This is a genomic window from Pseudovibrio sp. W74 (genome assembly GCF_001623085.1).
In the GTDB taxonomy this organism is placed as follows: Bacteria; Pseudomonadota; Alphaproteobacteria; order Rhizobiales; family Stappiaceae; genus Pseudovibrio.
This window is the reverse complement of sequence record NZ_LMCJ01000058.1, coordinates 653-44,734: the sequence shown is the minus strand read 5'-3', so window position 1 is coordinate 44,734 and position 44,082 is coordinate 653. Positions and strand designations below refer to the sequence as shown.

The window sequence follows — 44,082 nt, the reverse complement described above, 5'->3', positions numbered from 1 at the left end:
TCAGACTTGGGCCCTTCCTCTCAAACCATGCGGTCACGTTTGAAAATCGGTTCCACCGGACCTTTGAAAGATACGTTACTTCTCTCAAAAGCCCCACCCAGCCTACGACAAACTGACGGACGGTCCGCCAGCAGCCCGTTACGTAGGCATGGGAGTTAGTATGGCGGCATCTTTTGCCAGGGGGGATAAGTTTTTTGCAGGCCCTCCGGTGTTAGCCCGATCCTCAGGGGCAGTGGCTGCATAATGTGTGCGGGTGTTTGCGAGGTAGCAATGGCATTTGTGTGTGGGAGAGCATGAGTGAGTGGAGCCGAGAGGGTTATGGTTATGGGTCCCGGGTCTTCGCTTTGCTCCGCCCGGGATGACACCGGGGGAGGTTGCGGATGAGAACTCTGCGCACTCTGGCAGATAACCGGGTGTGTGTTTGGCTAAGGTCAAGTGAGGGGTGGGGTGACGGGTGTATGAGTGGGATCTGCAGTTTGTAGTGGCGAGGTGCCGGGAAGGGTGCTTTCCGGGCGATTAGAGAGGTGTTTTCGTTGAAAGTTTCGTATCTGGCTCTCAGCCTTTTGGGCGGGGCAATGTTGTTTGCTGGTGGTGCGCAGGCGCAAGGCAAAATCACCAATCATCAGGCCGAGGGAAACCTGCAGGTGACCCATGATGTGGGCTGTATTGCGCGGGAGGACGCCAAGACGAGTTACACTCCGGCAGACCTTTATGCGTCGATCTTTGCTTGCATTGAGAAGGAGCAGTATGGCTCTGCCGTTGATCTTTATGTGATGGCGTTTGCGCGTGGCACCTTTGATATGCAGCGGGTGAAGGATAAGAGCGCGTATCAGGCGCTTTCTGTGCTGCGGATGGTGACGTTTCAAAAGATGGACGAGGGGCAGCGCACTGCGTTTGGTGCAGCGCTGGAAAAGTACAGCAAGGATGGCATTGCCGAAGCCTGCGAGTTTTTAAAGGGGCAAGATGCGCCGGGTTACTACCCGAAATACATGATTGCGCACGGTATGGGTGCCTTCACGAACAAGGATGATGACGGGCTGGTCACGCCGTTTGATGCCGCTGCTGCATGGCAACTGACCCTGACAAAAGCTGGCATTTGCGCCGGTAAATAAGCGCTGGCCTGCGGAGGGTGGTGGCTCCGCAGGCCAGCAGGGTGCTTTCCGCGAGGATGCGGGGTGTAGGTGCGTTCTCGCTTCCGGCACCGGAGCGGATGGCAGTGTTGCCAAATGCTCTTACACAGTGCGCCTGCCTTTGCTCCACGTGGGCAGGTTCCCTTGCTTTGTGGAGCGCTGGGCGGGCTTAATCAGGAAGCGGAATTTTGGTGTTTATCGGCTGCGGATGAGCGACCCGCTCTAAAGTTCCGCAGCGTTTTTGGAGTGCTTCCAGTCGGTCGTGGAAGGCATGATGCAAAGTGAACAAAGCATCGCGTTCGCTGCTGTGCTGCAGTCTCTCAGTCAGCAGTAAGTGCTGCATATAGCTGAGGTTTTGCAGGTCAGAGACAACGACGAGGACTTCGTCTATTTCATTTTGGAACGTGTTTGTGGTGCCACAGGCACATGCGGAGTCGGTCATTCTCAATCCCTTTGTCTTTACAGGGTTGAACAACCGCGCGACAGCAAGACTTTCTAGGGCCCACTGGCGAGCGGGAGGCTAGAAACCTGTAAGACAGACAGGCGAGTTTATTCCCCTCCGAAGAAGGTATTGTATTCACCGCCCTCCCGCTCATAGCAAAGGGTTTGCGCGCTACCTATAAAGCAGGCACAAAAAATCCGCCAGTTAACGGGAGCGGTTACCGCTGTCTTAGAGGAGGTTTCTAGGCCTCACGCATGAATGTGGAATGAAAACCTGAGGTTGTCAAACTGGCAGTTTTGACGAGGGTGTGGATGGTGGGGGATGTGATGCGTTTCCGCCGCACCTGAGAGCCTGTGCTACACCCCATAAAGCCCGCGATCTTCACCCCATCCAACATCCCCCAATACCGTCATCCCGCACTTGATGCGGGACCCAGCTGGGCGGTGGCTAAGGGTGTGTGCAGTCGGCTCTGGATCCCGGCTCGGGGCCGGGATGACGGGGGGATATCTATAGCTCAGAGATGGTGATGGGCTTCAGCTTGTGATTGTATATAGGCAGGAAATTTTATGAGCTGCCATTGGGAGATGAGCATATGGCCATTGATAATGTTGAGCAATTTTGGTTGGACAAAGGTGATTTATTACAACGATATAATGATGCTGAATTCCTCAAGAATTTTTTATTGAAGCAAAGAGAAGTACAGGCACAACGGAGCCAACTTGGTGCCTATGTTTTAAACATTAATGCCTCGTGGGGGTACGGGAAAACTTTCTTTTTATCTTCCTTTGCTGAGCAGCTGAGCGAACAGGAATATCTTGTGGCCCGCGTGAATGCATGGGCAGACGATAACAGTGAAGATCCTTTGCTGACTGTTCTTTCCGCAATAAATCACACAATAGCGCCATACATTCAAAAAGAGCATGTTGAAGGCACCTTAAAGGAAACCAAAAAGCATGTAGGGAAGCTTATTTTATCTATTGGTAAAGGCGTCCTGATGCATCAAGCAAAGAAGCATCTCGGCACAGCGGTTGACGATGTGGTGGACCATTTTGCAGATGGCGAGGAGAAATCAGACCTTCGCGATATGGCTGGGATTTTCAAGACAGAAACTCTGAAGAGCTTTAGTGATGTCACAGATCAAGTGTTTGAAGGATTTGAGAAAGAAAAACAAATTGTAAATGACTTCAAAGATTCCTTGTCGAGTACGATTAGGGAAATTTCGGGTGCAAACGAAAACAAACCTTTATTTGTGTTTATTGATGAGCTCGATCGTTGTCGACCTTTGTACGCTATTGAGCTTCTTGAGCGTGTGAAGCATTTGTTTGATATTCCTGAGCTTGTGTTTGTTCTTGCGACAGATACAGAACAGTTAGCTTGCTCTATCAAGGCTGTTTATGGTCAGGATTTTGAAGCAACCAAATATTTGCGCCGATTTTTCAATCGTACTTACTCTTTTGCAGAACCCGACTTATCAGCCTTTATTGCGTATCAGTTAAAGCTTCGCAGGATTGCGCTCACGAACTGTGTGTTTCCAGAAAACTTAAATGTAAGAGATAGATCTCACGCTGATGAGCTGATGGATTTTATTGCGCGTTGTTGTTCTTCATTCAATATTCAACTGAGGGATATTGAGCAATGTATTGATTTGCTTGAGAGCTTTATGATTGGTTGGCGAGTTCAACACCCAGATCATTACCTCGATATGGCTGTACTCTGGCCTTCAATAATTCTATTTCATGAAAAGAGAGAAGTGCTATCACTTCACGAAATTTGCAATGAAATTGAACGGCATATTAGTTCTGGAAAGTATTCTGACCTGAGATTGAGAAGTCCGCTTCATAATGGGGAAGAATTAAGCTTAAATGATTATTTGGGGCAGTATGCCAACTACCTAGATGACATTAGCGGGGTTCAAGCGGCAACTGGGCCTCAAAACTTTCATGGTATTATTGCGCGTTTCTTGATGGCAGAGTTACGTGCGCAAGTTGGAGAGTTCTTACCGGATGGGCCCGTTGTTTCGTGGGTGAAATCATTCCCAGAAATGATCGCGCAAGCTGGAAGGTTGACTGCTGATGTTCCTTCAGAATCAAAGAAGTATGAGAAAGCCTAGCCACTTAAAGGTTAAAGAAACAACCTCCGATTTGCCGCTCTGGATCCCGGCTCGGGGGCCGGGATGATGGTGTGGGGAGGCTGAGGTCTGAGCGGGTGGCTCTGGGTCCCGCATCGCGCTGCGCTTGTGCGGGATGACATCAGAGGTGGGTGCTTGTGCCGGATGACGTCGGAGGGGGATTGCTTGTGTGGGATGACATCGGTGGAGGTGGTGGCTCTTAAGGTGGAGCTGCCAAAGAAAAACGGGCCTTGGAGGGCCCGTTTTGTGGTTGTGGGGGACTGAATAGTCTGCTTGTTGAGGTGTCTTAGCCGGAGACTAAGTTTCTCAGGACGTAGTGCAGGATGCCGCCGGCTTTGATGTATTCTAGTTCGTCTTCGGTATCGATGCGGCAGAGGGCTTCGATGGTTTTCTTTGAGCCATCTGCGAATTCGACCTGAATGTCGACCATCTGGCGGGGTTTGAGGTCTGCAACGCCGAGGATGGTTACGCGCTCGGTGCCATCGATGCCGTGGGACTGCCAGCTTTCGCCCTCTTTAAACGTGAAGGGCAGAACGCCCATGCCGACGAGGTTGGAGCGGTGGATGCGCTCGAAGGACTGAGCGATCACAGCGCGGACGCCGAGCAGTTTGGTGCCTTTTGCCGCCCAGTCGCGGGAGGAGCCGGTGCCGTATTCCTTGCCAGCAAACACCACAAGCGGGGTACCAGCTGCCTTGTATTCCATGCAGGCGTCGTAGATCCAACGCTGTTTGCCATCCTTGGTGGTGTAGCCACCTTCCACGCCCGGTACCATTTGGTTTTTGATGCGGATGTTGCCGAAGGTGCCGCGCATCATGACTTCGTGGTTGCCACGGCGGGAGCCGTAGGAGTTGAAGTCTTTTGGCGAGATCTGATGGGATTCAAGGTACTGACCTGCCGGGCTGTCTGCCTTGATCGCCCCAGCTGGGGAGATGTGGTCGGTGGTGATGGAATCCAGGAACAGGCCCATGACTGCCGCGCCCTCAATATCGGTGAGAGGTGCTGGCTCCATGGTCATGCCTTCAAAGTAAGGCGGGTTCTGCACGTAGGTGGATGCTGGTGGCCAGCCGTAGGTCATGCCGCCTTCCACCTTGATGTTTTGCCAGTGCTCGTCGCCCTTGAACACATCGCCGTAACGCTCTTCGAACATCTCTTCCGTGATGGAGGAGCGGATGAGGTCGGTGATCTCTTCCGTGGTTGGCCATAGATCCTTCAGGTAGACGGGATTGCCGTCCTGATCGTTGCCGAGCGGGTCTTTGGCCACGTTGATGTTGAGCGAGCCTGCGATGGCATACGCGACAACCAGTGGCGGGGAGGCCAGATAGTTGGCGCGCACATCCGGATTGACGCGGCCTTCGAAGTTGCGGTTGCCTGACAGCACGGAGCAGGCCACGAGGTCGTTGTCGTTGACGGACTTGGAAATTTCCGGCGGCAGTGGGCCTGAGTTACCAATACAGGTGGTGCAGCCGTAGCCGGTGAGGTTGAAGCCGAGCGCGTCGAGGTCTTCCTGAACGCCAGCTTTCTCCAGATAATCCGTCACGACCTGAGAGCCGGGTGCCAGTGAGGTTTTCACCCATGGCTTCACGTGCAGGCCCTTGGCGCGGGCTTTGCGGGCCACCAGACCAGCGCCAATGAGAACGGACGGGTTGGAGGTGTTGGTGCAGCTTGTGATCGCGGCGATGACGACGTCGCCATTGCCAAGGTCATGGTCGCGGCCTTCCACCGGTGCGCGTTTGAACTCTTCACCTGCCTTCTTGAATTCCTCCGCCATGGTTTTGGCAAAGCCTTCTGAGGCGTCAGCGAGGGAGATACGATCCTGCGGGCGCTTTGGTCCGGCGATGGATGGCACAACGGTGGAGATGTCCAGCTGCAGCGTGTCGGTGAAGGTTGGCTCCGCGTGGGTGTCGCGGTACATGCCCTGCACCTTGGCATATTCCTCCACGAGTGCGATGCGGTGGGCGTCACGGCCCGTGGACCTGAGGTACTTGAAGGTGTCGCCGTCTACCGGGAAGAAGCCACAGGTGGCGCCGTATTCCGGTGCCATGTTGGCAATGGTGGCGGCGTCTTCCAGCGAGAGGTTGTCGAGGCCGGGGCCGTAGAACTCTACAAACTTGCCGACAACGCCCTTCTTACGCAGCATTTCAACCACGGTGAGCACGAGGTCGGTGGCGGTGATTCCTTCTGCCATTTCTCCGGTGAGTTTGAAGCCGACGACTTCAGGGATCAGCATAGAGATTGGCTGGCCGAGCATGGCCGCTTCGGCCTCAATGCCGCCCACGCCCCAGCCGAGGACTGCAAGGCCGTTGACCATGGTGGTGTGGGAATCTGTGCCGACGAGGGTGTCCGGGTAAGCGACAGTTTCGCCGTCTTCTTCCTTCGTCCAGACGGTCTGGGCGAGGTATTCAAGGTTGACCTGGTGACAGATGCCGGTGCCTGGAGGAACAGCGCGGAAGTTATCAAACGCAGACTGACCCCAGCGCAGGAACTCATAGCGCTCGTTGTTGCGCTCGTATTCGCGTTCCACATTGAGCGCGAAGGCGGAGGTGGTGCCGAAATAGTCCACCATGACTGAGTGGTCGATGACGAGGTCAACGGGAACCAGCGGGTTCACCTTTTTCGGGTCACCGCCGAGGCTGACGGCAGCATCGCGCATGGCGGCAAGGTCAACAACGGCTGGCACGCCGGTGAAGTCCTGCATGAGCACGCGGGCAGGGCGATAGGCGATTTCGTGGGTGGAAGTGCGGGTGGTGAGCCATTCTGCAACGGCGCGGATGTCGTCCGCGGTGACGGTGCGGCCATCTTCAAAACGCAGAAGGTTCTCTAAAACCACCTTTAGAGAGAAAGGCAGCTGGGAGACGCCCTTAAGGCCGTTCTTTTCTGCTTCGGGAATGGAAAAATAAGTATAAGACTTGCCGCCGACTTGCAGCGTTTGTTTGGCTTTAAAACTGTCTAGAGATTGTGTCATTCGGCGATCTCCTTATTTCGTTTCCCGCTGTGAACAGGAAACGGAGCTTTGAGCTGGCGAACCTCTCCGATATATCCCGGAGTTTGGTGGTTCGCCGTCATGGCGTTGGCTTGATCATTTAACAAATGCATTAAAAGCGCTTCTTGAAATTCAATCAGCTTATAGTTGTCGTCCCTATAGCGTCTTTCTGACGCAGGTTCCAGCTGAACCGCAGCGGAAGGCTAATAATTTACCTAGGGTGAGATTAGGCCGGAACGGGGCGCCCGATCAAGCGGGTTTGGGTTTGTATGAATCACATTATATACAGCGGTATACAATGTGTCTAGCCTGTGATTTGATCCTTTGTGGCTTTAAAGGCTCGGAAGGGGATTATCGGTAGGATGCTTCTGGTTCACCTAAGAATAATCGCCGGAAGTGGCGAAAAAGTGCGCAGAGAATAGCTGAAAACAACAGAAAGGCGTTTCCCATGAAACCTGCAGTTTTGGTTGGTGCTTGTTGTCTGGTGTTGGGCGCATATGCCGTTAGCGCCCTGGCCCAGGAGAATGGAGAGGCTTACTCGAACACTGAGGTTTTGCTGGATAAGAGCGAGACGACGATTACAAAGCAGCCTTTGTTCTATCCGACTGGTCGGCAGGCTCAGGTGACGTCCCTCATCATTACGCTGGCACCTGGAGAGGCTGTTAAAGAGCACATGCATCCCATTCCTCTTTACGGATATATACTTGATGGTGAGCTGACGATCACCTATGAGAAAGAGGCTCCTCTGACCTTTAAAAAGGGGGAGGCGTTTATTGAGGCCGTCAATACCTGGCACTACGGTAAGAATACCGGAACAGAGCCAACGCGAATCCTAGCTGTGTTTATGGGAGCGAAGGATTTGCCGAATGTGATACGGCCTCCTGAATAAAGTGGTTTGCGCAAAGACGGGATCATGCAAACTGCTTTAATTCTTTGTTGGAGCGTATCTTATCCGGAAATCGGATCCACTTTCGGGATACGCCGTCAGTTTGGTAAGCAGTGTGAGCTGCTGTGGTGGTTTCAGGCGCGATGAACCAATTGAAGTTAGTCTGTCAGGGTGTTGCATGTGATCGCGGTGGCCGCAGAGTTTTGAACCATGTCGACTTTGAAGTTGGTTCAAGCGAAGCTCTGATTGTCCAGGGTCCCAATGGTGTCGGTAAATCCAGTCTGCTGCGCGTGATTGCAGGACTAGTTGCGAAAGCGAACGGCACGATTGAGCTGGAAGGTGGCATGCCCGAGCGCTCCGTTGCCGAGCATTCGCACTATTTCGGGCATCTTGATGCATTGAAGCCGTTGCAATCCGTCCTTGAAAACCTGAGTTTCTGGCGTGATTTCTTTGAGCCTGCTGCTTTTGGTGGCGGCAAAGTGCGTGAGAGCATGAGCGAGCTGGAAGCGCTGGATACTCTTGGTATCGCGCATACTGCCAGTTTGCCTGCAGGATACCTGAGTGCTGGTCAGCGCCGACGCCTCTCGGTGGCGCGCTTGCTGGTGGTGCCGCGTCCAATCTGGTTGCTTGATGAGCCGACATCCGCGCTTGATAAAGCCTCTGAAGAAGTGTTGCTGGGGTTGATTGCCGATCACATCCACGCTGGTGGCCTTGTGATTGCTGCGACGCACCTGCCGCTCAACCTGCCAAACACCAAGTTCCTCAATCTGTCGCCTGTGACGACCGAGAGTGAGCATATGTTTGCCGGAGCGGATCTGGACGATTATTTCGACGAAGACGAGCAGGACGAGGGCTGATCATGAGTTGGATGAAGAGTCTTTTTGTTCGTGAATACCAACTGGCGAACCGCGTTGGTGGTGGTGCGCTGATCGGTGTTCTGTTCTTTCTGGCTGTGGTGACGATCTTTCCGTTCGGTGTCGGCCCGGACATGATCCTGCTGTCCCGCATTGGTGCTGCTATCCTCTGGATTGGCGCATTGCTGTCAACTTTGCTGGGGTTGGATCGCCTGTTTCAGGCTGATCGCGAGGATGGAAGTCTCGAACTTCTGGTGATGTCCGGGCGTTCGCTTGAGCTGGTTGTGTTGATTAAATGTGCTGCCCATTGGGCGGCGACGGGTTTGCCGCTGGTGTTGGCGACGCCGGTTTTGTCTTTGTTTGTGGGTCTGGATTTCCAGAGCATCGTTCTGGTGACCCTGACCTTGCTTGTTGGCGCCCCCGCATTGACGCTTGTTGGTGCGGTTGGTGCTGGTGTTACCGTGTCCATGCGGCGGGGTGGGGTGTTGCTCTCCATTCTGGTTATTCCGCTGGCAATTCCAATCCTGATCTTTGGTGTGAGTGCCGCGACAGCGGGAGCGATCGACTCCAATAACTTCCTCGTTCCGTTCCTGTTTTTGTGTGCCCTGACACTTTTTGGTCTTGTTGTTGGACCTCTTGCAGCAGCTGCAGCGCTTCGCGTTTCTGGTGACTGATGACGGCAGCTGTGAGGCTGCTGAAATTGCCAGAAGCGTTAAGTCTATGTAAAATCGTCTAAAATGGGTGAAATCCCGAAGAAGTGAAGCGTCAAATTGCGCGTAATCAATGACTGTGATGGGTCCGTGACACTATGTACACATTGATGCTTCGTCATTCTCAGTTTAGAACGGCTCTATGACCTTATACGATCTTGCAAACCCAACCCGGTTCCTGAAGCTTGTGAAAGCTGTGCTTCCCTGGCTTATCGTTGCGACGGTCGCTGCGCTTGCAGTTGGCTTGTACTTCGCGTTTTTTGTTGCGCCTGAAGATTATCAGCAAGGCCAGACAGTGCGCATTATGTTTGTGCATGTCCCTGCTGCCCAGCTTGCATTGATGTGTTATGCAATGATGGCACTTTCTTCGATTGGTTCTCTGGTCTGGAAGCATCCGTTGGCTGATGTTTCGGCTAAGGCGTCTGCACCTATTGGTGCTGCATTCACATTCCTGGCTCTGTTTTCCGGCGCTGTCTGGGGCAAGCCAATGTGGGGCACCTTTTGGGTCTGGGACGCAAGATTGACCTCCTTCCTTGTGCTGCTGATTATGTATCTTGGCATTATCGCGCTGTGGAAGGCGATTGAAGATCCTATCAAGGCTGCAAAAGTAAATGCGATTATCACGTTGGTTGGCGTGATCAACGTCATCATCATCAAGTTTTCCGTTGAGTGGTGGAACACACTGCACCAGCCGCCGAGCATTATTCGTGCTGACGGCCCTGCCATTCACTCTTCCATTCTTATTCCGCTTGGTTTGATGGCTTTGGCTTTTGTGCTTTTGTTTGTGACTTTGCATCTGATGAGCATGCGTAACGAGATTATGCGCCGTCGGATCAGAGCAATGCGGATGCGTGCAGCATCTGTTGCTCCGGCTGCGTCCAGCAGCACGGTCACGAAAGCAGCTCCTGCTGGTGCGAGGTAAGGACAATGGATTTTTCAGAGTTTGGTCGTCACGCTGAATATGTGATTGCTGCTTATGCGATGGCTGCACTTGTTATTGCTGTGCTGATTGTCTGGGTGCGCTCAGACAAAACCCAGCTGGACAAAGAGATGCAGGCGTTGGAAGCAAGCGGCATTCGTCGTCGTTCCACACGCCGTGCTGGTCCTTCTGTCAGCCAGGTGGTCTCTGCAGGTTCTGATGAAAAGAGTGAGAGCTAACAGGAATGACTAGTGAAATGGACGAGGAAAAGAAATCAGGCATTTCTCCGCTGTTTCTTCTTCCGCTGATTGTTTTTGGTGCTCTTGCGGTTCTGATGGGTTTCATGATGCTGTCCGGCCATGATTCCAAAGAGCTGCCATCTGCCTTGATTAATAAGCCGGCACCTGAGTTTTCGCTTCCTCCCGTTAAAGGGCTGGAGCGTGATGGGCAGCAGGTTCCCGGGTTCCAGCGCAGTGATCTGCTTGGTCAGGTGACTGTGGTGAACATCTTTGCATCCTGGTGTGCGCCTTGCCGTGCAGAACACAAATACTTGATGGATCTTGCCAAGGATGATCGTTTTGAGATTGCTGGTCTGAACTACAAGGACACGGATGTTAAGGCGAACCGGTTCCTTGCTGAGCTGGGCAATCCTTATGATCGCGTTGGTTTTGACACTGGCCGGGCTGGCATTGAATGGGGCGTTTACGGGGTTCCTGAGACGTTCATCGTCGATGAGAAGGCTCAGATCCGCTATAAGTTTATCGGACCATTGAGTGCCGCCAGCTATCGAGATGTCTTCTTACCAGAACTTGAAAAAGTGCTGACTGAGTCCAAATAGAAGCAGTGCCCCTGATGCCTTCGGTTTTCAGGGGCTCACTGTGATGTGATTCTACAGTTATCTGGTTATTGTTTAGGTTAGCGCTGCATCAGCGATGACTTGAACAATTGCGAAGGGCCGAAATGCGGTGGTTTTCTGTAAATAGATTGACGGGTGTTATTCTCGCAGCGGGAATTGGTTTTGCGACCTCTCTCTCAGCTCAGGCGGAAACACCAAAGGCTGTGGTTGAGCTGTTTACCAGCCAGGGCTGCTCGTCATGTCCACCTGCGGACCAGTTTCTGGAGGAGCTTGTCTCAGACCAGAAGGATGTGGTCACCCTCTCTTACCACGTAGATTATTGGGATTACTTCGGCTGGAAGGACACTTTGGGTTCACCTGTGTTCACTCAGCGCCAGAAGGATTATGCCAAGAGCCGTGGTGATGCGCAGATCTATACGCCTCAGGTTGTTGTGAATGGCCGTGGGCATATGGTTGGCAGTGATCGCGGTTCTGTGAAGAATGCGATCCGCAAATCTTCTGGCATGAGCGTTCAGGTTGAAGCGATGCTTGATGACAATGCGCTTGAAGTTCAGCTCTCCGGTTCTTTGAAACAGCCAGATAAGAAGGCTGACGTTTATCTTCTTGGAATTGACAAGGAAGCAGTTGTAGAGATTCAGCGCGGTGAAAACGCTGGTACAACGCAGACTTATAAGAACGTGGTGCGCAGCATCATGCCGATTGGCATGTGGTCTGGTACCGCTGAAGTGTTCCGTTTGCCACGGACCGCTTTGAAGATGTTTGATTCCAAGAACTGGGCTGTTTTGGTTCAGACAAACTCCGGTGAGATGCCAGGCGAAATCATTGGTGCAGCTTTTTACGACAAGTAGAATTGGCCGATAAATTGCGAGTGATTTTCATTTGCAAACATTGAGTGCAAATAAGCATAAAAACTGGCTGTTTGACCCTGTTCCATTGTTTAATATGCCACTGAAACCTGATAGAGGACGATAACTTTCTAAGCAGTCGTCGAGTTTGAATTAGGGTGGATGTGGCACATGGACCAGAGCATGCGCTTTGCGCTGGGCAGCATCGTCATTGGCATACTGGTATTTACTCTTAAATACTTTGCCTTTGCGTTGACTGGCTCCATTGCGTTCTATTCTGACGCTCTTGAAACCTCCATCAATATTGCGAGTGCTTCTGCTGCTGCCGGTGCTTTGTATCTGGCGCGCAAACCTGCTGATCAGAACCATCCCTATGGACACTACAAGGCAGAGTATTTTGCTGCTGTTCTTGAGGGTGTTCTGATTGTTCTGGCGGCGATCCTGATCCTGCGCAAAGCCTATATGGGTTTGACTGAGCCGTATGAGCTTGAGGTCAATTTTCAAGGTATCGCGCTGAACTTCCTGTCTTCCGTTATCAACCTGTTCTGGGCAATGGCCTTGATGCGCATTGGTCGAGCACATCGCTCACCTGCGCTGCAGGCAGATGCCCGGCATATTATGACGGATGTTTATACATCTCTCGGTGTGTTTGTTGGTATCGCTGCTGTGTGGGCAACAGGCTGGCAGATGTTTGATCCGATCCTTGCGGGGATTGTTGCGGTCAACATCATGTGGTCCGGTTGGAAGCTGGTGCGTGAATCTGTTGGTGGCCTGATGGATGAGGCGGCTCCTGAAGAGGAGCAGGAGGAAATCCGGGCGTTGATCTCCAAGTTTGGAGATGGTGCGCTGGAGGCTCATGACTTGCGGACCCGCCATGCTGGACATGTGACGTTTGTTGATTTTCATCTGGTGGTGCCGGGTGAGATGAGCGTTCTGGATGCCCATGCGATTTGCGATCGTATTGAGGAAGGCATCGCAGAAAAGATGCCGGGCGCACGTGTGACCATCCATGTTGAGCCGGAAAATCACGCCAAGCATTCAGGAATTGTGGTTTTATAGGCACTTAGAGAGCTTGAAACCTGGACTGCGTAGTTCTACGGTGTTTCCGTTGTTGCTGCGTTCTGTTGGTCTGGCTGTCTTTTGCCTTCTCTCTGGAACGATCCTTTAAAGCAGTTTGCCCGGAAATGGGGCCACTCCTACTGCTTTCAGTATTGTTGATTGCGTCTTTGTCTTCGAAAACCATGCTTCGTGGTGGGAGACTGCGCTTCGTTTCTGAGATGAATATGCCCCGCAAACATTTCTTTGATCACCTTATTCTGCTTACCGGCGTGTTTTTGATCGTCGGGCCGGTGATCGTGATCGCTTTCTCTTCAACGCACTCTGGGGCTACGCTTGGTCAGGATGGCCTCCAGTTTCTGCCGGGGCCTTATGGGGTGGAGGTGTATAGCCGGGCGCTGTTTGAAGGGCGTGGCTTTACTGGCGGTGTCACTGGCATAACCATGGCGTTGAACTCGCTCTATCTGGCTGCCGGGTTTGCACTGGCGAAGGTAGCTGTTTCTCTGTTGGCGGCGTATGCGCTGGTGTTTTTTCGGGTGCGCTTTGGGACGTTCTTTTTCTGGGTGATCCTTTGCAGTTTGCTGCTGCCTTTGGAATCCCGGTTTCTGCCGACATATGCTGTGACCAGCAAGCTGGGGCTCGTGAACTCCTATCCGGGCTTGATGTTGCCGCTGTTGGCTTCTGCGGTTGGGACATTCTTCTTCCGCCAGTTTTTTCTGGGAGTGCCGACTGAGCTCTCTGAAGCTGCGCGGATTGATGGGGCAGGGCCGATCAAGTTTTTGAAAGACGTTCTGGTGCCTGCATCTGCGCCGATGATTGCGGCGCTCGGCCTGCTGATGTTTGTGCAGGGATGGAACCAGTATCTGTGGCCTGTGATGGTTTCCAGTGAGGAGACCAGAATGACATTGGTGCAGGGACTTAGCTTGGTTGGGCGCACAAGCCCGCAAGGCTTGGCGCTTGCTGTGTTGGCCATGTTGCCGCCGATCCTGCTTGTGGTGTTCTGTCAGAAAGCTTTTGTGAAAGGGCTGACTGACGGGCGTCAGTGATCACTGAGAAATCTCAAAGAGACCATAATTTCTGTCTTCTTTGAGACAGCGCTGCTTTGCGACCTTGCTACTTCTGTGTGGGTTACAGGTATCTTGCGAGCTTTGCTCCAGATGCATCTCACGGAAGAAGGTCTCGGAATGATAATGCGTGGTTTCAAAGCACTTGCTGTTGTTGCTTCAATCGGTTTTGCCGGGTTGGTCTCTCAAAGCCCTGCTTATGCATGGGGTGAGTTGAGCTGCTCAGATCTGAATGCGACTATTTCAGACATCGATGATATTTCCGATGAAGTCTTCTTTGAAGGTAGCGTTCGTGCTGGCTCAAGTGCTGATGGCGTTCTGGGTCACCTGATTGATGTGGGTCGCTTGCTGAGCGAGCTGGAGGGTGATGGAAAACTGGACCGCGCGGTTGACCGGCTGGAAGATGCATGGATCGATGAGGACTGGAGCGGCTACTCCTTTGCTCTGGATGATATCGCAGATCGTTTGGACTACTTTTACTATCGCGACTGCTGAGCAAGTGCCTCAGCTTTCGAGCGATGCGACCAAGTCCGGCCATGTGCCGGGCTTTTTTGTGATCTGCCTCGTGATCTCATGATGCGGCGCTGAAGTAGTCTTCTCGCAGCAGCGCGGTGCCGTCTGATTGCAGAACCCAGAGTTCTTTAGAGATGTTGCCGTGGGCTTTGTTCATCTTCCAGTCGGAAGAAAGGATTGCGGAGCTTTCGCCTGATGCGACGATTTTGGGGTTGATGTACTCGATTTTTGAGAAGCCTTCGCGAATGAGCATTTGCCAGAATTCGAGAATTTCGGCTCGTCCGTGATAGGTGCCAAACGGTTTGGCCTCCATAACAGCGTTTGCCTCATAGCAGTTGGCACAAGCTTGAGCATCACCCGCATTGAACGCGTTCTGCCACTTCTGGCTGGCCTCTTTAACTGCTGCTTCCAACTCACTGTTCATCATTGGACTCCAAAGCTCGGGCGCTTGCGCCTCTTTGTTTGGACGTAGGATGAAGAGCGAATCTTGATTAGAAATGGACGTATATGGCATTCCTGAAAGTACCACCTATGAAAGGTGAAGTCCGTCTTTCAAATGTGGTAGGCGGATTTGAACCGACTAGTAAGCTGGGGTATCAACATTCCTAAGCTTTTGGGTTGCTTTGATTTTGTAGTATTTAGCGTTTGAACACAGAGCTATCTATTGAGAGAAAATGATAGGCTGGCAAATGCTGCCATAGAAAAAGCCCGGCGGTGGTTGCCGGGCTTTGTGATTTCATCTTTTAGTTCTGGGAGGGTGTTTTGATCCTCCCAGAATTGGTGCGAACTCAGAGACGCTGGGAGCCGGTTCCGAATTCTGGATAGGCTTCTACACCAATCTCGGCTTTGTCGAGGCCCATGGCTTCATCTTCTTCTGTAACACGCAGGCCGACCACCAACTGGATTGCGTACCAGACAATGGTGGAGGCCACGAAGGTGAAGATGCCGACGGCTGCAACGCCGATGAATTGGGTAACGTAAGACGTGTCAGAGTTGGACAGCGGCACGATGAGCGTTCCCCAGATGCCAGCCAACAAGTGAACCGGGATTGCACCAACCACATCATCAATCTTCAACTTGTCGAGCATTGGCACTGCAAAGACGACAATTGCGCCACCGACGCCACCAATGATGACGGACTGGAGCACGCTCGGAGCCAGTGGTTCAGCGGTGATGGAAACAAGACCAGCCAATGCACCGTTCAGAGCCATTGTAACATCGACCTTCTTGTAGAGGGCCTGTGTCAGGGCAATTGCGGTGACCACGCCGCCCGCAGCAGCCATGTTGGTGTTTGCGAAGATGCGGGAGATGTCTGTGACATCGCCAATGGTGCCCATTGCGAGCTGGGAAGCGCCGTTGAAGCCGAACCAGCCGAGCCACAGAATGAAGGTGCCCAGAGTTGCCAGTGGCATAGAGGAACCCGGCATGACGTAGACCTGACCGTTTTTGCCGTACTTGCCTTTACGCGCGCCGAGGATGATTGCGCCGGACAGTGCTGCCCAGCCACCAACGGAGTGGACGAGAGTGGAACCAGCAAAGTCGGCAAAGCCCATTTCAAAGAGCCAGCCAGCACCCCACTGCCAGGAGCCGGTGATTGGGTAAAGAACACCTGTGAGGATGACAACGAAGATCAGGAAAGCCCAGAGCTTGATGCGCTCTGCCATGGTGCCCGATACGATGGAGGCTGTGGTTGCGCAGAAGACCATCTGGAAGAACCAGTCGGACGCTGTCGAGTAGCCTGCGTCCAGAGCGTTGCCACCGACAGGGTCAAAGGAGTATGGGCCAAAGGAACCCATGAAGCCGCCATCAACGCCAGTGTACATGAGGTTGTAGCCGGTGATCCAGAACATCAGGCCAGCGATGGAGTACAGGGCGATGTTCTTAAGGCACTGCATGGAGACGTTTTTGGTGCGGACGAGTCCAGCTTCAAGCATGGCGAAGCCTGCAGCCATCCACATCACCAGAAAGCCGCCAATCAGGAAGAGCAGGGTGTTGAAGATGTAAGCGGTGTCGACAGCTAAGGCATACTTTTCTTCTGCCATGACTGGACCTGCGGAAAGTGCCAGGAGTGAGCCTGCGGCAACAAGGGTGGAGGCGCGTTTCATATTCTCTGTCCCCTTCATTTCATTATATTGCTTCTGCGTCGGCTTCGCCGGTGCGAATGCGGACGACCTGATCAATGGAGTAGACGAAGATTTTGCCGTCACCGATCTGACCGGTCTTCGCTGCGCTACCAATGGCTTCGACAACTTTGTCTACCATGTCTGCTGCAACTGCGACTTCGACCTTTAGTTTTGGGAGGAAGGTGACGGCGTATTCTGTGCCGCGGTAGATTTCGGTGTGCCCCTTCTGCCGGCCATAGCCTTTGACTTCGGTTACCGTGAGCCCCTGGATGCCTAAAGTGGTGAGTGCGTCGCGCACTTCATCCAACTTAAAGGGCTTGATGATTGCCATAATGATTTTCATGTCAGATTCCCGTTCCCCTCTCTCATCGATTGCGCCGTAAAGAGTTCTGGAGACCTCTTTGGGACCGGGAAAGTTGCCAGTTATCTGGTCGTTCTCAGAATGCCCGGCCGGCACACTTGCCCTCTCTCTTTCAAGGAGCGTGCCAGTTTTGAGAAATATCGATTTTTACGTAGATTTTGGAGGACGGAGGTGTTGGAATAAACTTGAAAATTCAGCGGCTTGATTGAAATTAAATTTTCTTGTTGTGACGTTGAAGTAGCTGGGAGGCGCAGAATGTGACTGTCAATAAAATAAGCAGAGCCATAAAATGACTCTGCCTATTTTGTAATCATGTATGGTATGTGTTTAATTTTTGATCAGATTGCTTATGCTCTGAAACCACCAGAGGCGAGAAACTCAGTTTCTTCTGGTGTTGAGGTTCGACCGAGCACTTCGTTGCGGTGAGGAAAGCGGCCAAACCGGCGGATCACGTCCATATGGATCAGCGCGTAATGGTAGGTGTCCTGATCGCCAAGACCGCGGAACAGGTCTACGCTCAAATCCTGCATGTCCATCTCTTCAGAATGCTCAAATGGCAGGAAGAAGAACATGCGATAGCCCATAGGAAAGGCGGTATGGAAGTTCTTGTTCAATGATTCAAGAGCGACTTTTACAGCTTTGGGATCGGATGCAAATGCTTTTGAGGAGCCGCGGTAGATGTTGCGCGGGAATTGGTCGAGCAGCAAAAGGAGGGCCAAAGTGCCGTGAGGCGTCGCTGTCCAGGTGTCGTAATCTCCGCGATTGGCGGCTTCTACGTCGGCTTCAAAGTTCTCACGAATTTCTTGATCGAACGCTTCGCCGCCGTTGAACCATTTGGGGCCGCCTGCCGTCCACCAGAAGTTCAGAATCTCAAGCGCTTTGCTGGTCTCTGTTTTTCCGTCCAGTTCCATCGTCGCCATGGTCTACTCCCCAATATTCACTTTACTGTTGCGCAAAGTTCCGTTAGCCCAGCATCAAACACAGTGCCACTCTCGAGTACCTGGTGAAACATTGGTGGAAGATTCAAATATTTTGGACCTGAGAGGTCTCAACTGCCCACTGCCGGTGATGAAGACGCGCAAGCATCTTAAGCGTATGGCAAAAGGCGAGCAGCTTGTTGTGAAAGCTACTGATCCAATGTCTGCAATCGATATTCCACATATGTGCCAGCAAGACGGCCATGTGCTGATTGAGAATAAGATGGTAGGTGACGTGCGTCAGTTCAAGATTGAATGCTAATTGCACTCTTCTTGAAGGCGATTAAGCGTCGCAAAGCCTGTCCAGTTTGCGGGCAAGCTTGAAATCCAGCTCGGTCAGCCCACCTGCATCATGGGTGGTAAGTAACACATCCACTTTGTTGTAGGTGTTCGTCCATGTAGGATGGTGGTTCATCTTTTCTGCCAGAATTGCAGCGCTGGCCATGAAGCCAAATGCGCGTGCAAAGGACCGGAAGGTGAACGTGCGTTCTATCGCGTTGCCATCTTCAGACAAGGTCCAATGCGGTAATTCTGCGAGGGCAAATTCTTTTGCGGTAGAGGTCAACAGCTCGGGCACAAGACCACCTTTGGTTTTGTTGCAAGGGGTGTCTCAGATTTAGTAGGTTTTTCTGACTCGCAAAATCCATGGATATTTGAGTAGATCAGCGCGAAAGTCTGGAGCAAAGATTGCGGCTGGGTTAAATATTCTGGCAGTCAGATTTGGAGGGAGCAGTGGTCTTGTTGCAGTGTCGTGTACTGTTTGTGTGTCTTGGCAATATTTGTCGTAGCCCATTGGCAGAGGGTGTCTTCCGTCATCATGTCAAACAAGCTGGACTGGAAGAGCAGATTTACGTGGACTCCGCGGGAACTGCGAACTGGCATAGTGGCAAAAAACCGGATATCCGCAGCATCCAGACAGCGCAAAAGCATGGCGTTGATATTTCTAAACAAGAAGCGCGCCAGCTGGTTGATGAGGATTTCGAGAAGTTTCATTACATCATTGCGATGGATGCCAGCAATCTAGCGAACATCCAGTCCAAAGCGCCGTATTTGCATACAGCAAATGTGCGCTTGCTGCTTCAGGATGAGCAGAAGGATGTGCCTGATCCGTATTACGGAGCGAATGAAGGCTTTGATGAGGTGTACGATTTGGTGAGCAACGGGACTTACAATCTGCTTCAGGAGATCCGCGAGGAGATGGAGCCGACCGAGATCTAGGCTCTTTGCAGGACATTGAAGAAAAGCTCCGCAGATGGTTGCGGAGCTTTTTTGTTTTGGGCTGATTATTTGAATTTGCGCAGGAAGCTTTTGCTGCTTCGTGCGCACCAGCATGCAGCGCGACCAAGTTTGGCACGCAGCCAGTTGCCACCTTTGGTGAAGGAGGTGTCCAGGTTAGTTGGCTGGGCCCATGTTGGCGTGCGCTGGTACAGGTAGTGATAGACGCCCACAACTACGAGCATGGTGATGCCCCAGGAGAGGAGGGTGTCTGAAAAGAAGTGTCCGCCGAAAGCCACACGGTTGGCGGAAAGGAAAAAGACCAATGTCCCGATGGCTGTCGCCAGAGGAGTGCGCCAGGATTTGGGGGCGATAAAGACCAGCACGAACAACCAGATGGATGCTGATGCCTCACCGGATACAAACGAGCAGTTACTATCACAATGGTTAGTCGGTTGCCACACGCCGATGAATGGCAGGTCTCCGCCGAAGATTTCCGTTTCGCGCGGGCGTGGGCGACCCCACAGGTTCTTGAAGAACGCGTTGACGACGAGGCCCGGTCCGAGAATGAGTGTGGATACGACAAAGATCGGGTGGCGCAAATCCATCAGCGCTTTCAGCTTTGGAAATGCGAGCTTGAAGAGCATCACAAACAAGGACAGGCCTGCGACCCACTGGAAGATATAGACGCCGAAGTATCGCAGACCGCGCCAAAACGGGTCTTTCGAAATAGGGAAACTGCCTTCGCCGTCATAAAAGAAGGTGGAGGCCCAGATATCCAGTCTCGGGAAAATCAAGAAGATTGCTGAGACGACAAGGATATATGTCAGGATTGCCGTGAACGGGCGTTCACCGCAGAAACTAATGATTTTATTTAGGATTGAAGTCTTCGAACCGTCTTTTGCCACGGGAATTCCTGAGTTCGCTCTTTTGGGTTACAAGGCGGTATACTTGTTTTCGAAGGTTGCGCCAATGTGCTGCCTTGAAATTCCATTGGTGCTCAGCAAGATTACGTCTCGCAGTGCCAAACCCCCATATAGGGGCCTGTGAGATAAATTCAAATTGTTTCCATTGCCGTAGGTTGGGTCTTACCGGTCTATTGGATCAGAAAGAGAATAAATGCCTCGGCTCGCGTTTTATTATGAATTTGCCAGCCCATACTCCTACCTGACCGCAGCACGTATTGAACAGCTTGCGAAAGACAGGGGCATCGATATTGATTGGCGGCCCTTTCTGTTGGGACCGATCTTCCGGCGTCAGGGGATAGAGAGCTCTCCATTTTTAGAGAACCCGAAGAAGGGGGCTTATATGTGGAGGGATGTTGCACGTACCGCTGCAAACCTTGGGTTGCCCTGGAAGAAGCCACAGATCTTTCCACAGCACAGCCTACTTGCCTCTCGCATTGCTTTTGCGGGACGTAAGGAACCGTGGATCGGTGCGTTTACCCGCGCTGTGTTTCACATGGCTTTTGTGCTGGATGAGGATATCTCCAAACCAGAGCTGATGATTGCCTTGTTGCGTGAGCTGGATCTGGATGCAGATAAGGTCATGCGGCAGGCTGAAACCACTGAGGTCAAGATTGGGTTGCGGGCAGCGGTTGCAGAGGCAGAAGTGCTGGGGGTTTTTGGAGCACCAAGCATGATCACTGAAAAGGGCGATCTTTACTGGGGCAACGACCGCCTTGATGAGGCGTTGGATGCCTCCTTTGTGCGGATTGGTTAGCTTGCCTTCTGAAGCGTACTTTCCAGAAGGCTATAGAGTGCGGATGGATTGATTGGCTTTTCCAGAATTTGCGTGAAGCCTTGTTTGAAGAGTGCAGGGCGGTCTTCTGGGGCGATGCTTGCTGTGATCGCGAAACTGGCTTTATCTTTTGCGTATCCGTTTGCCTGCATCTGAGTAAGCGTTTCTGAACCGCTCATTTCCGGCATGTTCAAATCCAGAAAAATCAGGTCGGATGGAGTTTTTGACTGTACAGCTAACGCCTGCTTTCCACTGTCTGCAATGCGCACTGTCAGGCCAAATGATGAGAAGATTGCTGCCAGCAATTCCCGGTTTGGCTCATTGTCGTCAACCACTAGCACAGAGCCAGAAAGCTTGGAGCGTGTCATATTCTGGGCTGGAGTTGAAAGCTGCTGTGTCTGCTCGATCTCTTGGATTGGCAAAACCAGCTCAAAACAAGCTGCATGCCCGGTGTTGGTGACGAGCCTCAGGTCTCCCTGATGGTCGCAGGCAAGGTGCCGTGCACTCCAGAGCCCGAGGCCGTGGCCGTCGGACTTACGTTTTGGCGTTGGGGCGGCGTCCAGATGTGAAGCTTGCTCTGGTGTCAGGCCTGGGCCAGCATCCTTGAGTGTTACCACGATGTTGGGTTGATGATTTGAGAACTTGATATGTGCGCTGAGCGTGATGGTGCCCGTATTGCTGTACAGAATTGCATTATCAACCAGGACTGCGAGAATGCGCTGCAGCTCATCTGACTGGGTTTGGTAGGCCGACATGGCTTCTCGTGACCAGCGGTGGGTGAGGGTGTGACCAGAGCTTGCAGCTTGCGGTGTAAACAAATCTGCAATGTAGGTGAGCTGATCCAAAAGTGATTTTGCTTGAGGCCCTGCCTTGCTTGTTGCGTGGCTATGGTGCTCAGCCTGTGTGTTTGCACCCAGGATCGCACCAGTCAGCTCCTCAAGCGAATTGATGGCTGTTTGCAGAGTGTTCAGGTGATGTTGCTGCTGATCGCTGAGTGGTTCCTGTGCGATCAGGTCAGAAGCCGTTTTCATGGCAGACAGCGGTGTCTTCAGGTCGTGCACCAGCCTTGCAACATCCTGCTTTGGAGCCGGTTTTGGCGCAGGCATGAGATAACTCCTTGATCAATCCTCGAAGAAGAGCCTAAAACACTGGCAGAAAAAGTTCGCCCAGTTCTGGCAAGGATCCACCGAGATTTTGTTTTTTGCTGCTGCAAGCGCGTATGCTTGCGCTCTGGGAGAGTGCTGTACGGTGGAAAGAGAGCGGACACGGAATGCTGTTTAGTACGCTGCAAGTGGTGTTTCCCATTTTTGCGACAGTGGGTGTGGGCTATGGGTTTGGATATGCCGGACTACTGAGCAAGCGGGTTGGCGACAACCTCAGTACCTTCTGTATCACCGTGCTTATTCCGGTTCTGATCTTCCGCACTCTGGCGACATCTGACCTTGCCGGACTGAGCCCATGGGCGCTTTGGGGCACCTATTACACAGCACTGGCAACCAGTGCCGTGCTGGGTGGCTATATGGTGCGCAAGGTGTTTGGTCGGGAAGCAAGAGCTGCTTGTATTGGCGGGTTCTCTGCGGCGTTCTCCAACATGTCGTTGGTGGGTATCCCAGTAATCACCTCAGCCTTTGGACAAGAGGCGTTGGTTCCTATTTCGCTGATCATCTCCGTGCATGCACCGTCCGTAACACTGGTGTTTGTGTTGGCGATGGAGCGGGCGGTCGTGGTGGATGGCTATCAGGAAGCGCGGCCTTTCAAAGACGTTATGCATTCGCTGTTCACCACGCTGATCAAGAGCCCGCTGGTCATCGCGATTTTGCTGGGCGTGGGCTGGAACTTCTCGGGCTATGAGTTGCCTGTGTTGCTGGATGGTGTGCTGCATCCTCTGGCAAAAGCTGCCAGCCCCGTTGCGCTGTTCTCTGTTGGTATGACACTGCTCAACTATGGTGTGCGTGGAAATATTGCCATTGGCAGCGTGTTGAGTTTGCTCAAGATTGTGCTGATGCCCGCGCTGGTGCTGGCTCTGGGTGCTTATGTCTTTCCGCTCTCACCGCTTTGGGTGGCGGTGGCGACACTGGCGGCGGCCTGCCCAACCGGTGTTGTGGCTTACCTTTATGCCAGCCAGTTTGGAACCGGGCACGCCATGAGTGCGAACTCCATCAGCCTGACGACCATTTTCTCAATAATCACAATGAGCTTCTGGCTTTGGATCTTAAACTTTCTGGGCTACTAAGAAGGTCTTGCACCCTCTTTCGAGTTTCCCATGATTGTTCAGGTCTTTTTCGTCGTCTTTCCGATCTTTGCTCTTGTTGGCATTGGCTATGTTGTAGCAAATGTTGGATATCTGGATCGCAGTCTTGGCGATATTCTGAGCAAGTTCTGCGTGAACCTTCTCATTCCTATCCTGTTGTTCCGTAGCCTTGGTTCCGCTGACCTGGATGGCATTTCGCCTTGGGGGTATTGGGCGACTTACTACGGTTCCATGATTGTGGTTGCTTTTCTGGGTGGCCTGCTTGTCCGCATTGGGTTTAAGCGTGAAGCACGTGCAGCTGTGATTGCCGGGCTGACGGCGTCTTTCTCCAACACCGTGTTGGTTGGTATTCCATTGATAGATGCGGTTTATGGAGCTGAGGGAACGCTTTTGATTTCGCTTCTCATTGTGTTCCACGCACCGCTAACCGCGCTGACGTCTTCTGTGTTGATGGAGCGTGCGGTGGTGATTGATGGTCATAAGGCGCCGCGCTCTAAGAAAGAGCTTCTGATTGCAATTGGCAAAGGCTTGTTGGCGAACCCGATCCTGTATGGTGTTGTGGGTGGGCTGCTCTGGAATGTATCAGGTTTGGAAATTCCAAAGTTTACTGATGACGTTTTGGCGCCACTTGCGAAAGCTGCCTCACCTGTGGCGCTGGTCGCAGTGGGGATGAGCATGGTGAACTACGGTATTCGAGGTAATCTGGCGATTGGTAGCGTGCTGGCGATCATCAAGTCGATCCTAATGCCGTTTGTTGTGTTTGTTGTTGCTGCACACGTGGTGGGCCTGCCCTCTGTCTGGGTGGGGGTTGCAACGTTGATCGCAGCGTGCCCGACAGGCGTGTTCTCCTTCATCATGGCCAACCAGTTTGGCACCGGTCATGCCATGTCCACCAACGGCATCGCAATCACCACAGGCATATCGGTCTTCACCGTAAGCTTCTGGCTCTGGTTCATTCAGGTGCAGGGGTATTGAGAAAGTTTGTTTCCATATTATGAGGCTCAAATAAGTGATTGATCGCTGTCTGATATTCGATCTGGACGGAACACTGGTAGACAGTGAGCCGTTATGTTCTCAAGCCTTTTTGGATTTGCTGCCCGAGATTAATTTGCCACTCTCAGAACTGATGAAGCGTTTTAGAGGGCGCAAGCTTTCTGGAATTTTGGCAGACATTGAAAGCATTCTTGAACGAAGCCTGCCAGATAGTTTTGAGAGAGACTATCGTGCGAGAGTGGATCAATTGTTCAAGACAGAGTTAGAGGCATTCCCGGGTGTTATCGCGGCTCTCTCCGAAATATCAGCTCCGATGTGTATTGCTTCGAGCGGGCCTAAGGCGAAGATTGAATCAGCTTTGGAAAAAACGGGCTTGAAAAGCTTCTTTGGTTCCAGAATTTTTAGTTCGTATGAAGCTGGAATCTGGAAACCTGATCCTGGGCTTTTCCTACATGCCGCTCAGGTTATGCAATTCTCACCAGAACGTTGTGTTGTGGTTGAAGACAGTGAGGTTGGAATTTGTGCTGCGAAGACGGCAGGGATGAGTGTTTTGATGTTCTGTGATCAGCCTGATCATGAAGCAACAGCAGAAACTTTCGGTTCCTACAGGCAGCTCCCGAGAGTTCTCTCCTCAATGCCTTCTAAACCTTAAAGACCCAGCTTCTCTCTGATTTGTTCAGGAGTGACGCCGCTTGCTCGTAGTTCGCGGAGGGAAGTGTCCTTGGCGGATTTGGCGAGTTTGCGGCCTGTTTTGTCGAGAATGAGGTTGTGATGTTCGTAGTGCGGTTCTGGCAAATCCAGGAGGGTTTGCAGCAGGCGGTGGACGCTGGTGGCGTGGTAGAGGTCTTTGCCGCGCAGAATGTGGGTGATGCCTTGTAGGGCATCATCTACGACTACTGAGAGGTGATAGCTGGTTGGGGTGTCTTTGCGGGCAAGGACGACATCGCCCCAGGCTGCCGGGTTGGCCTGAATTTTTCCGTGATGTGCTTCGTTCCAACTGAGAGATGTTCCCGCTAGCTCAATGGCTTTGGCCATGTTGAGGCGCAGGGCGTAAGGCGCATCGGAGTTCTGAAGGGCTTTTTGTTCTTGTTCTGAGAGAACGCTGCTGTCTCCGGGGTAAAGTGGGGCGCCGTCAGGGTCTCGTGGCCATGGCGTGTCCGAGGCATCCTGCTCTGCGACGAAGCGTTTGATCTGGGCGCGGGTGAGGTAGGCTTTGTAGACAAGGCCCATTGCTTCCAGCTGTGCGAGTGCCTTGGCGTACTCGCTGAAATGCTCTGATTGCCTGCGAACTGGCGTTTCCCAGTGCAGGCCCAGCCATTTCAGGTCTTCCAGCATATCTTCTTGCAGTTGCGGGGTGCAGCGGACTGTGTCGATATCTTCGATGCGCAGTAGGAACTTTCCGCCGTTTTGCTTTGCAGCTTCATCGTTGAGGATGGCCGAATAGGCATGGCCAAGGTGGAGGTGGCCGTTGGGTGAAGGGGCAAAGCGATAGACAGGCGAGTTCATTTGCGAAATGGTTCTACTTGGAATATGGACAGCTTGTTATTAGAGCATCTTTGCTTGCTTGAGGAGGGGGCGTTGAGACCTATAAATACGCTTGAGGATATTGAGCGGGAGCTCGCGTCTCTTGTACAGTTAGATGAGCGGCTTGTTCGCGTTGCTGATGTTGCAGGTGAGGTGCCTTTGCGTCGGCGCTCAGCTGATTTTGCCGGACTTTGCAATATCGTGGTCGCGCAGTTGCTTTCTGTGGCGGCTGCGGCAAGCATCTGGGCAAGGTTGGAGGCACTGGTGGTGCCATTTGAGCCGGATGTGCTGCTTTCCAAAAGCGATGAGGAACTGCTGGGAGTTGGGCTTTCCAATGCCAAGCTGCGAACATTGAAGGCCATTGCAGAAGAGCTGAAGGCTGGTTTGTGTTTGAACGAGGCGGTGGACTGGCCGGGTGAGGTAGCACACAAGCGGCTTTGTGAGATTAAGGGCATCGGCCCTTGGTCCGCAGATATCTTCCTGCTGTTTTGCGCTGGGCATCCGGATGTGTTTCCGGTTGGTGATGTGGCTTTGCAGGCGGCTGTGCAGCATGCGTTTGATCTGGAAGAGCGCCCCAAGGGAAAGGTGCTTGCCGAAATTACTGAGGCGTGGTCTCCTCATCGTGGAACTGCGGCGCGTTTGTTCTGGTCTTATTATCGCGTGATGAAAGAAGGACGCGAGACCCTGCCAGTTTGAAGGGGGCTGAGCCAATCATGAAATGGGGAGCTGCTTGATGGAATCCAATGATTTTGTGGGTGCTATGGACGCACAGATTGAACTGCTTCGCGATGGGAAGCCGCTTGAAGCGTTTGATGCATTCTTTGCGTCCTCTGTGCAGATGTATGCCAATGATGTGCTGTTTGCGGATGGCGCTGCTGAAGGTCGTGCCAAGCAAGAGCCGTTTATCTCAGCAGCGCAATCCATCATTGGCAAGATTGAAGATGTTGTGATTGATGAGGCGCGTGGTTTATGCGCCTTCCGTAATCTCAGCCAGTTTGTAGATGGTGCTGGTGTGTTGCAGCAGATTGACGGTTTGTGCTGGCAGCGCTGGGATGCTGGTAAGGTTGTTGAAGAGCGCTATTATGATGGTGAGGTGATGCGCACCCTTTTGAAGGATGATCTGCTTCAAGACCTTGCTGGTCATATGACGATGAAAGAGGCTGAATGAGTATGCACGAGCTTGAGTGCATCCGCTTGGAGCCGAGCCATGCGCCGGTGCGCAAACTGTTGGTGTTGTTGCATGGGTATGGCGGTGATGCTGGGGACATGGAGCCGACGGCGCGTGCCTTGCGCGACGAGCTGCCTGAAACCGCTGTTGTTTGCCTGAATGGGCCAGAGCCATGCGCACATTGGGTTGAGGGGCGGCAGTGGTTTGCGGCCACTGAGTTTGATGCGCGGGAAGTCTGGATTGGTGTGCAGGCCGCTGCGCCGTTGATCAACCAGGTGCTGGATGCCGAGCTGGAGCATTATGGTCTGCTGGAGCGTGACATGGTGCTGGGTGGCTTTTCGCAGGGTGCTATGGTTGCTTTGCATGTTGGACCTCGGCGTTTTTCAGAGGCGGCAGGCCTGCTGAGTTTCTCCGGTGTTTTGGGTGGACCTGAGCATCTGGTGGAGCAGATGGTGGTGCGGCCTCCAGTGATGCTTCTGCATGGCAGTGAGGATGATGTGGTGGCGGCGGCGTATCTTGGGACTGCTCAAACGGCGCTGGAGAATGCAGGGTTTGATGTGGAAGCGCATGATCTGGCGAGGTTGGATCACTCCATCAATGGTGAGGCACAGGCATTGGCGCTCCGGTTCCTGAAAGAACGGTTTGGAATTTCAGCGCCAACCACTATCTAAAGGAAGCACAGGCCGGAGGAGGGGTTATATGTTGCAAAGTAAGCGTGCAAAGCAATTTCAGAGTTTTTTGGATGATCGTGGACTTGGGTTGAAAGTCGTTGAGCTGCCGGAGTCTTCACGTTCTGCTGCAGAGGCTGCGCAGGCGCTGGGCTGCGCTCAGGAACAGATTGTCAAATCCCTTGTCTTTCAGAAGCTGGATACCGAGGAAGCTATTTTGGTGCTGGCGAGCGGGACGAACCGCGTCAACGAAGACGCTATTTCTACAGTTGTCGGCGGGCCGATTGGGCGGCCTGATGCCAAGTTCGTCAGAAACGTCACCGGGTTCTCAATTGGCGGTATCCCACCGCTGGGACATAAGCAGGAGCTGACGGTTTTCGTGGATGAAGATCTGTTGAGCTTTGATGAAGTGTGGGCTGCTGCCGGAACGCCGAATGCAGTGTTCATGATGCCCGGAAATTTGCCGGACATTTTGGGAGACCATCAGGTCATCTGCGTGAAGTAGCAGGCTACATTCTGTCTTCGACTGGCCAATGAACGTAGGCTAGGATCCAGAGGAAGATCAGGTTGACCAGGGGAATGAAAGCCAGAATGGTCCAGATCCTTGAAAAGCCGAGACGGTTCAGGATTCTGGCGATTGGAATGACAACAACCAGTATCCAGACGATCATAATGACAACTTGCCAAAGAGCGAAGCCTTCCATCATCATTTCATGATCCATGTAATGACCTCCTGTCCATCTGCTTCAGGACCAACTATCTGTTTGATAGTTACAAAGGTCAAAGAAAATATTTATTGATTACAATTGCTTATGACTAATTCATGGGCATTTTTTTAGGGGAAGTCGTAAAGACCTATTCCTCCGACAAATGAGGGTACGATGAGCACCGCGCTGATTATTATTGATGTCCAGAAATACTTATTTGATGTGGAGCCGCACCCGTTTGAGCGGGATGAAACGATTGCCCGTATCAACAGACTGAGCGCAAAAGCTCGTGAAGCAGATGTACCAGTTATCGTTGTTCAGCATGAACGTACAAACCATCAATTGGCTTATGGTTCTGAGGGATGGGAATTGCCGGATGATCTTGTTGTAACGGACAGTGATTTGAAGGTGCGGAAAACTGCACCGGATTCCTTCTACAAAACCAATCTGAAAGAGTTGTTGGATGAGCGCGGCATTACGGATCTGACGATCTGCGGGTTTGCTTCAGAGTTTTGCGTAGATACCACGTTCCGCCGTGCGGCTTCGCTTGGGTTTAACCTGCGACTGGTGAATGATGCGCACACCACGCACGACAAAGAGCATGCTACTGGACAGCAAATCAGAGCGCATCACAACAACACGCTGATTTATCTTCGTGGATATGAGGGCAGTATTACCGCCCTTCCAGAGGTTGACGTTGAATTTGCGCAGGCAGTGACGGCTTAACTTTCGCGATCTGCGATGTAGCGGGCCAGCGTCTTCAAGGTGTTGGCCTTTGCACCGTATGGCTCCAGCAGTTCATCTGCTTCTGCAATCAAGCGTGAGAGCTCTTGACGGGTGTGGCTTTCACCCAGCAGGCTGACGAGGGTTGCTTTGCCAGCTTCTGCATCTTTGCCCGTTGCCTTGCCAACCACTTCTGCATCGCCAGTCAAGTCCAGCAGGTCATCTGCCAGCTGGAACGCCAGACCGATGATTTCGCCAAAACGGGTGAGGCGAGCGATGTCGTCTTCTGTGGCATTTGCGAGCATTGCGCCTGCACGGCATGCATAACGAATGAGGGCGCCGGTCTTCATCGCCTGTAGCTGACGGATCTCAGCTTCTGTTCTGTCGCGATGTTCAGAGGCCAGGTCGAGCATCTGGCCGCCTGCCATACCGCCGATGCCGGATGCGCGGGCGAGTTCCCGAGACAATCGCAGACGAATGGCCGGATCAGGATGCACCTGCTCATCAGCAATGAAATCAAATGCGATCGTGAGCAGTGCATCCCCTGCAAGGATCGCCGTTGCCTCGTCAAATGCCTTATGGGTTGTTGGACGGCCACGACGCACATCGTCATCATCCATTGCAGGCAGGTCGTCATGGGCGAGGGAGTAGCAGTGAATGCATTCCAGTGCTGACGCAGCTACAAGCGTGCCTTCATCTTCGTGACCGAACAAACGGGCAGCTTCCACCATGAGAACCGGGCGCAGGCGCTTGCCGCCGGACAGCGCTGCATAGTTCATCGCTTCTAACAAGCGTTCAGGGCGGGCTAACTCCTCAGAACGAACTGTCTCCCCTAAAAGAGAGGTGAGCTTTTCTTCAAGAGACTGAGCGGTTTCGGTGATGACCGATTTTAAAGCAACAGACACAGAACCCCATCCCAAACGAGCAATTAAAATACAACAGATTTGAAAGTGCTTACCTATTCGACAGATAGCACGTTGATCGTTTGTCCCGAAAACAGCCCAACGTCAAGTTAAATGGCGTGTTACCGTAAGGTTCCTGCGGATTTTCGCCCCGTAAATATTCGGGTGAGATTTCCTGCGGAGTTGCCTTGTGGCTGTTTTTTTCTTTAGGTTAAATCTAAAGTTACCTAAGGTCATATAATAAGAGCCTCGCAATAAGGCGCCCTAGTAAGTCAGCTATAAGAGATGATAGGGGGAATAGAAATGCGTGCACTTTCGAAGATTTTGTCGAGCTTTGTCCAGAAAGGGCAACTTGTAATTTTTGACGCCAAAGACAAAAAGCATGTTTTTGGTAGCGATGAAAGCGGCCCCTCCGCTGCATTGCGTTTTCACAGTCAGAAGCTTCCTTATACACTTCTGATTGATCCTGAGCTGAAAGCAGCCGAAGCCTATATGGATGGCTTGATCACCATGGAGCCAGGTCACACTTTGAATGATCTGGTTGCTGTGTTCATGGCGAATGACGGCCTGCTTACAGAACATCCTATTCAACGAATTCTAACCTTCATGAAGGACGGTCATACGCGGCGACGTCTTGGCTTGAACCTGAAGAAAAACAAAGCGCAGGTGCGTCATCACTACGATCTGTCGACGGACTTGTATCGGCTGTTTCTGGATGACGGGCTTAATTATAGTTGCGCTTATTACCGGACACCTGAAGACACACTTGAAGAAGCCCAACAGGCCAAGCTGGACCATCTTGTTGCCAAGCTGGACCTGAAGCCAGGCATGTCAGTGCTTGAAATTGGCGGTGGTTGGGGTTCTCTGGCTATTCGCATGGCGCAGACTGGTGCGCAGGTGACTTCTCTCAACGTCTCTACCGAGCAGATCAAAATTGCTGAGGAGCGGGTGAAAGCTGCCGGTCTTGAGGGCAAGGTTGATTTTGTCTGTCTGGACTACAACGAGTTTGAAGGTGAGTTTGATCGCGTTGTTTCTGTCGGCATGATGGAACATGTTGGCCATGGCAATCTGGGTGCTTACTTTGCTAAGGTCAGAGATTGTCTGAAGCAGGATGGCTATGCCGTCATTCACTCGATTGGTCGCAGTGGACCTCCGGGTGTGACTGGCCCATTCCTGAGCAAGTACATCTTCCCAGGTGGGTATTGTCCTGCTCTTTCAGAGACTTTTGCCGATATCGAGAAAACGGGTCTTTGGGTCTGTGATAACGAGATTTTACGGCTGCACTACTATTACACCCTGAGAGACTGGCGCCTTAATTTTGAGCGTAACCGGGACAAGATCAAAGAGCTGTATGACGAGCGCTTCTGCAAAATGTGGGAGTTCTATCTGTCAGGCTGCGAAATGAACTTCCTGCACGGGCGGCTCATGGTGTTCCAGTTGATCCTGTCTAAAGAACGGGATGCCGTACCGATCATCCGTGACTTCATTGGTGACAATGAGCAGGCGATGATTTCTCATCGTGATGATCGCAGAAAAACGGCATAAGTTGCTCTGCGCTAAAGAGATGGCTCCGGAATTAGTTCCGGGGTTTGTTGGGGTGGATCATTGACGCCCAGTGAAATCATTGGCTACTTTCCCGATGATTAAAATGCATGGGTGAAAGCAGGTCGTTGGTGTTTGATGATATTACATTGCCCTCGCAAAGGCGGCGAGAGGGCATTTTCAATTTTTCCGAACCGGGTAAGTCGACAGCCTATGCCGTTTTGTTTGCGCTGTTGCTTGGTCAGTTCGCAGCGCATCGGTTTTATCTGCGTAAGCTTGGCAGTGCCGTTGTCATCAACTGCCTGAACATTACGGCAGTTTTGATCCTGATCCCGTTGCTCATGGGATTGGAGGGGCTTAATTTGATTGCTGATCTGACGATAGGCGAGTGGATCGGCTTCGGTGTTGCCATCGGTATGGCGATGATCGCAAACATCTGGGTGTTTATTGATCTGATCGTGCTGATTATATTGCTTGTGCGAGAGAGTTTTTAGGGCAGAGTGTTGCTAAGGCTTGACCCTTTCACGATTGCCTAGGATGAATTCATAGCCCCTAGTTAGATGCCTTAAATATCGAGAGATGTGTTGATCGATAATGCGTGTCAGCCTCTGAGTGTGATTGAAGCTCACCGGAGGTCGTAGTCATGAGCGATCAAACCGCCAATTCTTCTGGTAACAGAGGTTTCTTTTATCTCAAGAACCCGCATAAATCTGCTGTGGTGACAGTGATCCTGTCGCTCTTTCTGGGCGGTTTGGGGCTGCATCGGTTTTATCTTGGTAAGCCGCTGAGTGGAGCGGTGATGCTCGTTCTTTCTTTGGTCACGGGTTTTCTGATTGTGAGCGGTCTGAACCGGATAGAGACATTGGACCCCAACGGGATGCTGGTTGTTGTTAGTGGAGCTTTGGGGTTGGGAATGATTGTTTCCGCGTGGGCGCTGGTTGATTTGCTGATCATCCTTGTGGGGGTGTTCAATACGCCTTCCATCCCTGATGAGGTTCGCTAAAGCAGCTCGCATTTAAGCTGAAACACCTGAACTGCTTTAGTCTTTGTTTTTGCGTATCTTTATCCGAAAACCGGTTTTCACTTTTCGGAGATACGCTGTAGGCTCACGACAAAGAAAAAGCCGAAGCTGGGGGGCTTCGGCTTAGCTCTTGGAGCCAGTTTAGGTATCGCCTGTTATTCGGGGCACGAATAATCCTGGGAGGGGATTAAACAGGGCGAAACCCTATAGAGAGGCGCTTGTGGTTATTCAGCTGCTTCCAATTCCAGTTCTGATGCTTCAAGGGCGACAGCAGCAGATTGGATGATTGATGCGAAACGAACAGCTGTTTGCACCATCTCGGCAGTTACTCCAGCTTTGCGCAGGATAGCTTCGTGGCTATCAATGCACATGCCACAGCCGTTGATGGCGGATACAGCAAGCGACCACAATTCAAAATCGACTTTGTCTACGCCCGGCTTGCCAATCACGTTCATGCGCAATTTGGCAGGCATGGTTCCGTACTGCTCATTTGAGGAGAGGTGTACGAAGCGGTAGTAGATGTTGTTCATGCTCATGATTGATACAGCAGCTTTGGCGGCGCTCATCGCTTCTGCGGACAGGTGCGGAGCAGCTTCTGCAATCAGGGCCTTCTTCACGTCTGCATTGCGGGTGGCGATGGCGCAAGCGACGATCAGGCCGTATTTTTGTTGAGCAGTCAGAGATTCATCAGTTCCCATAGAGCCAAGATTCAAACGAACGTCCTTAGCAAAGTCACCAAGGCGGGATTTCAAGGAATCGATGGACATGATGTTTCTCCTAATGATTTTGGCAATGGGCCACGTGCAAAGTGATGGTTTTTAGTTTTTGGTGCGCAAACTCTTCCGAAACCTGATTTTTATTGTTTTCGGAAGTACGCTAAAAAGACCGGAGCCTGCGATTTTTCGCTTTATATGCTCCGGTCCCGATTGTTCCGGAATTAAGCTGCGATTACGTCGCCGCCAACTTCACGGTTACATGGGCAGAGTTCGTCGGTCTGCAGAGCGTCGAGAACACGCAGGGTGTCTTTCGGATTACGGCCAACGTTCAGGTTGGTTGCGTAGATGTGCTGGATGGTGTTTTCGTTGTCGACAACGAAGGTGTAGCGGTATGCAACGCCGTCTGGGGAACGAACGCCGAGGCCGTCGATCAGGGAACCGTTGGTGTCAGCAAATGCCCAGATTGGCAACTTGTCGAGATCTGGGTGATCACGGCGCCATGCCAGCTTACAGAATTCGTTGTCGGAAGAACCACCGAGTACAACTGCGTCACGGTCTTCAAACTCACTTGCAAGGCGAGCGAATTCAGCGATTTCGGTTGGGCATACGAAAGTGAAGTCTTTTGGGTAGAAGAAGATTACTTTCCACTTACCTTCGAAGCTTTTTTCAGTGATTGCTTCAAATGCGCTTTCGCCGTTTTCTTCGTGGTTGTTGAAACCAGGCTTTACGCCAACTACTTCAAATTCTGGAAGCTTTTCGCCGATACCGAGCATGGTACTCTCCTAAATATGGAATGACGCCAGAGCGCGTCGATTAGTGTTTCTCATGAAGACCTGGAAAATACGTCTTCGTTGGGGTCTTTATGCAACTCTTGATTTGATCGGTCAAAACGATAATAACGAAGAAGTCCATCGATTTTTTCGATGAGCATGCTAAGTTGTCTCGGGATTGGCCAAATTCCGCCAAAACTTAGAGAAATTCTAATCTATGAGCTTTGATCTGTGTCATCTGGTCGCACAATGTTACCCACATTAAAACAGCTTCAGTACTTCAAATCGCTGGCCAAACACCTGTCTTTTTCGAAGGCGGCAGAGGCTTGTTTCATCACACAATCAACGCTTTCTGCCTCGATCAAGCAGTTGGAAGGCATACTTGGATGTGAGCTGCTGGACCGCTCTGGTCGCACGCTCGTTCTGACTGAAGCGGGAGAGAAGGTGCTTGAGAGGGCATCCTTGCTGTTGCGTGATGCGGAGGACCTTGTGCAGGGGGCTCGTGCGCAGAACAAGCCGTTGTGTGGTCGGTTCCGGTTGGGGGTGATCCCGTCCGTTGCTCCGTTTCTGCTGCCGCGCTTTCTGCCTCAGCTCAGAGAGCTTTATCCTGAGCTGCAATTGTTCCTTCGTGAGGATCTGTCGCGCAATCTGATGATTGCTTTGCGGGAAGGGCGCATTGATGCGGCACTGATGGCGCTGCCCTATGACACGACGGGGTTTGAATCTGCCGAGATTGGGAGCGATGATTTTTATCTGGCCGTGCCGAGCGTACACGCGCTGGCGGGAGCCCATGAAGTGATGATGGAAGATCTGGCAGATGAGGTGTTGTTGTTGTTGGAAGATGGCCACTGTTTGCGAAACCATGTGCTTGCCGCGACGGGAGGGCGCATGCTGACGGCAAATGAAGATGTACAAGCCACATCTTTATCAACACTTGTGCAAATGGTGGATAACGGCATCGGCGTCACTTTGGTGCCACGTATTGCAGTAGATGCAGATATCGACCGTGGGACCTCTTTGAAGCTGATCAAAATTGCCGACAAGAATGCGCGCCGGACGATTGGAATGGTCTGGAGGCGTAAATCTTCTTTTGAAGGAAATGCAAAATTACTTTGCAAGGCTCTGGAACGCTTTATGGTTGAAACTCAAAGAGACGTCTCGGTTCCTCAAGATGTATCGGAGAAGAGTGCTTGAAAAAAGCGCGTTCAAAGGAGAAACCAGAGCCATTAAAGCGCAGGATCAGGCGTTGGGTGTTGCGTACACTCGGGGTACTTGTGGCTTTGCCGGTGGTGCTGACACTGCTGTATTCTGTGGTTCCTCCTTATTCCAGTTTGATGCTGTTTCGCGTTGTGACTGGTCAGCCCGTTTGGCGAGAATGGGTGCCTTTGGAAGAAATTTCCGTTAATTTACAACGTTCTGTGGTCGTCTCTGAGGACGCTACGTTCTGCACTCATGGCGGCGTTGACTGGCCTGCCGTGCGTGGGCAGGCCTGGAAGTTGTTTGAAGGTAAGCGGCCTCGGGGGGCGAGCACCATCACCATGCAGCTTGCGAAGAACCTGTTTCTCTGGAACGACAGGGATTATCTGCGCAAAGTGCTGGAGGTACCTCTGGCGATGCTCATCGATACGGTGCTGTCAAAGCGGCGGGTGTTGGAGATCTATCTGAACGTTGCTGAGTGGGGCCCGGGGATCTTTGGAGTGGAAGCTGCATCGCAAACTTTCTTTGGGAAAAGTGCTGCAAAACTTTCTGCGACTCAGGCCTCTTTGCTGGCTACAGCGCTCCCAAACCCAATTGCCAGGAACCCCGCAAAACCTAGCTCTGGACATCGCAGGCTTGCCGGTATAAACCGTAGCCGAGCTCAGGTGGCCGGCGAAGTGCTTAACTGTATTTCGGCGCCGGAGAGGTAGTGCGAAATTATTTTCGTATAAGGACTGGCAAATCCTTCTGTTTGCCTGTATAACCCCCGCCAATCTGAGAGATTGTGTATTTCGCACGTTAACGCCGCGCTTGAGTGGCGCGTGCGCATGTGACGAGAGAGAGAGCTACAATGGCTGTTCCTAAGAAAAAAGTATCGCGTATGAAGCGCGGCTTTCGCCGTTCTACTGATGCTCTGGCACAACCAGCTTACGTGGAAGACAAGGATTCCGGCGAACTTCGTCGCCCGCACCATGTTGACCTGAAGAGTGGTATGTACCGGGGTCGTCAGATCCTTCAGGCTAAAGACGACGCTTAAGTCTGAAGCGATCAGCGCGAGTTGATTTTGAAAAGGCCGTCCCTCGGGGCGGCTTTTTCTTTTTGTGATGCTTCGCTTGAACTAAGAAAGGCCGCTCTGTGAAAGGGCGGCCTTTTTTGATTTTCTGCTAGCGTTGGGTTTCGAAAGCTAATCTTGCTGCAAGACCTGCGAACACGGCACCTAAAACATAATTTGCGAGAAACTTAAGCTTTCCGTTGCCTCCGAGTGTTCGCATCATGTGATTTGCTGCGACAATGACAGTTCCGTTGATGAAGAAGCCGACTGTGTTCAACACGGTGGCAAGGATCATTATCTGAACTGCGACGTTTCCAGCTTCAGGTTTCACAAATTGAGGAAACAAGGCCAGGATGAAGATGACCATCTTGGGATTGAGCAGGTTAGTTAGAAGGCCCTGACGAAACATCTGAATGGATGAGTGCGTTTTATTTTCAATAGTTGTACTGGCGGCCTCTGATTTTGAGGTGAATGCCTTCCAAGCCAGAAACAGCAAATAAGCAGCGCCTGTAAACCGAACAACATCATAAGCGATAGGAACAGCAAGAAAGAGCTGTGAAAGGCCAAAGGCTGCGGCAAACGCATGAAAGTAAGTTCCTGTGGCAATTCCTGCAAAGGTGGCTAGTCCTGCACGTCTTCCCTGAGCTGCACTGCGGGACGCAATTAGCAACATGTCTGGGCCGGGAGTTGCTGTGAGGGCAAAGGACGCTGCTGTGAACAGAAGCAGCGTTGAAAGATCTGGCATCGCGTTTCCACCCAAATTCGTATGCAAACGAGAGGTCATATCGGAATTGTCTGCACACATCAAACTTGCCAAATTTTGTCGGTGCGTTCCAGATAAGAAAACCGCCCCGTAGAGAGGCGGTTTTGGTGTTTGATCGTCATGCACGCTTTAGAGCGGGAGGTTCCTCACCGCTGCGTATTAGCCGTTTGCGACGTATTGGGCGCCGTTGATGGTCATGACGGAGCCGGTGACGAAGGCTGCGGCTGTGGAGGCGAGGTAGCAGACCATGCCTGCGATCTCTTCTGCCTTACCGAGACGACCCACCGGGATCTGGCCGATGATGCCTTCCAGAACCTTCTCAGGGACAGCAGCGACCATGTCAGTGTCGATATAGCCTGGGCAGATGCAGTTCACGGTGATGCCCTTGCGCGCTGTTTCCTGCGCCAGTGCTTTTGTGAAGCCGATCACGCCTGCTTTTGCTGCGGAGTAGTTGGTCTGGCCGATCTGGCCTTTCTGTCCATTGATGGAAGAAATGTTGATGATGCGGCCAATACCACGCTCGCGCATGCCATCCAGAACCGGGCGGCTCATTGTGAACATTGAGTCGAGATTAGTTTTCATCACGGCGGTCCACTGGTCATAATCCATCTTGTGGAACCAGCCATCGCGGGTGATGCCCGCGTTGTTTACGAGAACTTCGACCGGGCCGAGCTCTTCTGCCACTTGAGCAATACCTGCTTCACAGGCCTTAGGGTCCGCTACATCCCATTTGTAAACACTGATGCCGGTTTCTGCGCTGAATTTATCAGCCGCTTCCGTGTTGCCTGCATATGTTGCGGCAACTGTGTATCCTGCATCCTTCAATCCTTTGGAAATCGCTGCGCCGATGCCACGCGTTCCTCCGGTTACAATTGCTACCCTGCTCATCGATATACTCCCCGCCTTAGGAATAAAATATTGGAACCCACTACTACAGGTAATAATAATGACGGAGCAAAGACAACTCCGTCATTAGTTAGGGAATTGACTTGAACTTTACGCAGGGACCATAAAGCTCAATTATTCCAATTAGGTGACATTACTACCAATGTTGAGGTTATTTTCTCTCAACACACAGTGCGATACCCATACCTCCACCAATGCATAGGGTTGCCAGGCCTTTTTTCTTCTCTTCGCGCTTCATTTCATGCAGAAGTGTTACAAGTACACGTGCGCCGGATGCACCGATTGGGTGGCCAAGAGCGATTGCGCCGCCGTTGACGTTGAGCTTGTCTGAGTCGATTCCCAGTTCCTGACCAACGGCAAGAGCCTGCGCTGCGAAGGCTTCGTTTGCTTCGATGAGATCGAGGTCATCAATAGCCCAGCCAGCTTTTTCGAGTGCTTTTTTGGAAGCAGGGATTGGGCCAAGACCCATGTATGCAGGATCAACACCAGCAGTTGCCCATGACTTGATGGTTGCCAACGGTTTCAGGCCACGCTTTTCAGCAGCGTCTGCGCTCATCAAAACAAGAGCTGCTGCACCATCGTTGATGCCGGATGCGTTGGCTGCGGTTACGGTGCCTTCTTTTTTGAATGCCGGGCGCAGTTTCTGCATTGCGGAGATTTCAGCACCCATGCGGATGAATTCATCATCTTCCACCACGCGCTCAGTTCTGCGCTCTTTTACGGTGATTGGAGTGATTTCGTCTTTGAACTTGCCAGCTTTCAGAGCAGCTTCTGCTTTGTTCTGAGAGGAGACAGCGAACTCGTCCTGAGCTTCACGGGTGATCTGGTACTTTTCTGCGATGTTTTCTGCAGTGATACCCATGTGATAGCCTTGGAACGCATCAATCAGACCGTCCTTCAGCATGGTGTCAGTCATGGAGTAGTCGCCCATTTTCACGCCGGCACGCAAGCTCTGGCAGTGTGGGGACAGGGTCATGTTTTCCTGACCGCCTGCAACGATGATATCTGCATCGCCAGACTGGATCTGCTGCATGCCCATAGCGACAGCGCGCAGGCCTGACCCGCAAACCTGGTTGATGACGATAGCGGTCGAATCATCTGCCATGCCAGCGTTGATCGCTGCCTGACGTGCCGGGTTCTGACCGAGACCAGAAGTGAGCACGTGGCCGAAGATAACTTCGTTGACGTCGTTTGCTTCTACTTTCGCCTGATCAAGTGCTGACTTGATAACCGCGGTGCCGAGGTCTTGAGCTGGGGTGTTGGCGTAGGACCCGTTGAAGGATCCGATTGGGGTACGTGTCGCGCTTACAATTACAACATCATTAGGCGAGGTCATGTGCAATTCTCCAATATTTGTGCAATGCGGGACTTCTTATTCGCACGCAAATCACCAGGGCGGGCAGCCATGCTGGTGCAATGCAGCATAAGAGATCCTTCGAACTCGTAGAATACCTAATGGGCAGACTATTCAATTTGTAGGGGGGAAAGCCAGATGAATTCGATAATTCCAATTAAGACCATAGTAGACCAATGAAACCGCTAGCGTGAAAGGTGGGATTTAGCTTACTCTGCGGCTTACTAGTTAATCTCGTATGTAAAAAATATGGGATCAGGGGGGAGCTGGCCGGAGCAAATTGGGATAGTGTTCCAGATCAGCCATAATAGCGCATTGAGGTACTCAAATCTGATGGCTAAGACAAACGAAGCCACTATCATCAAGAAGTACGCCAACCGGCGGCTCTACAATACTGGAACCAGCACCTATGTGACTCTCGAGGATCTTGCGGTGATGGTGAAGGATGAAGATGACTTCGTCGTCATTGACGCCAAATCCGGTGATGACATCACCCGGACTGTTCTGACGCAGATTATCTTTGAGCAGGAAAGCAAGGGGCAGAACCTTCTTCCAATTACCTTCCTGCGCCAGCTGATCCGGTTTTACGGTGACAGCATGCAAAACCTCGTGCCAAGCTATCTGGAATTCTCCATGTCCTCTCTTACACGAGAGCAAGAGAAGCTGCGCAGCCAGATGAACCAGAACTTTGGCTCCTCTGCCTTTGAGGTTCTGGAAGATCAGGTGAAGCGCAATGCAGATATGTTTGACCGCGCGATGAAGATGTTCCTGCCGTTTGATGGGGCAAACCCTGCGGATATGCCGGGGCAAGCTCAGGCGCCTGAAAAGGAAGCTGCGCCTAAACCTGCAGAAACGCAGGCCAGCAGCGGCGATATTTCCGACCTGAAAGAGCAGCTTGCAGAAATGCAAAAGCAGATCGCAGCTTTGGCAGCAGCCAAAAAAGACGCCTGATACACGCACATTGCTGCTGAGTTATGGAAGCCGGAGGGATGCCTTCGGCTTTTTTAATAGATCCACGGGAATAAGCGGCAAGGGACCTTCTCAGTATAGGTTGTGTAACCTTCGCAGTTGCTGGTGAGGGTTTTTTCTTCAGTTCTCATCAGCGGCAGGAAGCCGAGGATGATGAGCGGGATTGCGAGGAAGGCGAAGAGTTTTGAGCCCAGTATCATGGAAAGGCCTGCGATGCAGAACATGAGACCGAGATACATGGGGTGGCGGACCAGTGCGTACGGTCCGCAGCTTTCAACGCATTGCTGCTCGCTCAGGTCTATTTGAGGTGTTGGCTTGGCGAAGGGGCTTTTGCTGAAGGTCCAGACGATGAGAATGACACCGCACAGGAAGAGGAACAGGCCTCTGAGGATTGGTTTCACGTCTCCCGTTTGAGGCAGGATATGCCAGAGGTGAGCGTCCAGAGCAGCGAGCAGGAAGTAGACGAAGATCACTCCGAACAGAATGAGAGTGGCGCGTTTGTCTCCCTTCAGGGCCTTGGAGGGGAACGAGGTGCGTTCTTTGAACAACCAGGGATTTATGCGGGCGAGCCATAAGCCTACGCCGACTTGCGCGAAGTAAACCAGTGCCACAATCATCAAGCCCCGCGGCCATGCCAGTGATGATCCTGCGAAAGCGATGGATGGCAAGATGGCGAGTGCGATGAAGACCGCCAGCATCGCTGAGCTTATGGTCAGACGTAGGTACAGACTTCTCTCCATCTCAACTTGCGTGTGTTGCAATTGCACAAGTTTACGGAGAGAAACCGTCTTTGAGGCGAACAGATTGCTGGTCTGCTGAATATCCGGTTAGTGGGATGTTTCTAATTCGCCGGAACCTGCTCATTGATCAGTCCCAGTGTGCGAATGTAACTGGCGAATGCTGGTTCTGTGGTGAACTGGTAAGCGGTCAGGCCTGCTTCGCGGGCACCTTCCACATTGTCGAGGCGGTCATCCACGAACAGGGATTCTTCTGGTTGGAAGCCGTACTTCTCACAGACTGTCAGGTAGATGTTCGGGTCTGGTTTGCGGGTTCCGAATTCAGCGGAGGCATGGCCGCGGTCACCAAAGATTGGCTCAAGTGCCGGAGCGACTTCATAGAGCGCGTCTTTCAGCATCATGCCGTTGTTGGTGAGCAGGGCGACTTCGTGGTTTTGTTTGATTGCTTCTACATGGGAGAGCATGTCCGGCCATTCGGTCATCATGTCCCGGCGAATTTTGACCCACGTTTCACGTGAAATAGGATGGCCCAGAAGTCGTTGATACTGCGAGAGGTATTCTGCTGCAGTGTGCGGCGTGCCGGCTTCGGCAGCGTATTCTTCTGGTCCCTTAAAGACGATATGATCGATCTCTTCGGCTGGTTTGCCGGTCATGTCAGCGAGGACATTCAGACGGTAGGGGTGGTCATAATCGTAAAGGACGTTGTCCATATCAAAAATAACAAAGCGAATAGGCATGGGTACCAATCTGAAATGAAGTGAACCGTGATAGTGGTGCAGTTGCTGGGCGCAATATAGTCCAGCAACTGCGGTAAAGTTGTGTCAGCCTGCGTCAGCCGTGAAACCTGCTGCTTCAATGCCTGCAATGGCTGAAGCTTCGTCGTTTTCGGATGTGTCACCGGTGATGCCGACTGCGCCTAGAATTTCGCCGTCAGTGTTGCGGACCAGAACGCCGCCCGGAACCGGGACAATGCCACCGCCTGCAACGCCGTTGAGGGCCTGCACAAAGTGAGGGCGGCTTTGGGCGTTGTCGTTGAGCCAGCGGGAACCTGCACCAACGGCTACGGCGCCATAGGCTTTGCCCATTGCGATTTGTGGGCGCAAAATTGATGAGCCATCCTGACGTTCGAGCGCGACGAGGTGGCCGCCTGCATCCAGCACAGCGACGGTGAGTGGTTTGAGGCCTAGCTCGCTTCCTTTAGCCTGTGCTGCTGAGATGATTGTCCGGGCGTGATCAAGATTGAATTGCACCATAAGTATTTCCTGATAGGTTTTGCTGAATCACCCTGTTTTAGCAGAGGATGATGATACGGGGAATTCTTCGTTAGGGGACCGGAGATTCACTGGTAATTACAAAGAGGGATTTTTCGTGTTTAGAGATTTTCATGCTCCGGGTCGCTCCGCTGTTTATGCACCACATGCAATGGCAGCGACATCCCATCCATTGGCTACCAACGCAGCGCTCGAAATTTTGAGAGAGGGCGGTACTGCCGTTGATGCTGCTGTGGCCGCGATGGCTGTTCATTCTGTCGTTGAACCGCATATGACGGGCATTGGTGGTGATTGCTTTGCCATTGTTGCGCAGCCGGATGGTACGTTGTCGGGCATGAATTCTTCTGGGCGTGCTTCTAAAAATGTGAGTGCAGATAAGCTGATAGCGGATGGTTTGCTTGATGTTGCTGTGGATTCAATTCACGCCGTGACTGTTCCGGGAGCCTTGCGTGGGTGGGAGAAGCTGCTCAAAGACCATGGACGGTTTTCATTCGACAAGGTTCTGAAACGGGCGATTGGTTATGCGCGTGACGGGTACTCGGTCTGCCCGCGTGTGGCTGCGGACTGGAAAGGTGCTGTTGACTTTCTCAAGCGTGATGAAGGTGCATCTGAGCTGTTTTTGAAGGATGGTCGTGCGCCTGTTGTTGGCGAAATGATGCGTAACCTTCCCTTGGCTGAGACACTGGAAGCTGTTGCAAAGAGTGGAGCGGATGCGTTCTACAACGGCCCGATTGCTGAAGAGATTGCAACAGTAGTGCAGGCGAAGGGTGGATACCTGACAGCGGACGATCTGGCCGCGCATGAGGCTGTTGATCTGACGCCCGTCACCACGGACTATCGCGGTGTGACGGTTGCTGAATTGCCACCTAACGGGCAGGGCATTGTAGCTCTGGTTATGCTGGAGCTGATGAAGCGGTTTGACTGGGCAGATCTGGATCCAATGGGGCCAGAGCGGTTCCATCTGGAGATGGAAATTGCCAAGATTGCTTATTCTGGCCGTGATCGTTTTCTTGCTGATCCTGAGACTATGGAGTTTGACCCGCAGGCGTTTCTTGATAGCGACTACATCGACGGTCTTGCCAAGTTGATCCGCACGGATGCTGTGTTGCCGAGGCAGCCGGAAGAGGTGCTCTCACCGAAGTCTGATACGGTTTATCTGAGTGTGGTTGACGAGAATGGTCTGGCCATTTCGCTCATCAACTCCATTTATCACGGCTTCGGCTCTGGTATCGCGACACCGAAATCCGGTGTGCTTTTGCAAAACCGTGGGGCGTGCTTCACGTTGGAAGAGGGGCATCCAAACCAGATTGCTGGCGGTAAGCGGCCAATGCACACCATCATTCCGGCGATGGTTCTGAAGGACGGTCTGCCTTATATGAGCTTTGGTGTAATGGGCGGCGGGTATCAGCCGTGCGGCCATGCCCATGTGCTTTCCAATCATCTGGACTACGGTATGAACATGCAGGAAGCCATTGATTGCCCACGTATGTTCATCGACGAGAAGTCCTTGTCTTTGCAAGCTGAAACCAGTGTCTCAGCGGAGACGGTTGAAGCACTGCAAGCTTTAGGCCATGAGGTGTCCATTGTAGCTTCCCCTATCGGCGGTGGACAGGCCATCATGTTTGACCGAGCCAACGGCGGCGGCCTGATTGGCGGCTCTGACCCACGCAAAGACGGCTGCGCACTGGGTTATTAAAGCACTGGTGTTTTGTTGGCTGTGATGGGTATGACTGGTTGAGTTGCTCCGGCACCTCAGCCGTCATGCCGGACAAGCGGAGCGCTGATCCGGTATCCAGTGCAAAAGGTGCTGGTGTTGGTGAGGGCTGCTCTGGATCTCGCATCAAATGCGGGAAGACGAGGGAGAGGGCTGGGGCTCTAGGTTCCGCATCGCGCTGCGCTTGTGCAGGATGACGGTATTGGGATCTCGCCAGCGTATCCTTGCGGCAACAGTTCTTTCGCTTTTGCAACTTTTCGTTGACAGGTGGCCGGTTCCATTCCACATTCATATGTGAGGCTTCGAAACCTCTTTGTCAGCGGTAACCGCTCCCGT

Annotated in this window: 51 protein-coding genes; 31 read left to right on the top strand and 20 right to left on the bottom strand. The window is 52.2% G+C overall.

Annotated features, from left to right (window positions below):
* Nucleotides 1–533: 533 nt before the first annotated feature.
* Nucleotides 534–1,112, top strand: coding sequence for a hypothetical protein (locus PsW74_RS24845; protein ID WP_208988149.1), 579 nt, complete (start codon nt 534–536; stop codon nt 1,110–1,112).
* Nucleotides 1,113–1,299: 187 nt separating this feature from the next.
* Here the strand turns inward: PsW74_RS24845 and PsW74_RS24840 are convergent, their stop codons facing one another.
* Complete coding sequence (locus PsW74_RS24840; RefSeq protein ID WP_063286168.1) at nt 1,300–1,572, bottom strand: hypothetical protein; 273 nt, start codon at nt 1,570–1,572, stop codon at nt 1,300–1,302.
* Nucleotides 1,573–2,164: 592 nt separating this feature from the next.
* Between PsW74_RS24840 and PsW74_RS24835 the strand changes: the two genes are divergently transcribed.
* The gene (locus PsW74_RS24835) at nt 2,165–3,682 is read left to right on the top strand and encodes a P-loop NTPase fold protein (RefSeq protein ID WP_063286167.1); all 1,518 of its coding nucleotides are present in this window, start codon (nt 2,165–2,167) and stop codon (nt 3,680–3,682) included.
* A gap of 304 nt (nt 3,683–3,986) precedes the next feature.
* Here the strand turns inward: PsW74_RS24835 and acnA are convergent, their stop codons facing one another.
* A complete protein-coding gene (gene acnA / locus PsW74_RS24830) occupies nt 3,987–6,662 on the bottom strand; it encodes an aconitate hydratase AcnA (RefSeq protein ID WP_063286166.1) in 2,676 nt (891 codons plus the stop codon).
* Between the two features lie 466 nt (nt 6,663–7,128).
* On the opposite strand from acnA, the gene PsW74_RS24825 reads away from it, so the two are divergent.
* The 10 genes from PsW74_RS24825 to PsW74_RS24775 all read left to right on the top strand — a co-directional run bounded on the left by PsW74_RS24825 (nt 7,129) and on the right by PsW74_RS24775 (nt 14,365).
* A complete protein-coding gene (locus PsW74_RS24825; protein ID WP_063286165.1) occupies nt 7,129–7,569 on the top strand; it encodes a cupin domain-containing protein in 441 nt (146 codons plus the stop codon).
* A 140-nt stretch (nt 7,570–7,709) separates the two neighbouring features.
* Nucleotides 7,710–8,423: a heme ABC exporter ATP-binding protein CcmA gene (gene ccmA, locus PsW74_RS24820; protein WP_082597031.1), complete on the top strand. Its 714-nt coding sequence runs from the start codon at nt 7,710–7,712 to the stop codon at nt 8,421–8,423.
* A gap of 11 nt (nt 8,424–8,434) precedes the next feature.
* Nucleotides 8,435–9,094 carry a heme exporter protein CcmB gene (ccmB, locus tag PsW74_RS24815; protein ID WP_181951980.1) on the top strand — a complete coding sequence of 220 codons (660 nt, stop codon included), beginning with the start codon at nt 8,435–8,437 and terminating at the stop codon, nt 9,092–9,094.
* Between the two features lie 178 nt (nt 9,095–9,272).
* The gene (locus PsW74_RS24810) at nt 9,273–10,052 is read left to right on the top strand and encodes a heme ABC transporter permease (protein WP_057464678.1); all 780 of its coding nucleotides are present in this window, start codon (nt 9,273–9,275) and stop codon (nt 10,050–10,052) included.
* Between the two features lie 5 nt (nt 10,053–10,057).
* On the top strand, nt 10,058–10,288 hold the full coding sequence (ccmD, locus tag PsW74_RS24805) for a heme exporter protein CcmD (protein ID WP_057464679.1): 231 nt from the start codon (nt 10,058–10,060) through the stop codon (nt 10,286–10,288).
* A gap of 5 nt (nt 10,289–10,293) precedes the next feature.
* Nucleotides 10,294–10,887, top strand: coding sequence for a DsbE family thiol:disulfide interchange protein (locus tag PsW74_RS24800; protein ID WP_063286164.1), 594 nt, complete (start codon nt 10,294–10,296; stop codon nt 10,885–10,887).
* A 122-nt stretch (nt 10,888–11,009) separates the two neighbouring features.
* Nucleotides 11,010–11,753: a DUF1223 domain-containing protein gene (locus PsW74_RS24795; RefSeq protein ID WP_057464681.1), complete on the top strand. Its 744-nt coding sequence runs from the start codon at nt 11,010–11,012 to the stop codon at nt 11,751–11,753.
* Between the two features lie 168 nt (nt 11,754–11,921).
* Nucleotides 11,922–12,809, top strand: coding sequence for a cation diffusion facilitator family transporter (locus PsW74_RS24790; RefSeq protein ID WP_057464725.1), 888 nt, complete (start codon nt 11,922–11,924; stop codon nt 12,807–12,809).
* Between the two features lie 224 nt (nt 12,810–13,033).
* Complete coding sequence (locus tag PsW74_RS24780) at nt 13,034–13,852, top strand: ABC transporter permease subunit (protein WP_063286454.1); 819 nt, start codon at nt 13,034–13,036, stop codon at nt 13,850–13,852.
* Nucleotides 13,853–13,990: 138 nt separating this feature from the next.
* A complete protein-coding gene (locus PsW74_RS24775) occupies nt 13,991–14,365 on the top strand; it encodes a hypothetical protein (RefSeq protein WP_208988148.1) in 375 nt (124 codons plus the stop codon).
* A 76-nt stretch (nt 14,366–14,441) separates the two neighbouring features.
* On the opposite strand, the gene PsW74_RS24770 is transcribed toward PsW74_RS24775, so the two are convergent.
* From PsW74_RS24770 to PsW74_RS24755, 4 genes are all read right to left on the bottom strand, one after another.
* Nucleotides 14,442–14,807, bottom strand: a complete 366-nt coding sequence (locus PsW74_RS24770; RefSeq protein WP_057464727.1) for a nuclear transport factor 2 family protein — start codon at nt 14,805–14,807, stop codon at nt 14,442–14,444.
* Nucleotides 14,808–15,171: 364 nt separating this feature from the next.
* Nucleotides 15,172–16,488 carry an ammonium transporter gene (locus PsW74_RS24765; RefSeq protein WP_063286161.1) on the bottom strand — a complete coding sequence of 439 codons (1,317 nt, stop codon included), beginning with the start codon at nt 16,486–16,488 and terminating at the stop codon, nt 15,172–15,174.
* Nucleotides 16,489–16,510: 22 nt separating this feature from the next.
* A complete protein-coding gene (locus PsW74_RS24760) occupies nt 16,511–16,849 on the bottom strand; it encodes a P-II family nitrogen regulator (protein WP_063286453.1) in 339 nt (112 codons plus the stop codon).
* A gap of 365 nt (nt 16,850–17,214) precedes the next feature.
* On the bottom strand, nt 17,215–17,787 hold the full coding sequence (locus PsW74_RS24755) for a DUF924 family protein (protein WP_063286160.1): 573 nt from the start codon (nt 17,785–17,787) through the stop codon (nt 17,215–17,217).
* Nucleotides 17,788–17,881: 94 nt separating this feature from the next.
* Here PsW74_RS24755 and PsW74_RS30045 point away from each other — a divergent pair, with 94 nt between their 5' ends.
* A complete protein-coding gene (locus PsW74_RS30045; protein ID WP_057464685.1) occupies nt 17,882–18,106 on the top strand; it encodes a sulfurtransferase TusA family protein in 225 nt (74 codons plus the stop codon).
* A gap of 21 nt (nt 18,107–18,127) precedes the next feature.
* On the opposite strand, the gene PsW74_RS24745 is transcribed toward PsW74_RS30045, so the two are convergent.
* On the bottom strand, nt 18,128–18,421 hold the full coding sequence (locus PsW74_RS24745) for a 4a-hydroxytetrahydrobiopterin dehydratase (RefSeq protein WP_063286159.1): 294 nt from the start codon (nt 18,419–18,421) through the stop codon (nt 18,128–18,130).
* A gap of 155 nt (nt 18,422–18,576) precedes the next feature.
* On the opposite strand from PsW74_RS24745, the gene PsW74_RS24740 reads away from it, so the two are divergent.
* Entirely contained in the window at nt 18,577–19,062 is a 486-nt protein-coding gene (locus tag PsW74_RS24740) for a low molecular weight protein-tyrosine-phosphatase (protein ID WP_063286158.1), read from the top strand.
* A gap of 65 nt (nt 19,063–19,127) precedes the next feature.
* On the opposite strand, the gene PsW74_RS24735 is transcribed toward PsW74_RS24740, so the two are convergent.
* Nucleotides 19,128–19,967: a phosphatase PAP2 family protein gene (locus PsW74_RS24735; protein WP_063286157.1), complete on the bottom strand. Its 840-nt coding sequence runs from the start codon at nt 19,965–19,967 to the stop codon at nt 19,128–19,130.
* 211 nt (nt 19,968–20,178) lie between these two features.
* On the opposite strand from PsW74_RS24735, the gene PsW74_RS24730 reads away from it, so the two are divergent.
* Entirely contained in the window at nt 20,179–20,781 is a 603-nt protein-coding gene (locus tag PsW74_RS24730) for a 2-hydroxychromene-2-carboxylate isomerase (RefSeq protein ID WP_063286156.1), read from the top strand.
* Here the strand turns inward: PsW74_RS24730 and PsW74_RS24725 are convergent.
* Nucleotides 20,778–21,905: a hybrid sensor histidine kinase/response regulator gene (locus tag PsW74_RS24725; protein ID WP_063286155.1), complete on the bottom strand. Its 1,128-nt coding sequence runs from the start codon at nt 21,903–21,905 to the stop codon at nt 20,778–20,780. The two genes, PsW74_RS24730 and PsW74_RS24725, sit on opposite strands and share 4 nt — an antisense overlap.
* Before the next feature lie 164 nt (nt 21,906–22,069).
* On the opposite strand from PsW74_RS24725, the gene PsW74_RS24720 reads away from it, so the two are divergent.
* Genes PsW74_RS24720 through PsW74_RS24710 form a run of 3 tightly spaced genes read left to right on the top strand, consistent with a single transcriptional unit; the run spans nt 22,070 to nt 24,695 of the window.
* Nucleotides 22,070–23,032, top strand: coding sequence for an AEC family transporter (locus tag PsW74_RS24720; RefSeq protein ID WP_063286154.1), 963 nt, complete (start codon nt 22,070–22,072; stop codon nt 23,030–23,032).
* Nucleotides 23,033–23,062: 30 nt separating this feature from the next.
* Nucleotides 23,063–24,025, top strand: coding sequence for an AEC family transporter (locus tag PsW74_RS24715; RefSeq protein WP_063286153.1), 963 nt, complete (start codon nt 23,063–23,065; stop codon nt 24,023–24,025).
* Nucleotides 24,026–24,059: 34 nt separating this feature from the next.
* Nucleotides 24,060–24,695, top strand: a complete 636-nt coding sequence (locus tag PsW74_RS24710; RefSeq protein ID WP_208988145.1) for an HAD-IA family hydrolase — start codon at nt 24,060–24,062, stop codon at nt 24,693–24,695.
* Here PsW74_RS24710 and gluQRS read toward each other — a convergent pair.
* Complete coding sequence (gluQRS, locus tag PsW74_RS24705) at nt 24,692–25,549, bottom strand: tRNA glutamyl-Q(34) synthetase GluQRS (protein ID WP_063286152.1); 858 nt, start codon at nt 25,547–25,549, stop codon at nt 24,692–24,694. The genes PsW74_RS24710 and gluQRS overlap by 4 nt on opposite strands.
* Before the next feature lie 72 nt (nt 25,550–25,621).
* On the opposite strand from gluQRS, the gene PsW74_RS24700 reads away from it, so the two are divergent.
* The 4 genes from PsW74_RS24700 to PsW74_RS24685 are packed head-to-tail and all read left to right on the top strand — an operon-like array spanning nt 25,622 to nt 27,908.
* A complete protein-coding gene (locus tag PsW74_RS24700; RefSeq protein WP_063286151.1) occupies nt 25,622–26,263 on the top strand; it encodes a DNA-3-methyladenine glycosylase in 642 nt (213 codons plus the stop codon).
* A gap of 37 nt (nt 26,264–26,300) precedes the next feature.
* Nucleotides 26,301–26,735 carry a hypothetical protein gene (locus PsW74_RS24695; protein ID WP_063286150.1) on the top strand — a complete coding sequence of 145 codons (435 nt, stop codon included), beginning with the start codon at nt 26,301–26,303 and terminating at the stop codon, nt 26,733–26,735.
* Nucleotides 26,732–27,406 (top strand): phospholipase, encoded by a 675-nt coding sequence (locus tag PsW74_RS24690; RefSeq protein WP_208988144.1) that lies wholly within the window; start codon nt 26,732–26,734, stop codon nt 27,404–27,406. Before PsW74_RS24695 ends, PsW74_RS24690 begins: the two co-directional genes overlap by 4 nt.
* Nucleotides 27,407–27,434: 28 nt before the next feature.
* A complete protein-coding gene (locus PsW74_RS24685) occupies nt 27,435–27,908 on the top strand; it encodes a YbaK/EbsC family protein (RefSeq protein ID WP_063286149.1) in 474 nt (157 codons plus the stop codon).
* Between the two features lie 4 nt (nt 27,909–27,912).
* Here the strand turns inward: PsW74_RS24685 and PsW74_RS24680 are convergent, their stop codons facing one another.
* Nucleotides 27,913–28,125: a hypothetical protein gene (locus PsW74_RS24680; RefSeq protein ID WP_057464696.1), complete on the bottom strand. Its 213-nt coding sequence runs from the start codon at nt 28,123–28,125 to the stop codon at nt 27,913–27,915.
* A gap of 159 nt (nt 28,126–28,284) precedes the next feature.
* On the opposite strand from PsW74_RS24680, the gene PsW74_RS24675 reads away from it, so the two are divergent.
* A complete protein-coding gene (locus PsW74_RS24675; protein ID WP_063286148.1) occupies nt 28,285–28,836 on the top strand; it encodes a cysteine hydrolase family protein in 552 nt (183 codons plus the stop codon).
* Here PsW74_RS24675 and PsW74_RS24670 read toward each other — a convergent pair.
* Nucleotides 28,833–29,714: a polyprenyl synthetase family protein gene (locus tag PsW74_RS24670; protein ID WP_244271709.1), complete on the bottom strand. Its 882-nt coding sequence runs from the start codon at nt 29,712–29,714 to the stop codon at nt 28,833–28,835. The two genes, PsW74_RS24675 and PsW74_RS24670, sit on opposite strands and share 4 nt — an antisense overlap.
* Nucleotides 29,715–30,038: 324 nt before the next feature.
* Here PsW74_RS24670 and PsW74_RS24665 point away from each other — a divergent pair, with 324 nt between their 5' ends.
* The 3 genes from PsW74_RS24665 to PsW74_RS24655 all read left to right on the top strand — a co-directional run bounded on the left by PsW74_RS24665 (nt 30,039) and on the right by PsW74_RS24655 (nt 32,280).
* Complete coding sequence (locus PsW74_RS24665; protein WP_057464699.1) at nt 30,039–31,280, top strand: cyclopropane-fatty-acyl-phospholipid synthase family protein; 1,242 nt, start codon at nt 30,039–30,041, stop codon at nt 31,278–31,280.
* A gap of 107 nt (nt 31,281–31,387) precedes the next feature.
* Nucleotides 31,388–31,771, top strand: coding sequence for an NINE protein (locus PsW74_RS24660; protein ID WP_063286146.1), 384 nt, complete (start codon nt 31,388–31,390; stop codon nt 31,769–31,771).
* A 149-nt stretch (nt 31,772–31,920) separates the two neighbouring features.
* Nucleotides 31,921–32,280 (top strand): NINE protein, encoded by a 360-nt coding sequence (locus tag PsW74_RS24655; protein WP_063286145.1) that lies wholly within the window; start codon nt 31,921–31,923, stop codon nt 32,278–32,280.
* 242 nt (nt 32,281–32,522) lie between these two features.
* Here the strand turns inward: PsW74_RS24655 and PsW74_RS24650 are convergent, their stop codons facing one another.
* The gene (locus PsW74_RS24650; RefSeq protein WP_057464702.1) at nt 32,523–33,065 is read right to left on the bottom strand and encodes a carboxymuconolactone decarboxylase family protein; all 543 of its coding nucleotides are present in this window, start codon (nt 33,063–33,065) and stop codon (nt 32,523–32,525) included.
* 170 nt (nt 33,066–33,235) lie between these two features.
* Nucleotides 33,236–33,787, bottom strand: a complete 552-nt coding sequence (locus tag PsW74_RS24645; RefSeq protein WP_063286144.1) for a peroxiredoxin — start codon at nt 33,785–33,787, stop codon at nt 33,236–33,238.
* A gap of 246 nt (nt 33,788–34,033) precedes the next feature.
* Here PsW74_RS24645 and PsW74_RS24640 point away from each other — a divergent pair, with 246 nt between their 5' ends.
* The 3 genes from PsW74_RS24640 to rpmF all read left to right on the top strand — a co-directional run bounded on the left by PsW74_RS24640 (nt 34,034) and on the right by rpmF (nt 36,017).
* A complete protein-coding gene (locus PsW74_RS24640) occupies nt 34,034–34,978 on the top strand; it encodes a hydrogen peroxide-inducible genes activator (protein ID WP_063286143.1) in 945 nt (314 codons plus the stop codon).
* Nucleotides 34,975–35,691 (top strand): monofunctional biosynthetic peptidoglycan transglycosylase, encoded by a 717-nt coding sequence (mtgA, locus tag PsW74_RS24635; RefSeq protein WP_063286142.1) that lies wholly within the window; start codon nt 34,975–34,977, stop codon nt 35,689–35,691. Before PsW74_RS24640 ends, mtgA begins: the two co-directional genes overlap by 4 nt.
* 140 nt (nt 35,692–35,831) lie before the next feature.
* Nucleotides 35,832–36,017: a 50S ribosomal protein L32 gene (gene rpmF, locus PsW74_RS24630; RefSeq protein WP_057464705.1), complete on the top strand. Its 186-nt coding sequence runs from the start codon at nt 35,832–35,834 to the stop codon at nt 36,015–36,017.
* 127 nt (nt 36,018–36,144) lie between these two features.
* On the opposite strand, the gene PsW74_RS24625 is transcribed toward rpmF, so the two are convergent.
* From PsW74_RS24625 to PsW74_RS24615, 3 genes are all read right to left on the bottom strand, one after another.
* Nucleotides 36,145–36,777, bottom strand: a complete 633-nt coding sequence (locus PsW74_RS24625; RefSeq protein WP_057464731.1) for a LysE family translocator — start codon at nt 36,775–36,777, stop codon at nt 36,145–36,147.
* Nucleotides 36,778–36,954: 177 nt separating this feature from the next.
* Nucleotides 36,955–37,683: an acetoacetyl-CoA reductase gene (gene phbB, locus PsW74_RS24620; RefSeq protein ID WP_057464706.1), complete on the bottom strand. Its 729-nt coding sequence runs from the start codon at nt 37,681–37,683 to the stop codon at nt 36,955–36,957.
* Nucleotides 37,684–37,852: 169 nt separating this feature from the next.
* Complete coding sequence (locus PsW74_RS24615; protein ID WP_063286141.1) at nt 37,853–39,037, bottom strand: acetyl-CoA C-acetyltransferase; 1,185 nt, start codon at nt 39,035–39,037, stop codon at nt 37,853–37,855.
* Between the two features lie 351 nt (nt 39,038–39,388).
* On the opposite strand from PsW74_RS24615, the gene phaR reads away from it, so the two are divergent.
* Entirely contained in the window at nt 39,389–40,006 is a 618-nt protein-coding gene (phaR, locus tag PsW74_RS24610) for a polyhydroxyalkanoate synthesis repressor PhaR (protein ID WP_063286140.1), read from the top strand.
* A 53-nt stretch (nt 40,007–40,059) separates the two neighbouring features.
* Here phaR and PsW74_RS24605 read toward each other — a convergent pair whose 3' ends face one another.
* The 3 genes from PsW74_RS24605 to PsW74_RS24595 all read right to left on the bottom strand — a co-directional run bounded on the left by PsW74_RS24605 (nt 40,060) and on the right by PsW74_RS24595 (nt 42,014).
* Nucleotides 40,060–40,764, bottom strand: coding sequence for an isoprenylcysteine carboxylmethyltransferase family protein (locus PsW74_RS24605; RefSeq protein ID WP_208980650.1), 705 nt, complete (start codon nt 40,762–40,764; stop codon nt 40,060–40,062).
* A gap of 101 nt (nt 40,765–40,865) precedes the next feature.
* Entirely contained in the window at nt 40,866–41,498 is a 633-nt protein-coding gene (locus tag PsW74_RS24600) for an HAD family phosphatase (RefSeq protein WP_063286139.1), read from the bottom strand.
* An 84-nt stretch (nt 41,499–41,582) separates the two neighbouring features.
* Nucleotides 41,583–42,014, bottom strand: coding sequence for a heme-binding protein (locus PsW74_RS24595; RefSeq protein ID WP_057464711.1), 432 nt, complete (start codon nt 42,012–42,014; stop codon nt 41,583–41,585).
* Between the two features lie 115 nt (nt 42,015–42,129).
* Between PsW74_RS24595 and ggt the strand changes: the two genes are divergently transcribed.
* A complete protein-coding gene (gene ggt / locus PsW74_RS24590; protein WP_063286138.1) occupies nt 42,130–43,728 on the top strand; it encodes a gamma-glutamyltransferase in 1,599 nt (532 codons plus the stop codon).
* Nucleotides 43,729–44,082 lie beyond the last annotated feature (354 nt).

Bases quoted from the DNA above. Each gene is read 5' to 3' on its own strand.
- PsW74_RS24780 (WP_063286454.1), top strand. From the start codon at position 13,034: ATGCCCCGCAAACATTTCTTTGATCACCTTATTCTGCTTACCGGCGTG.
- PsW74_RS24760 (WP_063286453.1), bottom strand. From the start codon at position 16,849: ATGAAAATCATTATGGCAATCATCAAGCCCTTTAAGTTGGATGAAGTG.
- PsW74_RS24665 (WP_057464699.1), top strand. From the start codon at position 30,039: ATGCGTGCACTTTCGAAGATTTTGTCGAGCTTTGTCCAGAAAGGGCAA.
- PsW74_RS24755 (WP_063286160.1), bottom strand. From the start codon at position 17,787: ATGGCGACGATGGAACTGGACGGAAAAACAGAGACCAGCAAAGCGCTT.
- PsW74_RS24595 (WP_057464711.1), bottom strand. From the start codon at position 42,014: ATGGTGCAATTCAATCTTGATCACGCCCGGACAATCATCTCAGCAGCA.
- PsW74_RS24695 (WP_063286150.1), top strand. From the start codon at position 26,301: ATGGAATCCAATGATTTTGTGGGTGCTATGGACGCACAGATTGAACTG.
- PsW74_RS24795 (WP_057464681.1), top strand. From the start codon at position 11,010: ATGCGGTGGTTTTCTGTAAATAGATTGACGGGTGTTATTCTCGCAGCG.
- PsW74_RS24615 (WP_063286141.1), bottom strand. From the start codon at position 39,037: ATGACCTCGCCTAATGATGTTGTAATTGTAAGCGCGACACGTACCCCA.
- PsW74_RS24650 (WP_057464702.1), bottom strand. From the start codon at position 33,065: ATGTCCATCGATTCCTTGAAATCCCGCCTTGGTGACTTTGCTAAGGAC.
- phbB (WP_057464706.1), bottom strand. From the start codon at position 37,683: ATGAGCAGGGTAGCAATTGTAACCGGAGGAACGCGTGGCATCGGCGCA.
- PsW74_RS24655 (WP_063286145.1), top strand. From the start codon at position 31,921: ATGAGCGATCAAACCGCCAATTCTTCTGGTAACAGAGGTTTCTTTTAT.
- rpmF (WP_057464705.1), top strand. From the start codon at position 35,832: ATGGCTGTTCCTAAGAAAAAAGTATCGCGTATGAAGCGCGGCTTTCGC.
- PsW74_RS24825 (WP_063286165.1), top strand. From the start codon at position 7,129: ATGAAACCTGCAGTTTTGGTTGGTGCTTGTTGTCTGGTGTTGGGCGCA.
- PsW74_RS24660 (WP_063286146.1), top strand. From the start codon at position 31,388: ATGGGTGAAAGCAGGTCGTTGGTGTTTGATGATATTACATTGCCCTCG.
- PsW74_RS24675 (WP_063286148.1), top strand. From the start codon at position 28,285: ATGAGCACCGCGCTGATTATTATTGATGTCCAGAAATACTTATTTGAT.
- PsW74_RS24835 (WP_063286167.1), top strand. From the start codon at position 2,165: ATGGCCATTGATAATGTTGAGCAATTTTGGTTGGACAAAGGTGATTTA.
- PsW74_RS24625 (WP_057464731.1), bottom strand. From the start codon at position 36,777: ATGCCAGATCTTTCAACGCTGCTTCTGTTCACAGCAGCGTCCTTTGCC.
- PsW74_RS24640 (WP_063286143.1), top strand. From the start codon at position 34,034: ATGTTACCCACATTAAAACAGCTTCAGTACTTCAAATCGCTGGCCAAA.
- PsW74_RS24685 (WP_063286149.1), top strand. From the start codon at position 27,435: ATGTTGCAAAGTAAGCGTGCAAAGCAATTTCAGAGTTTTTTGGATGAT.
- PsW74_RS24725 (WP_063286155.1), bottom strand. From the start codon at position 21,905: ATGCCTGCGCCAAAACCGGCTCCAAAGCAGGATGTTGCAAGGCTGGTG.
- ccmA (WP_082597031.1), top strand. From the start codon at position 7,710: ATGAACCAATTGAAGTTAGTCTGTCAGGGTGTTGCATGTGATCGCGGT.
- ccmB (WP_181951980.1), top strand. From the start codon at position 8,435: ATGAAGAGTCTTTTTGTTCGTGAATACCAACTGGCGAACCGCGTTGGT.
- PsW74_RS24770 (WP_057464727.1), bottom strand. From the start codon at position 14,807: ATGAACAGTGAGTTGGAAGCAGCAGTTAAAGAGGCCAGCCAGAAGTGG.
- PsW74_RS24645 (WP_063286144.1), bottom strand. From the start codon at position 33,787: ATGCTCGGTATCGGCGAAAAGCTTCCAGAATTTGAAGTAGTTGGCGTA.
- PsW74_RS24715 (WP_063286153.1), top strand. From the start codon at position 23,063: ATGATTGTTCAGGTCTTTTTCGTCGTCTTTCCGATCTTTGCTCTTGTT.
- PsW74_RS24730 (WP_063286156.1), top strand. From the start codon at position 20,179: ATGCCTCGGCTCGCGTTTTATTATGAATTTGCCAGCCCATACTCCTAC.
- PsW74_RS24605 (WP_208980650.1), bottom strand. From the start codon at position 40,764: ATGGAGAGAAGTCTGTACCTACGTCTGACCATAAGCTCAGCGATGCTG.
- PsW74_RS24800 (WP_063286164.1), top strand. From the start codon at position 10,294: ATGACTAGTGAAATGGACGAGGAAAAGAAATCAGGCATTTCTCCGCTG.
- PsW74_RS24690 (WP_208988144.1), top strand. From the start codon at position 26,732: ATGAGTATGCACGAGCTTGAGTGCATCCGCTTGGAGCCGAGCCATGCG.
- ccmD (WP_057464679.1), top strand. From the start codon at position 10,058: ATGGATTTTTCAGAGTTTGGTCGTCACGCTGAATATGTGATTGCTGCT.
- PsW74_RS24840 (WP_063286168.1), bottom strand. From the start codon at position 1,572: ATGACCGACTCCGCATGTGCCTGTGGCACCACAAACACGTTCCAAAAT.
- PsW74_RS24720 (WP_063286154.1), top strand. From the start codon at position 22,070: ATGCTGTTTAGTACGCTGCAAGTGGTGTTTCCCATTTTTGCGACAGTG.
- phaR (WP_063286140.1), top strand. From the start codon at position 39,389: ATGGCTAAGACAAACGAAGCCACTATCATCAAGAAGTACGCCAACCGG.
- PsW74_RS24810 (WP_057464678.1), top strand. From the start codon at position 9,273: ATGACCTTATACGATCTTGCAAACCCAACCCGGTTCCTGAAGCTTGTG.
- PsW74_RS24680 (WP_057464696.1), bottom strand. From the start codon at position 28,125: ATGGATCATGAAATGATGATGGAAGGCTTCGCTCTTTGGCAAGTTGTC.
- PsW74_RS24600 (WP_063286139.1), bottom strand. From the start codon at position 41,498: ATGCCTATTCGCTTTGTTATTTTTGATATGGACAACGTCCTTTACGAT.
- PsW74_RS24790 (WP_057464725.1), top strand. From the start codon at position 11,922: ATGGACCAGAGCATGCGCTTTGCGCTGGGCAGCATCGTCATTGGCATA.
- PsW74_RS24775 (WP_208988148.1), top strand. From the start codon at position 13,991: ATGATAATGCGTGGTTTCAAAGCACTTGCTGTTGTTGCTTCAATCGGT.
- gluQRS (WP_063286152.1), bottom strand. From the start codon at position 25,549: ATGAACTCGCCTGTCTATCGCTTTGCCCCTTCACCCAACGGCCACCTC.
- PsW74_RS24765 (WP_063286161.1), bottom strand. From the start codon at position 16,488: ATGAAACGCGCCTCCACCCTTGTTGCCGCAGGCTCACTCCTGGCACTT.
- acnA (WP_063286166.1), bottom strand. From the start codon at position 6,662: ATGACACAATCTCTAGACAGTTTTAAAGCCAAACAAACGCTGCAAGTC.